Source organism: Methanoculleus frigidifontis (assembly GCF_030464345.1).
GTDB classification, from domain to species: domain Archaea; phylum Halobacteriota; class Methanomicrobia; order Methanomicrobiales; family Methanoculleaceae; genus Methanoculleus_A; species Methanoculleus_A frigidifontis.
The window spans coordinates 112710-168634 of record NZ_VCYH01000003.1; the positions used below are offsets into that span (position 1 = coordinate 112710).

General features: G+C 61.5%; 55 protein-coding genes and 1 tRNA gene (2 of these 56 cut by a window edge). 25 read left to right on the plus strand and 31 right to left on the minus strand.

From position 1 onward, the window contains the following. The 3 genes from FGU65_RS05385 to FGU65_RS05395 form a co-directional block, all read right to left on the minus strand. Positions 1 to 3048 carry the 5' portion of a dockerin type I domain-containing protein gene (locus FGU65_RS05385; protein WP_301663400.1) on the minus strand. The gene continues 756 nt to the left of window position 1, outside the view, so 3048 of the gene's 3804 nt are visible here — the first part of the coding sequence; it begins with the start codon at positions 3046 to 3048; its stop codon lies beyond the left edge, outside the window. Positions 3049 to 3073: 25 nt separating this feature from the next. Next, complete coding sequence (locus FGU65_RS05390) at positions 3074 to 8347, minus strand: S8 family serine peptidase (protein ID WP_301663401.1); 5274 nt, start codon at positions 8345 to 8347, stop codon at positions 3074 to 3076. A 360-nt stretch (positions 8348 to 8707) separates the two neighbouring features. Continuing rightward, complete coding sequence (locus tag FGU65_RS05395) at positions 8708 to 9730, minus strand: PKD domain-containing protein (RefSeq protein WP_301663402.1); 1023 nt, start codon at positions 9728 to 9730, stop codon at positions 8708 to 8710. Between the two features lie 345 nt (positions 9731 to 10075). Between FGU65_RS05395 and FGU65_RS05400 the strand changes: the two genes are divergently transcribed. Both FGU65_RS05400 and FGU65_RS05405 read left to right on the plus strand, forming a co-directional pair. Next, positions 10076 to 11266: a hypothetical protein gene (locus FGU65_RS05400; protein WP_301663403.1), complete on the plus strand. Its 1191-nt coding sequence runs from the start codon at positions 10076 to 10078 to the stop codon at positions 11264 to 11266. Positions 11267 to 11478: 212 nt separating this feature from the next. Continuing rightward, entirely contained in the window at positions 11479 to 12459 is a 981-nt protein-coding gene (locus FGU65_RS05405) for a DUF1616 domain-containing protein (RefSeq protein WP_301663404.1), read from the plus strand. Here the strand turns inward: FGU65_RS05405 and FGU65_RS05410 are convergent. Genes FGU65_RS05410 through FGU65_RS05440 form a run of 7 tightly spaced genes read right to left on the minus strand, consistent with a single transcriptional unit; the run spans position 12437 to position 18824 of the window. Next, on the minus strand, positions 12437 to 13213 hold the full coding sequence (locus tag FGU65_RS05410; protein WP_301663405.1) for a DUF7982 domain-containing protein: 777 nt from the start codon (positions 13211 to 13213) through the stop codon (positions 12437 to 12439). The two genes, FGU65_RS05405 and FGU65_RS05410, sit on opposite strands and share 23 nt — an antisense overlap. Further along, complete coding sequence (locus tag FGU65_RS05415) at positions 13210 to 13665, minus strand: hypothetical protein (RefSeq protein WP_301663406.1); 456 nt, start codon at positions 13663 to 13665, stop codon at positions 13210 to 13212. Before FGU65_RS05415 ends, FGU65_RS05410 begins: the two co-directional genes overlap by 4 nt. After that, positions 13665 to 14978 (minus strand): DUF58 domain-containing protein, encoded by a 1314-nt coding sequence (locus FGU65_RS05420; protein ID WP_301663407.1) that lies wholly within the window; start codon positions 14976 to 14978, stop codon positions 13665 to 13667. The genes FGU65_RS05415 and FGU65_RS05420 overlap by 1 nt, the downstream gene beginning before the upstream one ends. A gap of 3 nt (positions 14979 to 14981) precedes the next feature. Continuing rightward, positions 14982 to 15956 carry an AAA family ATPase gene (locus FGU65_RS05425; RefSeq protein ID WP_301663408.1) on the minus strand — a complete coding sequence of 325 codons (975 nt, stop codon included), beginning with the start codon at positions 15954 to 15956 and terminating at the stop codon, positions 14982 to 14984. A gap of 9 nt (positions 15957 to 15965) precedes the next feature. Further along, the gene (locus FGU65_RS05430) at positions 15966 to 16781 is read right to left on the minus strand and encodes a DUF4350 domain-containing protein (protein ID WP_301663409.1); all 816 of its coding nucleotides are present in this window, start codon (positions 16779 to 16781) and stop codon (positions 15966 to 15968) included. A gap of 55 nt (positions 16782 to 16836) precedes the next feature. Next, positions 16837 to 18561, minus strand: a complete 1725-nt coding sequence (locus FGU65_RS05435) for a DUF4129 domain-containing protein (RefSeq protein ID WP_301663410.1) — start codon at positions 18559 to 18561, stop codon at positions 16837 to 16839. Then, a complete protein-coding gene (locus FGU65_RS05440; protein ID WP_301663411.1) occupies positions 18558 to 18824 on the minus strand; it encodes a DUF8044 family membrane protein in 267 nt (88 codons plus the stop codon). Before FGU65_RS05440 ends, FGU65_RS05435 begins: the two co-directional genes overlap by 4 nt. 121 nt (positions 18825 to 18945) lie before the next feature. Here FGU65_RS05440 and FGU65_RS05445 point away from each other — a divergent pair, with 121 nt between their 5' ends. Further along, positions 18946 to 19443, plus strand: a complete 498-nt coding sequence (locus FGU65_RS05445) for a hypothetical protein (protein ID WP_301663412.1) — start codon at positions 18946 to 18948, stop codon at positions 19441 to 19443. A gap of 27 nt (positions 19444 to 19470) precedes the next feature. Here the strand turns inward: FGU65_RS05445 and FGU65_RS05450 are convergent, their stop codons facing one another. Genes FGU65_RS05450 through FGU65_RS05460 form a run of 3 tightly spaced genes read right to left on the minus strand, consistent with a single transcriptional unit; the run spans position 19471 to position 22305 of the window. After that, the gene (locus FGU65_RS05450) at positions 19471 to 20724 is read right to left on the minus strand and encodes a GntP family permease (protein ID WP_301663413.1); all 1254 of its coding nucleotides are present in this window, start codon (positions 20722 to 20724) and stop codon (positions 19471 to 19473) included. Positions 20725 to 20739: 15 nt separating this feature from the next. After that, positions 20740 to 21609: a DNA-methyltransferase gene (locus FGU65_RS05455; RefSeq protein WP_301663414.1), complete on the minus strand. Its 870-nt coding sequence runs from the start codon at positions 21607 to 21609 to the stop codon at positions 20740 to 20742. A 45-nt stretch (positions 21610 to 21654) separates the two neighbouring features. After that, positions 21655 to 22305 (minus strand): type 1 glutamine amidotransferase, encoded by a 651-nt coding sequence (locus FGU65_RS05460; protein WP_301663415.1) that lies wholly within the window; start codon positions 22303 to 22305, stop codon positions 21655 to 21657. Positions 22306 to 22635: 330 nt separating this feature from the next. Between FGU65_RS05460 and FGU65_RS05465 the strand changes: the two genes are divergently transcribed. Next, a complete protein-coding gene (locus tag FGU65_RS05465) occupies positions 22636 to 23001 on the plus strand; it encodes a hypothetical protein (RefSeq protein WP_301663416.1) in 366 nt (121 codons plus the stop codon). Between the two features lie 67 nt (positions 23002 to 23068). Here the strand turns inward: FGU65_RS05465 and FGU65_RS05470 are convergent, their stop codons facing one another. Beyond that, the gene (locus tag FGU65_RS05470; RefSeq protein WP_301663417.1) at positions 23069 to 23218 is read right to left on the minus strand and encodes a hypothetical protein; all 150 of its coding nucleotides are present in this window, start codon (positions 23216 to 23218) and stop codon (positions 23069 to 23071) included. 200 nt (positions 23219 to 23418) lie between these two features. Here FGU65_RS05470 and FGU65_RS05475 point away from each other — a divergent pair, with 200 nt between their 5' ends. From FGU65_RS05475 to FGU65_RS05490, 4 genes are all read left to right on the plus strand, one after another. Further along, complete coding sequence (locus FGU65_RS05475; RefSeq protein WP_301663418.1) at positions 23419 to 24120, plus strand: mechanosensitive ion channel family protein; 702 nt, start codon at positions 23419 to 23421, stop codon at positions 24118 to 24120. A gap of 199 nt (positions 24121 to 24319) precedes the next feature. Next, on the plus strand, positions 24320 to 25183 hold the full coding sequence (locus FGU65_RS05480; RefSeq protein WP_301663419.1) for a DUF2795 domain-containing protein: 864 nt from the start codon (positions 24320 to 24322) through the stop codon (positions 25181 to 25183). A gap of 165 nt (positions 25184 to 25348) precedes the next feature. Next, positions 25349 to 25834: a PRC-barrel domain-containing protein gene (locus FGU65_RS05485; RefSeq protein WP_301663420.1), complete on the plus strand. Its 486-nt coding sequence runs from the start codon at positions 25349 to 25351 to the stop codon at positions 25832 to 25834. A gap of 98 nt (positions 25835 to 25932) precedes the next feature. After that, positions 25933 to 26379 (plus strand): hemerythrin domain-containing protein, encoded by a 447-nt coding sequence (locus FGU65_RS05490; RefSeq protein WP_301663421.1) that lies wholly within the window; start codon positions 25933 to 25935, stop codon positions 26377 to 26379. A gap of 735 nt (positions 26380 to 27114) precedes the next feature. Here FGU65_RS05490 and FGU65_RS05495 read toward each other — a convergent pair. Continuing rightward, positions 27115 to 27522, minus strand: coding sequence for a hypothetical protein (locus FGU65_RS05495; RefSeq protein ID WP_301663422.1), 408 nt, complete (start codon positions 27520 to 27522; stop codon positions 27115 to 27117). A gap of 17 nt (positions 27523 to 27539) precedes the next feature. Between FGU65_RS05495 and FGU65_RS05500 the strand changes: the two genes are divergently transcribed. Genes FGU65_RS05500 through FGU65_RS05525 form a run of 6 tightly spaced genes read left to right on the plus strand, consistent with a single transcriptional unit; the run spans position 27540 to position 30790 of the window. Continuing rightward, a complete protein-coding gene (locus FGU65_RS05500) occupies positions 27540 to 27758 on the plus strand; it encodes a FeoA family protein (RefSeq protein ID WP_301663423.1) in 219 nt (72 codons plus the stop codon). 2 nt (positions 27759 to 27760) lie between these two features. After that, complete coding sequence (locus tag FGU65_RS05505; RefSeq protein WP_301663424.1) at positions 27761 to 27982, plus strand: FeoA family protein; 222 nt, start codon at positions 27761 to 27763, stop codon at positions 27980 to 27982. A gap of 30 nt (positions 27983 to 28012) precedes the next feature. Continuing rightward, positions 28013 to 28621: a FeoB small GTPase domain-containing protein gene (locus FGU65_RS05510; protein ID WP_301663425.1), complete on the plus strand. Its 609-nt coding sequence runs from the start codon at positions 28013 to 28015 to the stop codon at positions 28619 to 28621. Then, on the plus strand, positions 28622 to 29836 hold the full coding sequence (locus tag FGU65_RS05515; protein ID WP_301663426.1) for a nucleoside recognition domain-containing protein: 1215 nt from the start codon (positions 28622 to 28624) through the stop codon (positions 29834 to 29836). It begins immediately after the preceding gene. Further along, entirely contained in the window at positions 29837 to 30337 is a 501-nt protein-coding gene (locus FGU65_RS05520) for a hypothetical protein (protein ID WP_301663427.1), read from the plus strand. A 9-nt stretch (positions 30338 to 30346) separates the two neighbouring features. Beyond that, positions 30347 to 30790 (plus strand): metal-dependent transcriptional regulator, encoded by a 444-nt coding sequence (locus tag FGU65_RS05525; RefSeq protein ID WP_301663428.1) that lies wholly within the window; start codon positions 30347 to 30349, stop codon positions 30788 to 30790. A 125-nt stretch (positions 30791 to 30915) separates the two neighbouring features. On the opposite strand, the gene FGU65_RS05530 is transcribed toward FGU65_RS05525, so the two are convergent. Beyond that, entirely contained in the window at positions 30916 to 31857 is a 942-nt protein-coding gene (locus FGU65_RS05530) for an alpha/beta fold hydrolase (protein WP_301663429.1), read from the minus strand. Positions 31858 to 32125: 268 nt separating this feature from the next. On the opposite strand from FGU65_RS05530, the gene FGU65_RS05535 reads away from it, so the two are divergent. Then, positions 32126 to 32470 (plus strand): MDR/zinc-dependent alcohol dehydrogenase-like family protein, encoded by a 345-nt coding sequence (locus FGU65_RS05535; protein WP_301663430.1) that lies wholly within the window; start codon positions 32126 to 32128, stop codon positions 32468 to 32470. Positions 32471 to 33242: 772 nt separating this feature from the next. On the opposite strand, the gene FGU65_RS05540 is transcribed toward FGU65_RS05535, so the two are convergent. Next, on the minus strand, positions 33243 to 34841 hold the full coding sequence (locus FGU65_RS05540) for a SpoIIE family protein phosphatase (RefSeq protein ID WP_301663431.1): 1599 nt from the start codon (positions 34839 to 34841) through the stop codon (positions 33243 to 33245). A 631-nt stretch (positions 34842 to 35472) separates the two neighbouring features. Here FGU65_RS05540 and FGU65_RS05545 point away from each other — a divergent pair. Next, the gene (locus FGU65_RS05545) at positions 35473 to 36234 is read left to right on the plus strand and encodes a hypothetical protein (RefSeq protein WP_301663432.1); all 762 of its coding nucleotides are present in this window, start codon (positions 35473 to 35475) and stop codon (positions 36232 to 36234) included. Here FGU65_RS05545 and FGU65_RS05550 read toward each other — a convergent pair. The 3 genes from FGU65_RS05550 to FGU65_RS05560 form a co-directional block, all read right to left on the minus strand. Then, the gene (locus FGU65_RS05550; protein WP_301663433.1) at positions 36183 to 37316 is read right to left on the minus strand and encodes a CPBP family intramembrane glutamic endopeptidase; all 1134 of its coding nucleotides are present in this window, start codon (positions 37314 to 37316) and stop codon (positions 36183 to 36185) included. The genes FGU65_RS05545 and FGU65_RS05550 overlap by 52 nt on opposite strands. Positions 37317 to 37710: 394 nt before the next feature. Beyond that, positions 37711 to 37783, minus strand: a tRNA-Thr gene (locus FGU65_RS05555). A 49-nt stretch (positions 37784 to 37832) separates the two neighbouring features. Continuing rightward, entirely contained in the window at positions 37833 to 38105 is a 273-nt protein-coding gene (locus tag FGU65_RS05560) for a DUF504 domain-containing protein (protein WP_301663434.1), read from the minus strand. Positions 38106 to 38128: 23 nt separating this feature from the next. On the opposite strand from FGU65_RS05560, the gene FGU65_RS05565 reads away from it, so the two are divergent. Both FGU65_RS05565 and mmp10 read left to right on the plus strand, forming a co-directional pair. Continuing rightward, the gene (locus FGU65_RS05565; protein WP_301663435.1) at positions 38129 to 39061 is read left to right on the plus strand and encodes a glycosyltransferase family 2 protein; all 933 of its coding nucleotides are present in this window, start codon (positions 38129 to 38131) and stop codon (positions 39059 to 39061) included. Between the two features lie 71 nt (positions 39062 to 39132). Continuing rightward, positions 39133 to 40359: a methyl coenzyme M reductase-arginine methyltransferase Mmp10 gene (mmp10, locus tag FGU65_RS05570; RefSeq protein ID WP_301663436.1), complete on the plus strand. Its 1227-nt coding sequence runs from the start codon at positions 39133 to 39135 to the stop codon at positions 40357 to 40359. Here mmp10 and FGU65_RS05575 read toward each other — a convergent pair. From FGU65_RS05575 to FGU65_RS05585, 3 genes are all read right to left on the minus strand, one after another. Next, positions 40340 to 42547, minus strand: coding sequence for an ATP-binding protein (locus FGU65_RS05575; RefSeq protein ID WP_301663437.1), 2208 nt, complete (start codon positions 42545 to 42547; stop codon positions 40340 to 40342). The two genes, mmp10 and FGU65_RS05575, sit on opposite strands and share 20 nt — an antisense overlap. Positions 42548 to 42686: 139 nt before the next feature. Further along, complete coding sequence (locus tag FGU65_RS05580) at positions 42687 to 43253, minus strand: type 1 glutamine amidotransferase (RefSeq protein ID WP_301663438.1); 567 nt, start codon at positions 43251 to 43253, stop codon at positions 42687 to 42689. Then, positions 43250 to 43930 carry a diphthine--ammonia ligase gene (locus FGU65_RS05585; protein WP_301663439.1) on the minus strand — a complete coding sequence of 227 codons (681 nt, stop codon included), beginning with the start codon at positions 43928 to 43930 and terminating at the stop codon, positions 43250 to 43252. The genes FGU65_RS05580 and FGU65_RS05585 overlap by 4 nt, the downstream gene beginning before the upstream one ends. A gap of 374 nt (positions 43931 to 44304) precedes the next feature. Between FGU65_RS05585 and FGU65_RS05590 the strand changes: the two genes are divergently transcribed. From FGU65_RS05590 to FGU65_RS05600, 3 genes are all read left to right on the plus strand, one after another. Beyond that, positions 44305 to 45600, plus strand: a complete 1296-nt coding sequence (locus tag FGU65_RS05590) for a sensor histidine kinase (RefSeq protein ID WP_301663440.1) — start codon at positions 44305 to 44307, stop codon at positions 45598 to 45600. Positions 45601 to 45787: 187 nt separating this feature from the next. Then, positions 45788 to 46873 (plus strand): RMD1 family protein, encoded by a 1086-nt coding sequence (locus tag FGU65_RS05595; RefSeq protein ID WP_301663441.1) that lies wholly within the window; start codon positions 45788 to 45790, stop codon positions 46871 to 46873. 68 nt (positions 46874 to 46941) lie between these two features. After that, the gene (locus FGU65_RS05600) at positions 46942 to 47364 is read left to right on the plus strand and encodes a pyridoxamine 5'-phosphate oxidase family protein (protein ID WP_301663442.1); all 423 of its coding nucleotides are present in this window, start codon (positions 46942 to 46944) and stop codon (positions 47362 to 47364) included. Between the two features lie 16 nt (positions 47365 to 47380). On the opposite strand, the gene FGU65_RS05605 is transcribed toward FGU65_RS05600, so the two are convergent. The 5 genes from FGU65_RS05605 to FGU65_RS05625 are packed head-to-tail and all read right to left on the minus strand — an operon-like array spanning position 47381 to position 49933. After that, positions 47381 to 47656 carry an NAC family transcription factor gene (locus FGU65_RS05605; RefSeq protein WP_301663443.1) on the minus strand — a complete coding sequence of 92 codons (276 nt, stop codon included), beginning with the start codon at positions 47654 to 47656 and terminating at the stop codon, positions 47381 to 47383. Positions 47657 to 47661: 5 nt separating this feature from the next. Then, complete coding sequence (locus tag FGU65_RS05610; RefSeq protein WP_301663444.1) at positions 47662 to 47997, minus strand: cupin domain-containing protein; 336 nt, start codon at positions 47995 to 47997, stop codon at positions 47662 to 47664. A 23-nt stretch (positions 47998 to 48020) separates the two neighbouring features. Next, complete coding sequence (locus FGU65_RS05615) at positions 48021 to 48803, minus strand: 4Fe-4S binding protein (protein ID WP_301663445.1); 783 nt, start codon at positions 48801 to 48803, stop codon at positions 48021 to 48023. Positions 48804 to 48807: 4 nt separating this feature from the next. Next, positions 48808 to 49146, minus strand: coding sequence for a cupin domain-containing protein (locus FGU65_RS05620; RefSeq protein ID WP_301663446.1), 339 nt, complete (start codon positions 49144 to 49146; stop codon positions 48808 to 48810). Positions 49147 to 49153: 7 nt separating this feature from the next. Then, positions 49154 to 49933, minus strand: coding sequence for a DUF2115 domain-containing protein (locus tag FGU65_RS05625; RefSeq protein ID WP_301663447.1), 780 nt, complete (start codon positions 49931 to 49933; stop codon positions 49154 to 49156). Between the two features lie 80 nt (positions 49934 to 50013). Between FGU65_RS05625 and FGU65_RS05630 the strand changes: the two genes are divergently transcribed. Then, positions 50014 to 50826, plus strand: coding sequence for a TrmB family transcriptional regulator (locus tag FGU65_RS05630; RefSeq protein ID WP_301663448.1), 813 nt, complete (start codon positions 50014 to 50016; stop codon positions 50824 to 50826). Positions 50827 to 50829: 3 nt separating this feature from the next. Here the strand turns inward: FGU65_RS05630 and FGU65_RS05635 are convergent, their stop codons facing one another. The 3 genes from FGU65_RS05635 to FGU65_RS05645 form a co-directional block, all read right to left on the minus strand. Continuing rightward, positions 50830 to 51525, minus strand: coding sequence for a ferredoxin-like domain-containing protein (locus FGU65_RS05635; protein ID WP_301663449.1), 696 nt, complete (start codon positions 51523 to 51525; stop codon positions 50830 to 50832). A 135-nt stretch (positions 51526 to 51660) separates the two neighbouring features. Then, positions 51661 to 52911: a transporter substrate-binding domain-containing protein gene (locus tag FGU65_RS05640; protein WP_301663450.1), complete on the minus strand. Its 1251-nt coding sequence runs from the start codon at positions 52909 to 52911 to the stop codon at positions 51661 to 51663. 190 nt (positions 52912 to 53101) lie between these two features. Next, entirely contained in the window at positions 53102 to 53506 is a 405-nt protein-coding gene (locus tag FGU65_RS05645; protein WP_301663451.1) for a toast rack family protein, read from the minus strand. Between the two features lie 357 nt (positions 53507 to 53863). On the opposite strand from FGU65_RS05645, the gene FGU65_RS05650 reads away from it, so the two are divergent. From FGU65_RS05650 to FGU65_RS05660, 3 genes are all read left to right on the plus strand, one after another. After that, positions 53864 to 54004, plus strand: a complete 141-nt coding sequence (locus FGU65_RS05650) for a hypothetical protein (RefSeq protein WP_301663452.1) — start codon at positions 53864 to 53866, stop codon at positions 54002 to 54004. 623 nt (positions 54005 to 54627) lie between these two features. After that, positions 54628 to 54846: a hypothetical protein gene (locus FGU65_RS05655; RefSeq protein WP_301663453.1), complete on the plus strand. Its 219-nt coding sequence runs from the start codon at positions 54628 to 54630 to the stop codon at positions 54844 to 54846. 538 nt (positions 54847 to 55384) lie between these two features. Then, positions 55385 to 55925 carry the start of an MFS transporter gene (locus tag FGU65_RS05660; RefSeq protein WP_301663454.1) on the plus strand. 878 nt of this gene lie beyond the right edge of the window, so only the first 541 of its 1419 coding nucleotides appear in the window; it begins with the start codon at positions 55385 to 55387; its stop codon lies beyond the right edge, outside the window.

Here is a 55925-nt window from a genome sequence, read left to right on the forward strand (position 1 = left end):
GACGACGTTGACGCTGACATTACCTCTGCCCTGAACCGTGAACGTGTGGTTGGCGAAGGTCACCTGGCTCTCATCGTAGAGCGGGCGGATGCGCAGGTTCATCTCCAGCGCGCCGTAGGTGTCGGGCGTCGCCGTGAACGTGTAGGTCATCAGGGTGTTGTTGACCCATGCGAGGGGCTCGATGAAGAGCGAGAGCTGGTCGGTGCTCGCCGTGCTGTTTGTGACCTCCGATGCGACCGCCTGGCCGTTCTCGTAGACCGTGGAGGCGTTGTCGTAGGCGAATCCGGAGATCGGGATCTCGACCATCGGGGAGAAGACGTCCTGCGTCGAGGTGACGGTGAGCGTCACGTCTGCTTCTTCGCCTGCGACCATCGGGGACGGGCTGGACGCAAATCCGACGGTATAGGGGTTCTCCGCCTGGGCGGCGTAGTCGAGCACGCCGATGTCGGTCGAGATCTGTACGAGATCGCTGCCGGTCTCGTCACCAAACTCCTGGATCGTCCTGCCGTTGCGGATCGTCGCATCGACTTCGATTATCGGGACGTGCTGCGAGTGGTCGACGCTCACCAGGATCGGGCCGTCGCCGGACGTGAGCGTGGCGGTGACGTCATGCTCCTTCACGGTGCTGAACCCGTCGCCGAAGATGTCCCGTTTGAGGGTTCCGCCTGCTAAGAGCGCCTCTTCCTGCGCCTCGGTGAGCGTGTAGACGACCCGCGGGTGTGTCGAATTGACCGGAACGGTGCAGACGTCGGTTCCGTCGATCGCAACGGTCACCGTACCGGTGCTCACTACATTCGGCTGGCACTGGATCAGCGCATCGATGGCCACCTGGGAAGCCCACGTGTAGCCCCAGCTGCCACGGTCTTCGTACTGGCTGACGAGCCAGCCGACCGCTCTGCTGATGGTTGTATTATCGGCGGGGATTCCGGTCGCGTTCAGCGCCAGGACACCGTACGCAGTGGCTTCGGTCACCCTGCCGTTCGTGTACCATCCGTAGTGTGAGCCTGCAGGCCACGAACCGTCGGCGTTCTGGGTGTCGATCAGCCACACGGCTGCTTTTGCTTTTGCGTTCTCGATCTCTTCCGCCGTGACGTCGTCCGATGTCAGCGCAAAGGATTCAAGGCCCCAGAGCGCGAGTCCGGTTGCCATCGCCTGATCCTGGCCGGACGACCACGAACCGTCAATGTTCTGCGTGTCGATGAAGTAGCGGGTCGCGTTCTGCATGTTTTCTTCCATGTAGCCGCGGTAGGGCTGCTGCACATCGGCCGTCTGGTTGATCATGTCGTGGATCAGCATGACGAACGCGGTGTTGGACTGCGGCGTCCAGGAGTGGCAGACGTTTGCGCTCCAGGTCCAGGTTCCGGTGCTCGGGTTGTCCGGGTTGTCGTGGAACCACTCGATCAGTTTCTCGAAGTTCACGGTACCGCTGGTGACGGTGCTGCCGTTCGAGACCTTGTCGACCAGGAGGCGGTTTAAGTCTTCGTCCGTCTTGTTGATCCGGGCGAGCGTGTAGCTGGCATAGGAGCTCGACGACGACTCGGAGGATCCGCTGCCCCAGAGGCTCCATCCGCCGTCGGCGTGCTGGCCGCGTTGTCCGCCCTTGACCAGACTGGTGATTCCTCTTTCGATGGATGTGTTTGCCGTGTCTCTAATGGTTTGCCAGTTCGAGGGTCTGTCGGCAGGACGGTCGAGATAGTAGTTCTTCACGTTCAGCGATGCCATCATCCGGCTGGTCGTCTGCTCGACGCAGCCATAGGGGTAGCCGACCAGGTACTCGAGGCCGGAGAGGGTGCGTCCGCGGGCGCCGGACTGAATGATGATATCTGTCCGGTTATCGAAGGTGCGATTTGTGTGCAGGGTGTTGAAGGTCATCGCACCGGGTGCACTGGCGTTGATCGTTGTGGCGTCTACGGACGTTACCTCGATGGAGGGTATCCATATGGAGACGTCAGTCCCGTTCACCGTGTCGCTCTTGCCGTGTGCCGCAATGTCGAACCGGAACTGGTCTGCGTCGATCGTGCCGGGCCTGTCGGTCCGCATATAAACGCGAACATAGTTCCACTGGCTGGCGTACATATACCTGCTCTGGTTCCTGCCGCCGTTGACCTCGACGTAGTCGGGTGCGGTGATGTTGAGCCAGATGTTGCCTGCATGGCTGGCGTTCACGTAGAATCTCATGGAGAACCAGTTGCCGGCCTGTACCTTGGACCACGGCCCGTAGACGTAGCCGTTGGTGTACTCGAGCGTGTAGTCGACAACCGTGATGCCTTTTGCATCAGTTGTTTTTCCGCCGATCGAGTCGTCGCTTGTCACGGTGATGACGGCGCGGTAGCGCCCGGTCTGAGCCGGCGTCCACGCAATCCTGTCAGTGAAGCTGCCCCATGCGGGGATCACCTCATCGTTGTAGGTCCACGAGTCGACCGAGGCGTTTGTTTCATCAAGGATCTCGACGCTGATGTCGAGCGGGGAAGTTGCGGTGCCCCTCTGGTTTGTGACCGATGCGACGAGGGTGTTCTCCTGATCGAGGAGCATCCGGTTCGATACGACACCGATGGTGGAGTAGACGACATTATGTTTCAGTGTCGTGATGGAGGCGTTGGTGATGCCGGAGACCGGGATGTCCTCACCCGACGTGGAGTTCAAGAACCCGTAGTTGTTGACGATGAGCGTGACGGGTGTCGTTCTGCCCGTGTCGTCGACGGCGGTGAACGTCGCGGTGAAGAGCGTTGCGTCGCCGTTGATGCCGTCAAGGGTGCTGTTCACACCGGCGACCCGTATTCTTCCGCTCTGTCTGTTCACCTCAATGCTGTTTACCAGGGCTCCTTTCGTTACGTTGTCGGGTGCACTGCTGAGTGCGACGATCTGGGGGTTCCAGCGGAGATCGATATCGAACCCGCCGAGATTGCTGACATCTGCCGCAGTAACCGCAAGATTCACGGTTTGCCCATAGGCGCAGGTGCTGCTCGCCGGATCAACCGAGAGCGTGGCAGCCGAACCGACGCCGCAGAGGAAGGTGAGGAGCAGAATGCTCCACACAATATGTTTCATTTCTTTTCTCCTCCTTTTGCCTCACTTAAAGTATTCGGAAGTACGCATCTCTCAGGTCGGCGTTGTACTGTGCGATGAACATCGCATCTCCGACTTCGATGGCACTGTTGCCGGTGACGTCGGTCTGGAAGAACCGCGTTGTTCCTGCCGTGGGTTTCCCGATGAGGCCGACCACTTCACGCAGGACGTGCAGGGTATCGAGCTGGTTGACCTCCCCGTCGTTGTTCGCATCGCCGTAGAGAAGCAGGTCGGCGTTGCCGTTCGTGACCTCGACCGGGATCTCGAATTCGTTTGCATCCCAGAGCCGTGCGGTCAGGTTCAGATCGGTCTCATCGCCGCTCGCCCCGATCACGCTGATACGGATGGTGGCGACGGTGACGGTGCCGCTGACGCCTGCAGTCGCTGCGCCGTTGAAGACTGCGCTGCCGGAACCGATGTTCTGGGCGGTGACCGGCAGTGCTCCCGGACTGATGCTCTGCACCTCGACGACGGAGCCGTCGAAGGTGAAGGCCATCTGGTAGGCGGCGAGATCGGTGACGTTATCGACGACTATTGGGAGGTCATAGGTGGTCCCGGGAACCAGCACACGGTCCTGGGGCAGCCTGATGTGCGTCAGGGTGTGTGCATACGAGTTGACGGTGAGGTTCGCCACGTTGTTCTCGTAGGTCGTCTCGTAGTCGGTGGCGTGGTTCGGGTTGACCTCCGCCTCGATCAGGTATGCACCGCCGACGAGTGTCTGGTTGCGCCAGACCGTCGTCGATGCTCCGGATCCGAGGGCCGGGACGGTGATGGTCTCGTCCGGGGTTCCGGTGATGCCGTAGATCAGGGTGGTTGCCTCACTGCCGACTTCGCCGAGGTTTGTCACTTTGAGCCCTATCTGCGTCGTGCTGAAGGGTGTGGTGACCTGCGGGGCAAGGATGTCGACCTTGAGGTCAGGTGCCGTGATCCGGACCGGATGGACGATCCGGTTGTTCAGGTAGTTCAGTTCCTCCACCTGCCGGTCGGAGTTGACGGTGATCCCGACGTCGATGTCCACCGGGAGCCGGTAGTCGCTCGTGTTGATGCCGAAATCAGCGGCATTGCGGGCGATCGTCGTGGCGAGGACGGTCTTAGTCTCCCCGACGGCGAGGTTCTTCTGGAAGTAGGTGGTCTCGTTGTGGCTGCCGGCCTCCGCCGTGCATTTCACGCCGGGGTCGGCGTAGGTGTAGCCGGCCGTTCCGACGTTGCTGATCGTCAGGACGACGTCACGCACCGTGACGACGTCATTCCTCTCGAGTTTTACGACGTGCGGGGCGGAGACGCCGGGGTAGAAGTCAGGCAGCTGCTGCTCGGTGACCGAGAAGGAGCCGTAATCCGACTGGACGATCTCGCCGTTGTGGAAGCAGGTGACGGTGTAGGGGACGGATGTTCGGTCAGCGAGGGACTTTCGAAGCGCCTGCTGGGATGCCGTCGGTGCGGTGAACGTGAGGGTCACCTTGCCGGTGGCGTCCGTGTAGCCGGTCAGGATGCCGGTGTAGGGATCCGGATACCAGCCGGTTGCCGTCAGGATATTGTAGTCACGTGGATCGCCCGAAGGCCAGATCCAATCTTCGTCCGCCGCCGCTCCCAGTTTCAGCACGACCCGGGCGCCGCTCAGTGCCGCTCCGGCATCGGTTGATGCGTTGAACGTCACCGGCACCGCAGTTCCGGCGCCGATGTTCTGGCCGAGAGTGTAGGAGACGGATCTGTCCGGGTTATGGAACGAGCTGTAGAGCGAGTAGCTTCTGCCCCCCTGGCTGGTCGGGTCGAGGAGAACGTACCTGGTCTGGTACCAGCCTTCGTGACCGGGTGTCGCCGATTCGGTGTGCGTTCCGGTGAAGCCGACGACGGCGGCTTTCTCGGTCCCGCCGAGATACCAGAAGTCATTCTCCGACTGCCTGTCGCACGCGAAGTAGCCTTTCTCCTGGATTTCGGTGCCGTCGGGCCCGTAGCTGGATGCCGTCACCGCGTAGGACGCACCCGTCCGCTCGATCTCGACCGAGCGTTCGGCCGAGTCGGGATACAGGTTTCCGGTCGCGATCGGGGCGCCCAGCCTGGCTGCGACCAGTCCTGCTCCGACACGTGACCTGTCATCTACTGAGAACGGTGTACCTCCTATATAGCCGTGGAACCCCCCGTCGATCCCGTCCGTGACCAGCAGGTACGGGAGCTGCTCATCCTGTCCGGTCACGTCGACCGTGAACGTGTACATGCCGCTCGCGTTGGTCACGCCGGTCTGCACGCCGTTCTGGGTGTACAGGTATACCGTCTGGTCGGCTGCCGGTTCTTCGGTCTGGGCGGCAGGGTCGTACTCGTAGCCATATGCGGTGATGAACGCCGCATCTCCGGGCACCGTTGTGTAGGCGATCTGGTCCCAGGTCGCCGGCCAGGTGCCGGTGCTCCAGAGCCACGTCATCGTCCGGTTGAGGTCTTCCTCGACTGCCGGCGGTGTGCTGCGGTGCAGGAGCCAGGGTTCGAGCGTTCCGTAGACGAGTGCGGTTTGCTCCTCGGTGTACTCCATGTACCCGTCGTCCGAGACGAACCTGACGATCGCGATGTAGCCGTTCTCCGGCATCGTGAGATCCTCAAAGAGGCCGAGGCCGTTCGTCATGGTGACGGTGCCGGTGTACGTGCTCGGCTTCATCGCGTCGATCTCCTCAAGCAGAGCCGCCATGTCGGCAACCTCACCGGTGGTGAGGGTTTCGGCATTGCCGGCAGAGAGCGAGAGCACGTCCGTCTCCGTCAGCGTGGTGACGTAGACGTCGAAGTCCTTGCTGACAGTCGTGCCCCCATGGTGCGGGAAGGCCATGACACCGATATCGATGCTCATGCCGGGCGGGCAGATCGCCCGCTCCGGGGTGACCACGCTCTCCTGATAGCTGTGCGGTTCAGTATCGATGTAGATGTTCCCTGCCTGTCGGTCGTTGATGTAGATGGAGAGAGATGAGTCACCGACATCCGTCTCGGCAAGGTCGAGGGAGTAGGCGATGACGCCGTTCTCCGGCACGAAGGTTTCACTGACGATGGTCTCCGACCAGTTGCTGATTGTGAACGCAACGCTCTCGGTGTATGCCGACCCGTCGGCGTTCAGCAGCGGGTACTTGATCTCGACCGTGTCGTTCGCGTTCACCGAGTAGGTGTTCCGGTCGAAGATCGGCACGGTCGCCGGTGTCGGCGTGGGTGCCGTGTACTTGTAGAAGCTGTCCGTCACCTCGCGGCCGTCCCAGGTGATGGAGATCGAGCAGGATCTGCCCGTGGGGACGTTCGCGATGTCGATCAGGGCGATAACGCTGCCGTTCTCATCGGTTGTGCCGGTCTGGTTGATGTAGACGGTCTGGTAGTACGGATAAGAGCCGGTTGAGTACCGAACACTGAAATTGACATCCTCGCCGATGATGGGCGTTCCTGCGGTCGTGTTCCAGAGGACCGCGAGAAGCGGAAGCGTGTCGCCAGAGCCCGAGGACGGGGCGAGCGATCCGCCGAAGAGCTCTCTGATGATGCCGTCCGACGGTTCGCTGCCGCCGAGGCCGCCGGTTCTGTTCACCGCTTCATAGGCGTTGATCCTTCCGGCACCGTAGGCGTTGTTCGGCTGCATGACCGCCTGGATAGCGCCGTCTTCGGCGATGTGGACGGCGGTCTGCATCATGGCGCTCTTCACGTCGGCCGGGGTGAGCGAGCTGTTGCCCGAGAGCATCAGTGCTGCAGTGCCGGCCACGGCCGGGCAGGCCATCGAGGTGCCGTCCATGACGGCGTATTTGTTGCCCGGGTAGGCGGAGATGACGCCGACACCGGGAGCCATCACATCAGGCTTGATGTACGGGGTGCTCCGGTTCACCGGACCCATGCTGCTGAAGGCCGCCCGGTAGTCCATCAGGTACTCGGTAGCACCGACGGTGATGATATCGGCGGCGGTTCCGGGAGTGCCGACGGTGGACGTGCCGTAGTAGCCGTTGTTGCCGGCCGAAGCGGCCACGATGACGCCGCCGGCGACGACGTTGTTGATCGCCGTGTCCTCAAGCGTAGTCCCGTCGGACTGGTAGTACTCGGTAAGCCTGATCCCCAGGACGTCCACGTCCGTCGAACCGTTGTTCTTCACGCTGATCTCCCAGTTGCCGTTCCAGCTGCCGGTGTTGGAGGCGTAGGGCGCCTTGAAGTAGAAGCGGTCGTCCGGCTGGTCGAACCCGAGCCAGTCGATGACCTCACCCGAGGCCGTGTTGCCGTTGGCATCCTTCACCGTGATGGTGAGGTTCTGGAGATCGCCGGCGTCGTAGACCTGAACCCTGCCGATGACGAACTGCGGTTCGTACAGGTAGCCGGTATCGCCGTATTTCTCGGACGAAACCTCAAGGGTTACGACCTCGGTCTCGTTTGCGGTGAGCGTGGTTTGCAGAGCCTCGTTCATGCGGTAGGGATAGCTTCCGAGACTCATGGAGATGACATCGGCTCCGTTCTCGACCGCCCACTGGACGCCGCTCAGCACCGCGCTGGTCGACCCTGAGCCTGCGGCGTTCAGGACCTTTGCTCCCATCAGGTCGGCTTCGGGCGCGATACCCAGTGTAACGTCGATCTCACCCGCGTAGTTGGTAGTGGTGACCGTTCCGCCTGCAGCCGTCCCGGCACAGTGCGTGCCGTGGCCGTTGTCGTCGTATGCCGTTGCGTTGTCGCCGTTGACGAAGTCGGCGAAGGCTACGATGCGGTCACCGAATGCGGGGTGGCTGCCGTCGATACCGGTGTCGATGACCGCGATCGTGACGCCGTCACCCACGTTCCCGGTATCCCAGACCGAGGGGGCTTCGATGTAGTCCGCACTCCAGACAACCGAGGTCTCATAGGTACCCGGACGCTTGATGGAATCGGGGTCTATCGTGGCAGAGACGTCGACGACCGGGTCATATGCCGTGACCACGAGGTCGGGCTCGATGCGGGCGACACCCGGGATGGCTGCATAGCTCTCGAGCGCTGCCGGATCGGCTTCGATCCAGATGGCGTTGGCGATCCAGTAGGTTGTTGCCGAGTCGAAAGCCTCGGCATCGATCGTTCTGATCGACTGGAGCACCTGTGTCTGCTGGCTGGTCACATCGGCCTTGAGCTGGGCGAACGATGTGAACTGCTGCGGCTGTTCCTCGAGAACCAGAAATACCGGTATCCGCTCTCCGTCTTGCAGAGTGGGTGGATCCGGCATGATGAACCGGTTGTCGAATGGCAGGGCAGCTGCTGTGCCCGCCATAAGGAGTACAATAAGCAGGACGAGGAGCCCTGCTTGCAGATTCGATAGTCTCATACGAAACACCTGAAAACGTTAAACAATAGGTTAGATCTGTACTATGACTAATAAGAGTATGCATTCTCGAAGAATCCGATGTGCTGATTTTTCAAAAAAACGGGGAAAATAAATCGATCCTTTCCAGTAATATTGTCTGAATAATATATTAATGGAATAAATTTTTCCAGAATGCGGTAATTTCTGTCTGGATGGGGAAACAATCGGTAATGGGGTCTATAAATCCTTAAAATCCTCGTATAATCAGATAAAAACGGGAAAAAGGCTTTCCGATATGGGTTCCTGACAGCATGTTCCCATTCTGGCAGTTTGCGCGAGCCTGATGTCGGAATACGGCCCGGAAAAGTATTTTCAACCTTTTCACGTGCCGGCCAGACCGAACCACGGGTTGCGGAGCCCGACGTTGCGCTGTGCGATGTACATCGCATCGCCGATATCGATGGCTCCGTTGAAGGTCACGTCGCTTCTGAGGAATGAAACCGTGCCTGCTGTGGGTTTTGCCGTGAGATCGACCACCTCACGCAGGACATGGAGGGTGTCGAGCTGGTTGACGTCCCCGTCACCGTTCGCATCGCCGTACAGCACCGAAAGGACGCTGATGAACCTCTCTTCCGTATGTGTCGCCTGACCGAACTCATTCGATGCGGTCAGGGTGACCGTGAAGTTGCCTTCCCGGGTATAGGTGTGCTCCGGGTTCCGGACGGCGCTGGTTGCGCCGTCCCCGAAGTTCCAGAGCCAGCCCGTCGGCGTGCCGGCCGACGTGTCCGAGAACCGGACCGCGAGCGGAACCAGGCCTGCCGTCTCATTGGCGGTGAACGACGGCACCGGCGGTGTATCGCCGGGCGAGAGTATCCGGACGTTCCCACTGACCGTTTCTGCCGGGATCTCCGTTCCGGCCGCTGTTGCCTCCATCATCTCGAGCACCTCGACCGTGAGCGGCGATATGTCGCCTGCCGATCCGGCACCGGAGAATGCTACGCTGCAGACGGCGACCGTGCCGTCAAGACCCGGTTCTCCGAGCTGGTATGCGCCGATGGCCACAAATCCTCCGGAAGTATTGATGTTTGCGATCGGCCCGGACTCAAAATCTCCGCCATCGACCGAGGTGGCGAGAACTACGGCGGGGTCGTATCTGAGGACGAGCCATACGCTGCCAAGGTTCGTGACGTCCGCAACGGTGATCGTGGTCGTTCCCGATGCGTTCTGCTGGAGGGTCAGGTTTCCTGCCGTTACCGTCGGCTGGGCTGATGCGGCGGTCAGCAGGAGAGAGAAGGTGAGTACGGCGATGAGTACTCTGGCAGTGAGACGTATCCCGGCATCTCCGGCATGCGGCTGCGTTGCTGGCGGGGAGAGGTGCGATATCGCTACTGGCTTTCCGGACATGCTATGGTCTTTACTGGCCTTTGGAATATTATATAGTTTTGGAAAATACATCTCTACGAAATGGTCGCTATAGTAAAATAAATCTCTCAGAAACGTCAATTGCGAGATAATGTCGCATATATGTGGTTTTTCCCCGCACGCGCGCTGTACTGCTTCCGGTGCGCCCTTTCTGACGAACCGGAGGTTGGGACACCCGCCGGTGAAAAACGGAGCAATGCGAAATAATTATACACTCTACAATTATAAAATTGAGAAGGTATTAGAATGAAGGATCTGTTACGGTATTCCCTTTTCGGAATGTTTCTTGTCCTCTTTTTCGGCATCGGGGCGGCTTCAGCCGCTTCCATGACCATAAGCCCCGATGAGATAGAGAGCGGTGGAGAGATTACTATCGCCATTCAGGATCTGCAGGACAACAGCACGTTCACCATCCTGATAGAATCGACCATCGATCTCGATGGCGAGACCGCTTTCGACCTTGCCACCGCGAACCTCCAGATCCCCTTCACACTGCGGGACGGGCGGATCCAGGTCAGGGCCGAACCGGTCACCGATACGTACCTTGAGGTCCGGAAGGGAAATGCAATGGTGCAGCTCGCTGCCAGTGAGGAGAACGGCCTTGTGGAAGACGGTGTCGCCAGCCTCCGGCACCCGTTCGACGCTATCAGTGCCGGGACGATCGATCAGCTGAGCGTCTCAGGACACGGGACGGACGGTGCCGGGTCGGTCTCGACATCCATCGAACTGACCGGGAAGAAGCAGGGGCCGGACGACTCGCAGATCACCTTCGGGCTCGGAGGGGTGCTGCAGGGGAGTGCCCATATCATCACCTACGTCGACGGGAGCCAGGTCCTGGACAAGGTGATCACCATCGGTGCTGCCGCGCCGACACCGACCCAGACGACGGCAACGCCGACCCAGACCTCGTCTCCGGGCGGCTCTCCGGGCGGCAGCGGATCGGTGAACCCCTCGCCGACGCCTGCAAGCCTTGCCGTCGTATCGCTGGACGAAATCGCCCGGATCACGGTTGACCGGGAGAGCATCGGAACCGGCTTTGCGGCCGATCAGATCCGGATCCTGAGCCTGGCGGCGACGAGTGTCCCGGCTGAGTGGCAGAGCATGACGGACGCGTATACCCTCTACCCCGAGGGGCTGACGTTCGCTTCACCTGCCGTGCTGTCGATCCGCATGGACGATGCCGTGCTGGCCGCTCCGGACGCCTACACACCCTTCATCGCGCGCTATGATTCCGGCACCTGGACGATGATCCCCTCACGGATTCAGGGGCAGTATATCACTGCCGATATCACGGATGCCGGAACGTTTGCATTCATGACGCTGGCCGGTGAGAGTGCGGCGCCGACCCCGGGCCAGGAACAGACCGCAGCCCCGACGACGCCGCCGGGTGCGAGCGGGACTCCTGCCGACACCACCACCCCTGCAGCCGGCGGGACGTCGCTCCCCGGTATGACGGCCGTCCTCTGCCTCTGCGGGCTTCTGGCAGCGGCATTCGTCTTCCACAGGATCAAACATTAACCGTTCCATCTTTTTTGGCATCCGCCTCAGCAAGTATCCGGGTAGCGCCTTGCGATACGACAGATCGCCCAGGTTCGGCATGTACCAAAATGCGGTATCCGTGCCGGATCGATACAAATCGACTGCTCACTTCCTTTTTGAAAACAGTGCATACGCCGCAGAACGAACGACGAGATATCTTTTTATTTGATCACCCGTTATGAGATAACTGAATGCCACCCCAAGCCCCCGCCGACACACTCATGCATTCCCTGAATCCACGGGCAGTACCGCAGGATCTTGCGATCATCTACGCCTGGATCGTTCTCACAATCCTCGGCATCTACCTGCCCGTCCTCAATACCAGTCCTCTCCGGGTGCTCTTCGCCCTGCCCTTCATCCTCTTCATACCCGGGTATCTCCTGATCGCGGCGCTCTTCCCGAAGAAGGACGACCTCGACGGCATCGAGCGAACCGCCCTCTCCTTCGGGCTCTCCATTGCCGTCGTGCCGCTGATAGGACTCGCCCTGAACTACACCCCCTGGGGCATCCGGCTCGACCCGATCGTCGCCTCGCTCCTCATCTTCAGCGCCGCGATGGGGCTCATCGCTCAGTACCGCCGGGCCGCGGTGCCTGCGGACGACCGGTTCGCCGTGCCGTTCCGCGCCGGGTACGCCGCAGTCAAAGAGGAGTTCTTCAACGAAAGCGCCTCCCGGGTCGACCGGGTCTTAAGCATCGTTCTCCTCGCCTCCATCCTCGTCGCCGTGACGACGACGGTCTACGTCATCGCCGTCCCGAAAGAGGGGGAGAAGTTCACCGAGTTCTACATCCTCGGGTCGAAGGGGAAGGCAGCGGACTATCCTACGGCGTTCACCGCCGGAACGCCGCAGACGGTCATCATCGGGATCGGAAACCACGAGTACCGCAACGTCACCTACACCGTCGAGACGCTGGCTCTCAATCAGGTCTTTGACGAGACGACGAACGAGTCGACCATCCTTTCATCGTCGCTCCTCGACCGGTACGCCGTGACGGTTCCGCACAACGAGACGGTCGAGCAGCCCTATACCTTCACCGTCGACGACCCGGCGGTCAACCGGATCGAGTTCCTCCTCTTCGACAGTGCGGCGCCGGATGCCCTCGGGACAGAAGAGCTGATAAACGAGAGTTACCGCGACCTCCACCTCTGGGTCACGGTACGACCGACAGGATGAGCCGGAGGGTCTCGCTGCCCGGCTCAACCGTCACCTGTTCGATGGTGCAGGCTCTGCCGGTGCCTTTTGCCAGCATGCAGGCGATCAGGCTGCAGACCGGGCAGGGGCAGATCAGGCAGGCCTTCGGCGACTCGCTTTGCACCGCACGGCAGCCCTGCAGCAGGCGGAATTCGGAGAGTTCCACGACAATAGAGTCCCCTGCCCGCTCGGCATCGACCCTGCCGGCGACCTCGAGGACTTCTTCGCAGACCTCTTTTATTGCGGCCAGCACCTCCTCCTCGTCGCCGGGGAGGCGGAGGTCAGAGGATTCTTCCAGCATCCGGAGCAGCGGATACCCGAGCGGCGTGATGACGACGCCGTTTCCGTCCCGGCCGGTCACGAACGAGTAGCCGTCGGCCGGTGTCAGAGGACGGTAGTTAGCGACGGGCACCACCTGGGTGACGGAAGGGTCTGCCGTCTCATCCGCGGCGGGCACCATATGGGCGTTGCCCTGCAGCCCGAGATCGGCGCAGATCCGGGCGATGCCGAGCGTCCCCTGCACCGGCAGCAGGCTGGTGAAGCGCATGTCGAGCGGTTCTTCCTTTGCAAACGTCAGGAGAAAGATGCCGGCGATGAAGGCGCTCACGCTCCCGAGAACCAGGGTCGCACTCGTGATGTCGCCGCGGTTCGTCAGCGTCACGACGATCATGATCAGGGCTGCCGCGGCGAAGAGAACCAGCGCCGCACGTGTCGTGTCGTTTCTTTTCAGATTCATGGTGTATCTCCGCCGCTGTATGCTGTTTTCAGCTGGTGTCCGGAGAGCCAGAGAGCGATATACGCCCCCGCAAGCACCGCTCCGATCAGCAGCACCGGAAGAAGCATATGGTGCGATGCGAGCATCATCGGGTAGAGGAGCAGGACGGCACCGCAGAGGCCGAGGAACCCGACGGCTTCAGCCCGTGCGGTGAGGAAGCCTTCGAGCCGCAGGAAATAGGCGAGAAGGATGACCTGCAGCAGGAGTGCCGGGGCAATGCCGGCGGCAGCGGCGGCGACGACGACCGCCTCTCCCGCGCAGAGGAGGGAGAACGACCGTCCGTCGCCGTGCACCGTCCGTTCGGTCAGGACGAAGGCGCCGAGCAGGATCACCGTCAGGTACCATATATCGGATGCCGCCGCAGCGGCGAGAGCCCCGATGACGAACCCGGCCGGAAGGATGATCTCCCGCATCAGATCACCTCGACGCTTGCAACCCCGGCGTGCAGGAGCGACCGGAGCATCCCCGGCGATGCGGTCTCCTCCGGCACCCGGAGGTGCACGTCCTTTTGCGTCCGGCGTGCCTGCGTCACGATCTGCCAGATGTGGCTGCAATCGCCGGAGAACCGACTGAAGATGTAGACCGTCCCGGCGTTGGTCGAGGCCATGGCTCTGCCGACCTGGAGTTCGAACGCCGTCTGCGTCTGCTCTTCCTGCACGGATCGGTATATCTCTGCAAGATTGGCGCAGAACCTCCGTTCCGGAGACTCTTCGGCAGCGATCCCCCTATCCCGTTCGACCCGGCTTCGTTTGGCGCGAATGCCGACCTTGTCCCTCGCATAGTAGAAGTGCACCAGCCGTTCCGTCGGCTCCATCGCGCCTGCGGCGGCCATCACCCGGTGAATGTCCCGCTCGCTTTCGAGAAACCGGATGATGTTTCCGCCGGAGATGACGAGGAGGGATACGGAACGGTATTCGCCGATCGCCTCCTCGAGCGCTCCGCTTGCGGCGGAGACGATCCGGCCGACCTCTGCGCCCCCGGCATCCAGCGTCCTCTCCGGCATGTCGACGATGATGAGGGGCAGATCGCCCTGCTGGCCGGTATACTCCTTCACGAAGAGTTTCTGGTGCTTTGCAGAGAGTTTCCAGTCGATCCGGCGCGGGTCGTCTCCCATGGCATATTCCCGGAAGGAGTGGATGGTATACCCGGAGACCGCCGATCTGGTGCGGTGTTCGGCTTCTCCGTAACTCCCGCTTCCCGCCTCCTTCTCAAACGCTCCTGCAGGATGGACGATCAGGTGCGGCGCCGTCCGGCCGTCCCCGGCAAGATCGATATCGGCTGCAAAGAACCGGTCTGCAAGCGTCACGCCGACGCCGCCGAAGGCGATCTCCCCCCGCGTCATCACCTTCATCCGGTACGCCACGTCTGCAGAGCCCGCTCCCGGCTCTGTTGCCGTATGAGAGAGATCGCCGCCTGCCAGGATGGCGCCTGCGGGAGGACGATCCCGCAGGGTGAGCGTCGTGTGATCCGGGAGGTGGTAGGCGACCCTCGCCGTCACGTCCACCGTCGAGCCCTGCCGGAGGATCATCCTGCTCGCCGTGCGCGAGACCGTGAGCGAACCGACGACGGTGCGGAGCGACCGGTCGAAGAGGATACCCCGGTACACCAGGAAGAACGCAAGTGCCGCAGCCGGCAGGTATGCCGCCGCATCGTCAAAGACCAGCGAGAACACAAGCAGCACCAGGACTGCAGCGCCGATCGCCCGGGTGCACCGTGTCGGCCGCACCGCCTATGGCACCTCTACCGCAGCAAGAATCTCGTCCACCACCTGGCCGGGCGTGATCCCCCCGATCTCGGCCTCACGCTCGAGGATGATCCGGTGCTGGAAGACGGACGGCGCCAGCTTCTTGATGTCGTCAGGGATGACATACGTCCGGTTCTGCAGCGCGGCGACCGCTTTGCCGCCACGGACGAGGGCGATCGATGCACGCGAGCTCGCCCCCAGCCGCACGTCTCCGTGCATCCGCGTGGCGACGACGAGGTCTCTGATATACTGGAGCACCGGCTCTTCCATGTGAACCCTGCTCGTCGCCTCGACGAGGTGCTCGATGGTGGTGCGGTTCATCACCGGTTTCAGCCTCTCCAAGTACGGCTGCCACCGGAGTGCACCGGTATGCTCCCGCCGGACGACCTCGAGTTCGTCGTCACCGGCGAGGTGGCGGGAGGTGAACGAGAACATGAACCGGTCTTTCTGCGCCTCGATGAGCGGGAACGTCCCCTCAAACTCGTACGGGTTCTGGGTGGCGATCACAAAGAACGGCGAGTAGAGGTCGAGTGTGGTCCCGTCTATCGTCGCCTGCCGCTCGCTCATCACCTCGATGAACGCGCTCTGGGTCTTGGGGTTGAGTCGGTTGATCTCGTCGATGAGGAGAATATTGGAAAAAACCGGTCCTTTTCTGAGGTGAAAGTCTTTTGCTTCCTGGTCATAGACGCGCACCCCGATGATATCGGCGGGCTGAGTATCTACCGCGCACTGTACGCGGCGGAACTCACACCCGGAGAGGCGGGCCATTGCTTTTGCTATCGTCGTCTTGGCGGTCCCCGGGACGCCTTCGATGAGGACGTGGCCGCCGGAGAGGATGCCGATCACCAGCACTTCGACGAGAGCATCATTGCCCACGATATACTGGTTCAGCATCTCGGTTGTGGAGTGATAGATGCTCTTGAGCAGGGATAGATCCTGCTGTACGCTTGCTTCGGTCATGGTGATCGCCTAGAATATCTTCCTTCGAAATGCGTATGCCCCCAGGAGGAGTACCGTACATATGAGTGTTGTTTTAATTAGGGTTGTGCTTTTCACAGTATGCAGAATGCCGGCAATCCCGTCATCCGCCCGCGTCTGCGAGGCGACGGCGTCGAGGAGCAGCGGACGGCCACCCTCCAGGATATTTCCGATCAGCCGGTGATTGTCGCGGACGCTATCGAGCCCGACCATCGTGTTGATGAAGAGGCTCGGGTCGCTGATGACGTAGATCTCGCCTGCGCCCACGCTTTCCCGTGCGACCACGCCGTACTTCCCGAGCGTCTCTGCGGCATCGATATGCCGGTTGCCGTCCGCATCGATCCAGCTTAAGATCGAGGTCTGCACGAGGATCTCCCCGCCCTCGAGCGCGGCCGGCCTGTTCAGCATGAGCGTCTCGACACCGTCGACGAGGGTGGCGTTCGCGGTGCGGTAGGCGATGACGGTATGGGGGTCGCTGTACTCCATGTCCATACTGGAGAGGTTGCCGGGGAGGATCCGGATCTCGCTCCCGAGGGCGCCGAGGATCTGGTTTCCGGTGCCGAAGTCGTCGGCGAGGACGATCGTGTTGCCGCGCTCCAGGAATGACCGGTAGGCTCCGGCCGCCGCGTCGTCGAAGTCCGTGTCGGGAGCGATGAGGAGGAGGCATGCGCCGGTGTAGCCCGCAAGGTCGTCCGGGCTCCGGACTTCCACTGCTCCCCGCTCTTCTGCAAGGTCGGAGAAGATCGACGTGCCGTTCCACTGGATATTGTACCTGCTGTACTCCTCGGTGGTGCTGGCGAGGTGCACGAAGAGAACCGCCGCCAGGATCAGGAGAGCGCAGCCGACGACTGCAGAGACCGCTTTAATCCGAACCCGCCTCCTCTTTCATCAGATCTTCAAACCATGCGACGAGTTCCTGCCGCTCACTGTCGTCCGGCACCGCGCCGCCATAGCGGACGGCCTCGTAGCGCCGGATAAACCGGGTGAGCGTCTCGATACAGGAGATGCTCCGGCAGGCGGCGAGGAACTCCCGCGGTGTCATCGCCGCATGGCCGTCGATCCGGTGCCGGACGGCGATGCTGCCTGCCAGGCGGAGGTAGAGGGCATGCACGGCGTCGCTGATGCTGCCCTCTCCGGCCAGGCGGGCGAAGGTCGCGAGGATATTTTCTTCCTCCTCGACGGGCGGCCGCTCGACGACGACCGGCGCCGGCGCCTCTTCATCCTCCGTTTCGGCCACGGATACTTCTTCCGGGGCTGGTGCGGGCTGCCGCCGCCTCCGCACATACCAGACGGCACCGAGAGCGGTGAGGAGGAGAATCCCGGCGGAGATGAGGAGGGGCGACTCGAGAAGCGAGGGGGCGATCTCGATGAGGACGGTCTCGCTCTCCGATGCGTTGAGCGGGAAGGCCACGGCATCGAAGACCGCCCTGACGCGGTAGGTGCCCGCCTCCAGGTGGCCTTCCAGGGCGTAGCTGCCGGCACTGTTCGTCGTTGCCGAGAGGAACGCCTTCCCATCAGCCGTGATCGCCACGGGAGCGCCCGCTACCGGCATCCCCGCCGCGGTCAGGTTCCCCGAGAACGTCCGGTTCCCGGATGCCGTCCCTTCCGTAACCGCGAGAGTGAGCGCGGTATCGAGCGGCAGGACCGAGAAGGTGACGACGTCGGAGTAGGTGCTGCCGTAGACAGCGTAGACGAGGTGCTTTCCGGCGCGGATCCGGTCGATGGCGAACGCGGCCTTGTAGCCGCCGCCGTCGTCGGTGGTCGTTGTCGTCCAGGTTTTGCTGTCGATGAAGAGGGTGATGTTCTGCCCGGCGATTGTCCGCCCCGTCAGGTTCCCGGCTATCAGGAGGCGGTCACGGTAGACGCCATGATCAGGCGTGACGGCAATCGAGAGGCGATAGGGGGTAGCGGGAGCATGCGTCGTGGTGCTCCGCGTCTCCTGCTCGGCGTCGATCGCGGCGACGATCTCCTCGAAGTCCTCGACGCTCTCTTCGTAGGCGGCGGTGTCGAGCTCGAATTTCGTGCTGGTGTTGACCATCGCATCCGAGCGGGACTGGTAGCCTTTGAAGTTCTCGGCGACACGGGACCGCAGCGTCTCACCCTCGTACATAACCGAGTAGAGGAGTTCGGGACGGTTTTCGTCGCGGTAGCGGATCTCCAGCGACTGCAGTTCGTCGAACCGCCGGGTATCATTGAGCAGTTCCTCCAGGCTCTGGACATTTTTCTGGTTGTTCCGCCGGAACTCCGCAAGCTCTGTCTCCGACATGTCGAGGTTGATGACCATCCGGTCGAGCTGCCGCGACCGCTCCATGTACTCCTTCAGGTCGCGCTCTGCGGAGTCGAAGTCCTTGAGCTTGATGTTGAGCACCAGCGTCCCGGTGCTCCCGAGGATCTCGGACATCAGCGGCAGGACGGTCTCTGACTGCTCGCGTGAGATCTGTTTGAGGGCTTCGGGATTCTGGTGCGACGAGGTAACCGAATCGTCCTTTACAGTGTAGAGCACCGGGGATGCGGCGTACTGCGCGATGAAGATGAGGAATATGAGTGCCGGTATCGCCAGAAGTATCCAGGCGGCTCGTTTCTTCATGAATTCAGGATCTCCAGTACTTTGTTGGCGACGATAGCGCCGAAGAGGATGACGCCCGTTGCTATGGCGTATCTGAGATAGCGGAGGTATGACGGCCGCGCGAATGCCGGATCGATCAGTTCAACGGCGATGAGGATTCCGATAAGCCAGAGGACGAAGAAGATCTCAAGGTCAAGGTTGTACGAGAGTATCATGAAGAACGTGATGATACAGAGCCAGATGATGACGCCGCCCGCCGCGAGATACTTCTTTCTGATGGTCATGCTGCCCCCCCTCCGTTCCCGGCAGAAAACATATTTTCCGGGAAATTCCTGTCAGATAGAGATCTATTGGTTACAAATATTTATAATACCAAATGGCATTATGTCGAGAGGAGGATTCGAGATGAAACGAGTACTGTTGCTGCTTCCGGCGCTCCTTGCTGCGGCGCTCATATGCGCTCCGGCCAGTGCGTTCACCGCCAATGCGCTGGATATTTCCGTCAATGAGACCGGCGACGCAGAGGTCACGTTTGACTATTCTCTCTCCTGGTTTGAGCAGATTGCGGTCTTCTTCCAGATTGCGCAGCCCGACCGGGAGCTGAAGAATGCGCTTGAGAGCTACTCGGGCAAGCAGGTCGACGTCGTCGGTGTCGAGACCGGATCGGCTGTGTTTGCGGTCAGGGATTTTGCCCGCATCAAGGAGACCGCGAACGGGACGGTGTATACCCTTCCGGGGCTTGATTTCACCGCCGCCGAAGAGAAACTGAAATCCTACTGGTTTGCGCCGCTCGTGGAGGCGGATTTCTCACCTGCGGTGACCACCATCCGGTTCCCGGACGGGCATGAGGAGAAGGTCTTTAACGAGAGCGCCATCCCGTCGGCCTCCCACACGATCGCATAACTTTTTTTGACCTGACAGGTCGGTTTTTCATCCCCACGCCATCTGCACGATCAGCGCGGCGGCGAGGGTCACGACGCCCGCTCCCGAGAGCGGCAGCGTATAGCGGCGCACGACCGTTCCGAACCCGTCGCCGGTCGTCCGCTTGACCAGCCAGAAGAACGGGTCGCTGACGTAGGAGACGAGGAAGGCGCCCGCCGCGATCATCAGGACGAGCGCCGCCGGGTGGAGGACTGCGGCAGCCGGCACCGTCGGGAGAATGGCGGCGGTGACCGCCGCGGTCACGACCCGTGAGCCCTGCGCCGCCTGGACGAGGGCCGCGATGACGAACGGCAGGAGCATGGCCGGGAGGATGCCGGCGACGAGCGCGGCGATGTCGGAGGGGAACGTGCTTGCGGCGATGACGCCGCCGAAGGCGCCCGCCCCGGCGAGATCGAAGATGATGATCCCGGCGTTCTTCGTGCCGCGTGCGAGCGCCGCATCACGCACCGCTGCGGGGGTCGCGATCAGGGCGGCAGCGAGTGCCGCCAGGAGTGCGATGTTGATGTTCGCCAGGGCATGCAACAGCGGGACGGCTGAGCCGATGCCGAGCATCAGGAAGAGCACGAGGACGGGCAGCCATGCGCGGAGGCTCTCGCCGGCGGCGGGTGCAGGCAGCGCGGCCTCTGCCGGCGTCTCCGGGGCGGGCACGCTCCGTCGCCGGAGGAGAAAGAGCCCGGCGAGGAGCAGAAGCGAGAGCGGCAGGGTGACGAGATCGATCCGCCAGGGATCGATCGGGTAGAGGGCGAGCGTGGCCAGGATTGTCTGGATCACCGGCGAGGGGTAGAGGAGCACGTAGGATATCGTGCCGCCGACCGCGGTAGTGTAGAGCAGGAGGGCGGCGACCGACCGCTCGCTGCGGAGGTGCGCAATGATCGGGGAGAGGATGACGAACGCGGTGATGCCGCACATCAGCGGGACCGATAGGAGATACCCGGCAAATCCTGCCGCGTACAGCGGCCGGCGGACGATGCGCCGGAGATCGGCGACGATCCGTTCGATCCGTCCGCTCTCCCGCAGCACCTGAGCGATGGTGACGCCCGCGAAGATCACGATCCCGAGAACGGCAAAGATCCTGCCGGCTCCTGCGGTGAGCGCCATGACGGTCTCCTCGGCCGATGTCCCCGAGAGGACGCCGAAGAGCAGCGCCGCCCCGACCAGGGTGAGAAACGGCGGCAGGCGGTACCTGACCGAGGCGAGCGTGATCAGAAGAAGGCAGACAACGAACGGGAGAGTGGTCGCCATGGGAGCGCTCTCCCGCTACCGGAGCGCAGCGACCCGTTCACGGGCGATTGCTGCATACTCTTCGTCTATCTCAAACCCGATATACCGGACGCCGAGGACGGTACAGGCGCAGGCGGTGCTCCCGATACCCATGAACGGATCGAGCACGAGCGTCTCTGCCGAGCAGCCGTGCAGCCGGATACACATCTCGGGGAGTTTTTCGGGAAAAGCCGTCGGGTGCGGCCGCGACGACCGGATCGTGCGGTAGGGGATGAACCACGTATTACCCCGGTCGCGGAGGTCCCGGCCGGCCGCCTTCCACCTGCCGATGTTGGACTTGTCCTGATACGGGACGCCGACTGCGAGTTTCTCGAGGTGCACGTCGCCGTGCCCGGTGAAGTGGAATACGTGCTCGTGGCACTGGCTCAGAAACCGCGGGCTGTTCACCGGCTGGTAGTGGCCGACGGCGACGTCGCCGACGATCCGGTCGTAGTTCCCGACGGCCGCCTTCTCGATGGCGATCGATTTGACCCAGTGGATCACGTTCTGGAGGTGGTAGTGCGGCCGGAACCGCTGGACGACGTCGAAGGGAATCCAGGGATCGGCGGGTCTCCCCCCGATGTTCAGAAAGAACGATCCGTCCTCCTTCAGCACCCGCTTTGCTGCGACGGCGACCGTCTCGATCCAGTCGAGGTACTCCTCGCGGGGCTGGCGGTCGTCGTAGGTGTTGTAGTCCTTCCCGATGTTGTAGGGCGGTGACGTAACGATGATATCCACCGAATTCGCCGCAAGCTGCTGCATCCCTGCGATGCAGTCGATGGTGTGAATTGTGTTCACCGTAAGGCCGCCGCCCGCTGCGCCGCCCGTCTCCCCTCTCCTCGCTGTTTTCCCTGCCACGCGTATCATAGACTGATTGGCGCTTCTCCCCAAAAAAGGTGAATCATACGAAGGCTACCGGCGGAGGAAGTCGTCCGCGATCAGCCGGCAGAGGCGGCCGCTCTCCGGAAGATACTCCGCCGTATCCCGGCGGATCGCCGCCTGCTCGTCCTCCGGACGGTCGCGGATCCAGTCTGCGATCATCGCCCGGGTCGGTTCCAGGTGGAACTGGAGTCCGACTGCGCTGCCGACGGAGAATGCCTGGTTCTGCACCGCGTCCCCGATGCAGAGGAGCGTTCCTCCGGGGGGCATGTCGAAGGTCTCGCCATGGAGCTGGAACGCCCGGAACCGGGACGGAAACCGGGAAAAAGGCCCTTCGCCGGTCGATGTTATTGTGTACCACCCGACTTCGGCGACGGTGGGGTAGACCGCCGCCCCGAAGGCTGCGGCGATCAGCTGGGCGCCGAGGCAGACTCCGAGAACGGGCCGCTCCTCCCGAACGTACTTCCGGATGAGCGCTTTTTCGTCCCGGAGGAAGGGAAACTCCTCCTCGTCGTTCACGCTCATGGGGGCGCCGAGGAAGAGGAGATGGGATGCATCGACGGACGGCATCTCTGCGGTTTCGTCGAGGCGGATGTACTCGACGGCGATGCCTCGCTCCGCAAAGATAACCTCGAAGAGTCCGGGCGGTTCGTTGCCGGCATGCTGGAAGACTGCTACCTTCATGCGATGCCCTCCTGGGATCTTCTCCGCTGAAACCCTATGTATATCTGCCGATCCTGCGGAGGCGCACCGTGTCGGCGGTGAGGGAGGATGACCTATTCATAGGTGTCCTGCAATCGTCCCCTCCCGGGTAAGGAAGAGAGAATGACGCGGGGAATGGATACGCAGGACATGCTGAAGGAGTGATCCGATGACGCCCGGCAGGTTGCACAGGCGATCATCGAGAAGTACGGCGAGCCGGATGAGGCCATCCCCTCGGAGCTCGTCTGGCACCGCAACGGTCCCTGGAAACGGACGGTCGTCCACCGGGAAGGGGCGACCCCCCGCTTCCCGATGCCGCACGGCGATTTCGTCGAGCAGATCGTCGACTACCACGTTCCGGTCGAGAAGTTCGGCGATCTGGCCGCATTCGACGGCAGCGTCGTCGCAGTCCGGACGCTCGGCGATATGGCGGCGCGGTGCCACGATGAGGAGGCGAACTTTCTGGCGCTGAACCTTGCGCACGACATCGTCACCGGCAGCCGCTCCGTCGATGATGCGCGGAACCACTACGTCGGGAGCATGAAGGCCTACCGCCGCGGCGAGGCGGCGCCCTACATGGAGAAGCTGAACTTCACGCCGCAGAAGGGATCCGCCGACCCGGATGAGGAGCTGATCTCGCGGGAGGTTCTCCAGGCCGCGGCAACGTCCGGCAGGTGACGGCATGCCTCTGCGATCGGTTCGCGCTCGATGAAGAGGAACTCGAGGACGAGCATCGCCGCGAAGATCACCCCGATGGTGATGAGGGTCGCCGGCTGCGCGACGGCGGGGTGGTGATCTCCGCGAGCGTCCCGCCGGTGTCCATGGCGATGCTCTCCCGCAGCTCCGGCTGTGCACCCTCGGTCACTGCAGACTGCTTCAGGGTCTTTCCGGCCAAAGAGTTTTCCGGAGAGGCGGGCTCCCGCATCCCGGTTCGGTGTGGGTTTTTGGGATGAAAATCCGGCCTTTCGCCCTCTTTTTCCGCCGATACCCGAGTATCCCTTGAGCCCGGTAGCGACGTTCCGCAGCATCAGTGAATGCCGAAACCATGCTAGGATTTATATAAAACTGCGTATATCTCTCACCCGGTGGTTTACCATGGCAAATGGAATCACGCCGTCCGATATGACGGCACAGGTTGGAGAGATCAACAGTTTCATCGACAGCGCCATCGCATTTCTTCCGAATCTCATTCTGGCAATCATCATTCTTATTATCGGCTGGATAGTGGGACGAATTCTCGGGCGGATCACCGCAGAAATTCTCGACAGGCTCGGTGTCGACGACGCCCTCCGCAAGACCTCCGTCGGGACGTATATCGAGCGTTCGACGATGAACATATCGCGGCTCTTTGACCTCATCGTCCGCTGGTTCATCTACCTGATCGCAATCCTGGCAGCGGTCGGCGTGCTCGAGATCGAAGCCCTGACGGCAGCAGTCGGCACAATCCTCGCATACATCCCGAACGTCGTGGCATTCCTCCTGATCCTGATCGTCGGGTTCATCGTCGTCGACTGGGTACTCGATTTCATCAGCAGCACCGGCGAGCGGCACCAGGTCGAGTACATGGGTCTTGTCACCATGCTGCTGCGGGCATTCTTCTACTTCATCATCGTGATCCTCGCCCTCGAGCAGCTCCTGCTCGACCTTTCGATCATCTACGTCTTCGTCGTCCCGATCGCCTGGGGTGTCGGCATCGGCATCGGTGCGGCGATCGCTATCATCGTCGGGTTCGGCCTCAAAGACCAGGCGCCCGAGATCATGGACAATCTCCAGGGCAGGATGAAGAAAAAAGAGTAATCCTTTTTTGGCAGGTTCCCTCCCGGGACCTCCCTTTCCTGATGCCGCCTGCCTCCCATCCCCGGCAGGTTCCGCTCTCTCGCCCGAACGAGTGCCGGAAAACCGTCGCCCGGCGGAGCGGGGATACCCTTAAATGCCATCGGTACGTGACCTGCGAGTCCTACCCTGCACGGGCGAACGAACGTGGAGATGATTGAGAATGGCTGATGGGAGATCGAGTGTTATTCTGGAGCGAAAGACCCGAAGGACGGGAGCGGAAGGATTCATGAAGTCCGAGGAGATCCTCGGGAAGCGGGTGAAGAATGCCGAAGGCCACGACCTTGGAGAGATCGCGAGCATGTGGGTGGGGCTGCTCCGGGGCCGTGTCGAGTACGCCGTGCTTGCATACCGGGGCGGCGAGGGGATCGGGAGGAAACTCTTTGCCGTCCCCGTAGAGGCGCTCGCCTACCGGCCCGGGGACGATATCTTTCTGGTAAACATCGACCGGAAGGTGCTGGACTCGAGAGACGGCTTTTCGGAGGACGACTGGCCCGCCGAAGCAGACTGGGGGCTGATTGCGTCCGACCGGCCGGTGGTGCCGCCGACCCGGGATGAGGCGCTTGCCGTGGAATCGACCGAGGCTCCGCCCCCGGAGATTACCACGACGGAGCGTATGGTCGTGAGCGAGAGGCCTCCCCCCGCCGGCGGGGTGGTCTTCGGTCAGCAGGTCGAGGTCACGGCGGGAGAGCGGCCTTCAGAGGCTGAAGCGGTTGCAGGAGAGCGAGTTTCTGCCGGGGTCGCAGAGTCCGAAGAGGAACGGGGTTCGAGGACGGTCGTTGAACAGGAACAGCCTAGAGGGCCGCTCCGTGTGGGGCGCAGGACGGCCGGCGGCCGGCAGGTGAGCGATTCCGAGTTTTTCGGTTACCTCGCAGGAACGGAGTACCCTGCAGGAAAGCACGACCTGCTCAGCCGTGCGACGACGAAGAATGCACCGGAGGATGTCATCGAGCTGCTCGACAGATTCGAGACGAAGAACTATGCGTCGGCCGCGGACGTGAGAGACGAGCTCGAACGGGTGAGATGACACGCTGCCGCCTTGCTTTCCGAATTCCTGTGACCATCCGGGCGATCGCACGCTGAAGATGCGGCCGTTTCACGCCCCGGGGAATGCTTAAGTACTCTTGGTGCCTTACTGCCGCCCCTGCCCGGTGCGGCCGATGCATCCGGGCAGAGATGGGAGATGAGTGCAATGGTTGAAGGACAATCAGGGATGGTCATGGAGCGAAGGGTGCGGGAGACGGGAGCGGAATGGTATATGTCGGGTGACGACGTGATGGGCAAGAGCATCATCAACCCGCAGGGGGAGGACCTCGGCAAGGTCTCCGATATGCGGATCGCGTTTCCCGAAGGGCGCGTCGAGTACGTCGTCCTGCGATACGGCGGCATGCTCGGCATGGGCGGGAAGCACTTTGCCGTCCCGCCCGAGGCGCTGACGTACCGGTCCGGCGACGATGTCTTCGTCGCGAACATCGCAAAGAGCACCTTGGACAATGCAGAGGGATTTTCGGAGGACAACTGGCCGCGGGAGCCTGACTGGAACCTGATCGAGTCGGCCAGAGCCCGGGCGCCCCCGAGCAGGGAAGAGGCGGAGGCCGTGGAGTCTGCGGAGGCGCCGCCGCCGGAGGTCGTCACCAAGGAGCGGGTCGAGGTGCACGAACCGCCCCGGAAGAGGTAGATTCCTTCCCGATGATTTTTTTTCGCCGGTATGTGTGAACCACCACAACCATTTTGATGTCTCCACGCAAGGGGCAGCCCCCACAGGAGGGTGAACATATGGCACGGAACGTGATTGATATCCTGAAACAGGAGCACGAGGAGGTTCTCTCGATGCTCGAGAAGCTGTCAAGCAAGGGCGTCAGCGACCGGAGCAGCATGTACTCTTCGATGAAGAGCGCTCTTCTGCCGCACATGGAGGGCGAGGAGAAGGCAGTCTATCCCGGGTTCGAACAGGCGGGGATGCACGACAAAGTTCTGGAATCGATAGAGGAGCACAACGCAGTGAAGAGCCTGATCAGCCAGCTCGACAACGCCTCGATGTCGAACGAGGACGTATGGGTCGCCAAGATAAAGGTGATCCGGGAGAACGTCCAGCACCATGTCAAAGAAGAAGAGGAAGAGATCTTCCCGAAAGCCCGGCAGTCGATGAGCAGCAGCGACCTTGAGGAGATGGGCAACAAATTTGAGGAAGCAAAAGGGAAAGTGCCGATGGCGGCACGGTAATCTCTCATTTTTCACGCAGCGGGGGCAGGCCTCTTTTTGCTCGTACCGAAATATGTGGTTCCCTGGCTTTGCTCTTCGTTATCTTCCCGGCATGACCATCGGTGGGTTTCCGCTCAATGGTGCTGCTCGGGACGGGTCTTTGTTCCGCAGCGCTCGCCGGTTTTCGGTTTGCATCCGTACACCGAATGTTTCGGGAGATTTTTGTGAAAACCGAATCAGATTCGGGGTGATTTGATACGTCCCGAACGACGTATATGATAGATAGCAACAGCGTCATCCGGAGTTTGAGAAAAATGGAGACAATACGCGAAAAATCCCTCTCCGGTCACCAGATGCCGCACGTCTACGATGTGGCTCTGGAGGCCGGGCATGAAGATATGGTTTGGGAGATCCCGTATCACAGGATGCTCCTGATCGTTCCGAGACAGGAGAACTCGCAGGATGGATATGTGCCTGGCCGGTGCAGCGCCGCAGGGGCCGCTCATACCCGGGAGGTGTAGGCGATGGGAAGCACCTCATCGATCCGCGGGATAAGGAACGCCGGCGACGAGCCGGGCGACCTTCGAAACATTCTGCAGGACTTCCTGCTGCGGTCGGGGCGGACCCGGGGATGCCATGGCCGCGGAGAATCACGGGAGGTGGTTTTCTGTAGCGTATGAATGCGAGCGGATCACACTTCGGTTCCGCATCGCGATATGTAGGCATCCCGATGGAATATACATCCATGCGCACGCCTCACTCCACACAACGCACCAGTACATAATGCAAAGCCGCGACTTCTCTTTTTGATTTCTTAGCAATCTCTCCGCAGGGGAGATTCCTGTCGATATTTTCCCGTATGTCCCATGCATCCGCCGTCCATTCGATCCCGGGCGGCGTTCTGGCACGGGGTAGCACGGCAGCATCTTTCTCTACTGCGATCGGATGTCCGGTTCGTACGGAGGAATCGCTTCGGAAGAGGAGAATGGGAATTCTGCACGCCAGATGCGGGTTTTGATGTTTTCTGTCCGCGGTGCAGACGGCAGATCGGGCGGCACCGGCGGCGAGTTCTCTTCGGATTTTTGCAAATCTCCGAATATCTTTCGGCATTCCTCTCGCTTTCCGAGTAATCTTCGGCATCCGTTCATTGCCACCGAACAGCATACCCGGTTTCTGACAATATGCATCTTTCAGACCTGTCCCCCGGGAATTCAGCCCGCGTTCTTGCCTTCGAGGGCGGATCCGGCTTCGGCAGGCAGCTCGCCCTGCGCGGGCTTGCCGAAGGGCGGATCGTACCCGTGCTGTCGGGCTCCTTCGGCCCGGTCGTCGTCAGGATTGCCGGCGAAACGCTCGTCCTCGGCCGGGGGGCGGCACGGAAAGTTCGTGTGCAGACGGTGTAACCATGCAGAAAAAAGTATCAGACCTTGAATATGGCGAGTCCGGAATTGTCCGGGAGATCCTCGCGTCGCAGCATGACCTGAGCTGCCTGGGCATCAGGCGCAACAAGCACCTGAAGATGATCACCCGCCAGCCGATCAAAGGGCCGGTCGTCGTAATCGTCGACGAAATGGAGGTCGCCATGGGGATTGAGATTGCTGCGCAGGTGGTAGTCGAGATCGCGTGACACACGAGCGATACTACGGAGATACAGAACATGAAAGAACAAAGCAACAATACAACCACTATTCTGATGGTGGGGAACCCGAATGTGGGGAAGAGCGCGCTTTTTAACCGGCTCACCGGGGCGAACGCGGTCGTCTCCAATTATCCGGGTACGACCGTCGATTATACCGCCGGGACGCTGATCGAGGATCACCGGACCTACGAGATCATCGACGTGCCCGGCACCTATTCGCTTAAGCCGCGGGACGCTGCCGAGATGGTTGCCGTCCGGATGCTCGACGAGCACAGGGACGCGACGGTGCTGGTCGTCCTGGATGCGACGAAGATCGAGCGGGGCCTCTATCTTGCCCTGGAGGTCTTTGAGCGGGGAATCCCGTGCATCGTCGCGCTGAATATGACGGATGCGGCGCACGACAAACAGATCGCCGTCGATGCGGCCGGGCTCCAGAGGATACTCGGCGTGCCGGTGATCGCGACCACCGCAATCAGCGGCGAGGGCGTCAAACACCTCGCCGACATGATCCGCAAGGCACAGGCTGCGGATATATCTGCCATCCGGAGCCGCCTGAACGGTCAGGAGCAGAACAGGAGAAGCATGGCGGGATGCGGCGGATGCAGCGGCTGCGGGGGGTGCCGGTAGATGGGCCTCACCGCAGACGAGCGCTGGGACATCATCGACGCAATCACGCAGCGGACGGTCGGCACCGGCACCTACCGGCGCACCCTCGGCGACGCCCTCGGGGATCTGACGATACAGCCCCTCACGGGCATTCCGGTCGCCCTGGGGGTGCTCTATGCATTCTGGAGCATCTTCGGCTCCTTTGCCGGGTCGCTCGTGACCGACGGGTTCATGGTCAAACTCTTCGACAGCTCCTGGCTGCCGTGGCTGCAGGCCGCGTGGCCGAACCCGGACAGTATCCTCTACTATCTCTTCGTGGGAGACCCGGCGGCCGACAACTGTTTCGAGGCCTTCGGGGCGCTTACCTCCGGCCTCTTCGTCGCCATCGGCGTGGTGCTGCCGGCGGTGCTCATCTTCTACCTGATGATGACCGTCCTCGAGGACTCGGGCTACCTGCCGCGGCTGGCGGTGCTCATGGATACCGTGCTCCACAAGATCGGGCTGCACGGCTACGCCATCGTGCCTGCCATCCTCGGCCTCGGGTGCAACGTGCCCGCGGTGACGGCGACCCGGATTCTTGAGACCCGGAAGCAGCGGTTCATCATGATGTCGCTCCTCGCCATCTTCATCCCCTGCGGCGCCCAGCTCGGTGTGATGCTCGAGGTCATCCCCGAGACGGTCGGGCTGGTCATGCTCTACCTGATCATCGGTTTCGGGATCTTCGGCTTCGTGCTCGACCGGCTCATCCCCGGCAGCAATCCCGAGATCCTCATCGACGTGCCCCCCTACCGCTGGCCGGCCTGGGAGAACGTCACCCGCAAGCTCTGGAGCCGGACGAAAGGATTCCTCAAAGAAGCGGTTCCGTTCGTCCTCCTCGGGGTGCTGATCGTCAACGTCCTCTACCTTACCGGCGTCATCGCTGCGCTCGCCGACCTCTTCGCACCGCTCTTCGTCACCTGGTTCGGGGTGCCGAAAGAGACGGTCGGGCCCCTCGTTGCAGGGTTCCTGCGCAAAGACCTCGCCGTCGCCCAGCTCTCCACCATCGCCATGACGCCCTACCAGATGATCACCTCGGTTGTGCTCGTCTCCATCTACTTCCCCTGCGTGGCCACCTTCGTGGTGATGCTGCGTGAGGGATGGCGGGAGCTTCTGGCGGCGATTGCCGTGCTCATCGCGGTGGTCTTCATCTACGGCGGGCTGATCCACGCCATCGGCATCCTCATGGGGGTTGCATAAATGAACAAAAATGTCAGTGTATTCTCACTCTTCATCGGGCTGCTCGGCCTGGCCACGCTTGCATCCGGCCTCGCCGACATCCTCGTCTGGGCCGGGGCAGATCCCGGCTTTTCGATCGGCATTCTTGAAATCGCAGGCGACGACTTCTTCCGCTGGGCATGGGGCGGAGCCATCGTGGCCTTCGGCGGCCTCTTCATGCTGGCGGGGCTGAAGAACACCGATGATCTGCAACAGTCTGCAACGGTGCTGCTCGGCGCCGCCATGGTCTGGATCATCGCCGGCACCGATATCTTCGCCCGGTTCTGCGAGAGCGTCCCCGCAGGCGAGGAAGCGCCGGAGTTCTTCAACTCGCTCTCCGGCTTCCTGGCCGGGTTTGCCCCGCCCTACCCGCCGGCGATCCTCCTCCTGCCGTTCACGCTGGTGGTTGCGTACGTCCTCTTCACACGGAGGTTCGATGAGGCAGAACCACCGTCAACCGCTGATTTCCCGAACAGATTATAAGGATCCGCCATGAAACATACTGGATGCGTGATGAATCTCAGCAGGAAGGCCGAAGACTATCTCGAGGCCATTCTCAACGTGACCCTCGAGAAGGGGTATGCCCGGACAAAGGATGTGGCGCGTGAACTGGACGTCAGCCCGTCGAGCGTCGTCGAGATGTTCCAGAAGCTCGACGGCATGGGCCTGATCGAGTACCGACGATACGAGGGCGTGGTGCTGGAGCCCCGGGGACGGGAGATTGCAGAGGTCATCAAGTTCCGGCACGATACGCTGAAAGAGTTCCTGCTGCTGATCAAAGTGCCGGAGAAGGTCGCCGAGCAGGATGCGTGCTTCATGGAGCACGAGCTCCATCCAGAGACCGTCCGGCAGATCCGGTCGCTGATCGAGGCTCTGCGGGCCGACTCCCGGCTGTACGGTCATCTTGAACGCTCCATCCGGAATCAGGCAGAGTAAATACACTTTTCCTGCCGGCTCTCGTGCCCGGCAGATAGAACCGGATACTCACGTTCCTTTTCTGGATACCCGGGCGCCGCCCCTGCTTGCGTGAGCGAAAAAATGTGGTGCCGTGCTGAATTTCGTCACCGAGCCCTGTCGAGGAAGGCCTGCACGATCGCGGTGAACTCGTCCGGGTACTGGTACATGAGCCCGTGGCCCGCTCCCCGTACCTGCACCACAGAGGCCGACGCTATCCGCTCGCCGATGAAGAATGAGTTGCCGGGCGGGGAGATGACGTCCCGGTCGCCCACGATGAGGAGGGTGGGCGTGTCGATGGTGCCGAGCCACGCAGAGACGCCCGTCCGTGCTCCCATCGCCTCTCCCTGCCGGGCGATATTCTCGGGGCTGCTCTTCTCGGTGACGCTCGGGAAGTACTCCCGCGGGTCGGGGTGCTCCGCCATCCAGTCTGCAGGGAAGAGGAGCGAGAGCAGGCGCATGCCCCGTTCAGCGTCTGTGCCGCTGGTGTCGAGGAGTTTCTTCTGCACCTCGGGATCCATGGGCACGCTCTCGTTTCCGCCGGGATCGGCGGCGTAGAGCACGAGTTTCTCGACCCGTTCGGGATGTTCGTGGGCGAGCGCGAGCGCGACGTCGGCACCCATCGACCAGCCGAGCACGGGCGTCTTCTCGATCCCGAGCGCGTCCATGAGGCCGGCGGTGTCGTTTGCAAAGAGCGATATCGAGTAATTCTGCTCAGACGAGGTGGAAAGCCCCATTCCCCGGTTGTCGAAGACGATCACCCGGTACCGGCGGGCAAGGTCTTCGAGCATCCGGGTGTCCCACATGTCCATCGTGCTGGCGTAGCCCATGATGAGCACGAGCGGCGGCCCGTCCCCGAATTCCTTGTAGGCGATCTCGATGTCGTCGACGGCAGCCGTCTGCACCGTCGCGTTCGCGACATCGATCGGGTCGTCGGCGGTCTCCGACGGGGTTCTGGTGCCGGTGCAGCCGCAGAGGAGGCAGGCTGCGGCAAGAAGCAGGAAGGCGGCACCCGTAAGGGCAGAGAAGAGCGGATGCATGGTGTTCATCCATTTTGAAGATCAAAACCCGGAGGCTAAATATTTTTCTAAATGCAGTTTTCGGGTTTTTCCGCACCCCGGCAGCGCTCGGTGTCGAGCTGGAAACGGGGGAGTGCCTGCCGGGCGGTCTGCGGTGCGTGTATCGCCGTTCGTGAGCATGCAGAAGAGAGAACCCGACACCGAGCGCTGCGATAGGAGCTCTTGAAAGGCTCCCGGAAGAACCCTGTACTTTTCTGGTGTCCGGTCATCACAGCCGGAGGTGAAGGGGGAGCAGAAAATGAAAGGCCTGGCAATGCTGCGGATCGGTGAGGTAGGATGGATCGAAAAAGACCGGCCGGCCGCCATTGAGGTGGCGAAGAAATGCGGTGCGACGGATATCATCCCGATCCCCCGTGTCGGCTGGGGTGTCGGGATGGCGAACAAAACTATCGTGACCGACCTCTGCCCCGGCGGACGGGTGCGCATGGAGCGGCTGGCCGAGGTCGTGATGCACGGGCGGATGGACCCGTCGCTGATGGCGACGCATGTCTTTCGGGGTTTCGACAGGCTCGAAGAGGCGCTGCACCTGATGAAGGAGAAACCCCGCGACCTGATCAAACCGGTCGTCATCGTGGAAGAGTAGACTTTTCCTCTCTTTTGGTATATGCGGGCCGGCAGCCCGACACGCCGACGTCCGGCTTGCCTGGTAAGAGATTCTCCGGGGCTCCGGCTCCCAATAACCTTCCCGGTTAAGCAAAGCTTATATATCGGAAATCCGGGCAGGATCCTCCGGAATTTCGACCCGCACAGAAGCCCTCAGACGGTCGTTCTCACCGCGAGCTATGGTAGAACATCCTCCGGAATCGGTCCGGCTCAGATCGGCGTTATATCTCGATGAATCTTCCGTTTTTCAGGGATCTGGGTGATATGCTTCGGTTTATCGCGGATCACAGAACCGCGATCCGAAACGCCCGGTAAAACCGGAGAAGAACGGCAATATGGGCATCTTTCAGGACGGGGAGAGGGGCGGTTCACCCCGACTCGAGGTGCTCACGTCGACGGCTGTGTGCTGTTGAAGAGCCCTCCCGGAGATCCGACGGAGGTACCCGGTATCGCACGCATCGGCGGTACCTGAATATTCTCTCCGGATGATCCCTCGCAGCGCTGTCGTGAGGATCGCTCGTTGCCGGGTGTCCGTTCATCATGGATTCTGCAGGGGATGTGTGTGCATGAAGCGGAGCGACAAACTCCCGGATACCTCTCGATCAGCCGTATCCTCACCGGTGTATGGATGGCTACTCTTACGGTCGACCTCCGTGAAACGGTCTTTGCGTGCGTGAGCACGGGTCTCCTGCATTCCTGCAGATGAATCCGCAAACCACCGGGATAAAAAAGATCGGCGAAGGATGTCCTGTCTATCGGGTTCCTTTGATCACCAGCAGCGTGATGTCGTCAAACTGGGGCATGTCCCCGGAAAACTCCCGGACACCGGATAGAATCCGGTCGAGAATCTCCTGCGCCGGAAGCCGGGCGGTTTCCCGTATGATTGCGGTGAGCCGGTCTGTCCCGAACAGTTCTTCCTCTGCATTGATCGCTTCCGTGACGCCGTCGGTATACATGACGACGAGATCGTCCGGGCCGATCGACAGGGACCGGGAAAAATATTCCTGGTTCTCGAATGCGCCAAGCACGATGCCGGTGGGCAGGAGCTCCTCGAGCGTCTCGGTCCGGCTCCGGAATACCACCGGGGGGTTGTGGCCGGCATTCACGTACGTCAGGGTCCTGTCCCCTTCGCTGAGCGTTCCGAAGAAGAGGGTGACAAACATGCCGGACTTGGCATCCTGGGCAATAATATTGTTGGAGTCGGAGATCGCCTTTGCCGGATCGCGGTGCCAGAGTGCATTCACCCTTACCACGATACGGGACAATGCCATAAAAAGGGCTGCCGGAACGCCTTTTCCGGCAACATCGGCAATGAGGAGCCCGAGCGTCCCTTTGTTCAAGGCGATGATCTCAAAGGGTATCACATCGAAGAAATCGCCGCCGACTTCTTTTGCCATGACTGCGCGTGCAGCGATATCGAACCCCGCGATCTGGGGGATCACCTTCGGCATGAAGCTCGTCTGGATCTCCGCGGCGATCTGGAGTTCGGCATTCGAACGGGCAAGCCGTCCCTCCAGCTCGCGGCGCTCGGTGATGTCCCGGATCGACTCGATGGCGCCGGTGACGTTGCCTTCCGGATCGTAGAGCGGGCTTGCCTTGGCCCAGAAGTACCGGCCCGATCTTCCCCGGAGGCTCGGAATGAACGTGTCCACCACAAGCGTATCTCCTTCCCGTTGCACATGGGTATAGCGGCTCTCCACTTCCGCCTCCGGCATGAGGATGAGGTTTGCCAGCATCGGTCTTTGTTCCTGGTAAAACGGGAGGGCATATTCGTAGGCCCCTTTTCCGATCATGGATGCAGCGGGAATTCCGGTCAGTTCCTCCATTCCCCGATTCCACGTAATGACAAAGCCCTCCCTGTCGATGGCAAATGTGGCGTCGGGGAGAAAACTGATGATGTCTGCAAGACTCCTCCGGGATCGGACGATCTCCTGTTCGGCGCGTTTCCGGTCGGTGATGTCCCGGATCGTCTCGATGGCACCGGTGACGTTGCCTTTGGAGTCATAGAGCGGGCTGGCCTTGGCCCAGAAGAACGTCCCGCCCGGCCGGAAGTCGGGAATGAAGATATCGACCACGAGGGTATCTCCGCTCCGCTCCACGGAATCGTACCGCTTCTCGATATCGGACTCAGACATGAAGATGAGGTTTGCCAGCATCGGTTTCTGCGTCCCGTAGAACGGGACCGCGTACTCGTAGTTGCCCTTCCCGAGCATGGCCTCTGCCGGGACGCCGGTCAGCGCCTCCATCGCCTTGTTCCACGCGATGACCGTTCCTTCCCGATCGATAACCAGCGTTGCATCCGGTAGGAAATCGATGATTGCGTCCTGAAAAGTCCGGCTCTGTGACTCCATTCTCCTGCTCCTATGGGAGGATTATGTCCTTCCTGGGTATGAAGATTCTCTATCTCCAGCGCCGCCTCTCGTTTCCAGGATTCGCTAAAATATTGCCTTTGATTCCTCGATTTCGGTTATACCATCAGATTCTTCGGGAATTATTGGCCGGATCTTGCCGGGATAGCTCCTCCTTCCCCTGCTTGAGCAATCCTCCCGGTTTTTCCCGGAGGCCTCGGCTCAACCAATGCATATATATCGGCAATCCGGGCAGGATCCGCCGGAATTTCGACCATCACCGAAAGCCTTCAGACGGCCGTTCTCACCGGGAGCCATAGCCATCCTCCGGGAATTACCTCTCCTCATATGGCCGTTATAGCTCGGTAAATTTTCCGTTTCTCAGGTATTTGGGCGATATGCTTCGCTTTTTTGCGGTTCTGCGATCCGCGATCCGAAACACCCGATAAAACCTGAAAAAACGGCAGCATGGGGTTCTTTAAGGACGGGGAGCGGGGCGGTCGCCTCGCCTCGGGGCCGGCGTCCCTGGATGCACCCTCTCCGAAGACCTCGTATCCAGACTTCTCCGGGGAGCCGAAATCAAAATTGCTGGAATTATCTGGTAATCCCGTGATTTCTCTTTACGAGCGATTCGATGAATATTCTCAAGCAGCTTGCCGCAGAATTCGCGCCCTGGATCAGCTTCTGCCTCCTCCCGGGAGATACGATGGAGGAACTCGGCATCGCACTCATTGCCGGTCTCGTCTCCACCGTCGTCCTCAATTTCAATGGCATCAGGAAAAGATACCTCTTCCCCGTAACGACGCTCGTGTTCTTCGTCGTTATGTGCATAGCGGTCATCGGCCTTCAGAGCGTGCCGGTCGCCGGGTTCTTGGGTATCCTCGCCTACGGAACCCTCGCAGCGCTGTCGTGGGGTTCGCTCCTTGCCGGACGCCCGTTCACCATGGATTATGCAGGGGAGGATGTGAGCGAAGAGGGGAGAAAAATGCCTGAGTACCTCTCAATCAACCGTATCCTCACCGGTGTCTGGGCGATCACTCTTACGGTCGGCCTCGGTGAGATGGTCTTCGAGTACGGGAGCCCCACTCCCCCGGGGCTCCTGCAGATGTTCATCCCGTGGGCCAGTTTCGTGGTAGGATGGCCTTTACGCTCTGGTATCCCGGGTACGCGGTGGCACGGGAGGCGGCGTCTGCCGGTGGCAGCGAGTGATGAAGAGGGGAACCATCCCGGTACCGCCGGTGTCCTCTCCTGCAGGGGGGCTCTGACGCGCCCTCCTGCTCATTTTCCCCGATGCGGATGGCCCGGGAGTGGGGATGGAATGGGCGTGATGAGGATTGCGAATTTTTACGGTGCCGGTTCGGAAGGTTCCTCCCGAACCGGTCCCACCGGCTTTTGATCTGGGACGCTCTCGGCAGACTGCCGTTCTGAGATCAGGAGCCTGACCTGATCCCAGATGTCAAGCCGGAGGAGCAGAACCGCTGCGATGCCCATGATGGCGATCCCGTATATCCCCGTCCCGAACGAGGAGATCATATCGGCCGGGTAGGAGAGGTACAGCCATGCAAGGGGCTCCATGGTGTCCGTAATCAGGTGGAGGAGTACTGCAATCCAGACGCTCCCCGTCTTCAGCACGGCGATGCTGTAGAAGACCCCCATGACGACGGCGAGCAGTATCATGACCGCATTGCCGAGGACGGGCTGGCCCGGGTAGTTCATGCCCATGAGAATCAGGCCGCTGTGCCAGAGCCCCCAGACGACCCCGAGCAGCAGAACCCCTTTTCTCCCCCCAAGCACCGTGAAGAGGCGGTCCTGGAGATACACCCTCCACCCATACTCTTCGCCGAAGTAGAAGTACCACCCGACACAAAAACCGATGAGGAGGTTGACGGCCAGGCCTGCCCAGAAAGCCTCCAGACTGTACTCGATGAAGGGATCTCCGAAACCGAAGGTATGGTTCAGATAATAGGCGGCGAAGAAGAGAACAGTGAACAGTCCGGGGATGATGGCATACCACTTAAGGTTCCTGCCAAACGACAGCCCCGCGGGGTAGAGTTCCTCGCGCGACCGCTTCACCAGGTTTATTCCTATGAGGATGAAGACGCTTGCGACTGAAACGATGATGGATAGGGTCGGCATGAACCGGTAGATCGGCAGGGTAACCAGCGTTGCCGGGATGATCGGGCCGATGGTCATCTCCCAGAGGAATACGGCGGCATTGACGGCAAATACTGCAAAAAATACCTTTGACGCCGGTGTGAGTGTACGATCCCGGAAGAAACAGGCGCAGAATATTGCGACCGCCGCAGGGATCAGCATCTGTACAAGGGTGCTGTACGGCGGTACCTTGCTGATGTCCCCGAAGGTGACGATCAGCCAGAGATCAAAGGCATACGTCAGAATAAATGTGATGCCGACGAATGCAAGGATTTCTTTGTGAATGCCGGACAGGTGGGGCATTTCAGAACCTGCGATATTCATTGCAAACAGCTCCCCGCAAGGTCACCTCTCCTGAATGGAGTCGTTGTGGAGACACGCCCTCCCCTCTCTGGTCCACTTCACCCGGATGCATGTACGGCAATTTTTCAGGATGGATGTACTCGTTAATGGCACATATGCAGAATTCATAATTAATAGTATCGATCAACCCGGGCGCATGCCGGCGCTCGCACGGGATTTTGCGGGCACTTGATTCCCTCAATCGCCGAACTGCATCAGATCATCGAGAAATTTGGCTCTCTCTCCTTGCCGGGCAGCGACATGCACCCGCCAGGATCGTCCTCACGCCGGATCGACTACCCTTCGGTGGACGGGTACACATCGAAACCTGACCGCAAAAGAGATCCCTCCGAGAGATGTGAACCAAAATAATGAAAGCCCCAGCCGAGATTTGAACTCGGGGCCTGCTGATTACAAGTCAGCCGCTCTGCCAGCTAAGCCACTGGGGCGCAGCATATACATTGGCACTCCCGGATAAAAAGGATGGCGTTTGCATACCTATCCCCCGCTGCTCCGTGCCGATACTCCCTCCCGGCTCCAGAGAACCCGGTCGCCGTAGCGGATCTCGCGGATCCGGTGGTAGGGGATGCAGGCCGTCCGGTCGCCCTCGGCGATCTCCAGGTAGTAGGCGTCGAGAGCGCTGATCGCCGGTCCTGCGACCGTCGAGACGTCGCCGGGCGCCCCGCGGTCGACGTAGGTCACGGCGACCCGGTCGAAGTCGCACGCGGGGTCGTGGTAGAGTCGGAGCAGCAGCCGGTGGCTCGTTCTCATGGTGCGCTCACCAAAGGAGGCATATGCCCCCGCTTCAGGTAAAAACCCTGCCCCTCGCCGGCCGGGGCGGAGCCATCCACCCGGCGGGGCATGCAAACCCGGGCAGGATCATCCTTAAGTGGGAGGCATGCCACGTAGCGCACCATCGGAAGTTGCCTATGTCGCGACGAAGCCCTGCGGCCGGGTCATGCGATGACGAATTCGTCATCTCCGTGATCATCCCCGCCCGGAACGAAGCGGAGACCATCGGCACCTGCCTGCGGTCGCTGACAGATCAGCGAATGGCGCGTGATCTGTACGAGATCATCGTCGTGGACGGCGACTCGTCGGACGGCACCTGCTCCGTCGCCGGGCAGTACGCCGACAGCATCGTTGCGCAGAAGCGGCAGGGGATCGGCGGTGCCCGGCGGGACGGTGCCGACGCCGCTTCCGGCAGCGTTCTTGTCTTCACCGACGCCGACACCTGTCATGCCCCGACCTGGCTGCCGGCGATCGCCGAGAACCTGCTCGCGGGCCGCTACGACGCCAGCACCGGCCCCATCCGCTTCTGCGACCGGACGATCCGCTCCGACATCCTCCAGATCTGGCGAAAACAGTACCACCTCTTCCACATCTTCAACTACTACCGGCTGATCGGATCGAACATCGCCGTCACCCGCGCTGCCTACGACCGGATCCAGGGACATCGGGACATCTCGCTCCTGGAGGACTACGATCTGTCGGTGCGGATCTTCCGCGAGGGCTCGATCCTCTGCCGTTACGACCCGCGGCAGATCGTCTACACCTCGAGCCGGCGCGTCTGCAATCTCTTCAGCTACATGCTCATCTACCTCTACGGGCAGTACCACTACCACGTCACCCGGGACTACTCCCGGCTGCTCCGGTACCCCAGGTTCGACGAGATGGATCTTCTGGTCATGCTGGAGCATCTCGCCGAGAAGCCGGAAGAGAAATAACGACCGACTGAGACCCTGAAAACCGCTATCACAAAGTCATTATGCGAGTGGCGACAGAGTATACGCAACGTATGTCTCATCTCACCGTTGATATCGGCGGCCGCCCCGGGCTCGACTGCAGGGGCTTCTGCGAGTACTGTTACTTCAAGCACGTCTCCGGTACGCAGGCGTTCGGGTGCCGCTACTGCCTCCCGTTCTCTGTCGGATGCGACTACTGCACCCGGGGCGTCCGGGAAGGCTACCAGGGCTTCAAAGACCTCCGGACGGTTGCGGATGAGACACTGGCCAACATCAGCGTCAGCAGCGACGACATCACCCGTGTCACCATCAGCGGCGGCGGCGACCCGAGCTGCTACCCGGCGTTTGCCGACCTCGTCGACCTGCTCTCCTCCCTGGAGGCGCCGCTCCACATCGGCTACACCAGCGGGAAGGGCTTCGACGACCCGGCCATCGCCGATCATCTCATCGACTGCGGCCTTGCCGAGGTCTCCTACACCGTCTTCGCATCAGACCCTGCGCTCCGGAAACGCTGGATGCACGACCCGACGCCGGAGGCATCGCTTCGGGTGCTGGAGCGGCTCGCCGAGGAGATCGACGTCTACGCCGCAGCCGTGATCCTCCCGGGCGTGAACGACGGTGCGGTGCTCGAAGAGACCTGCGAATGGCTGGATGAGCGGGGCGTGCGCGGCCTCATCCTGATGCGGTTTGCAAATACGCTTGAGCAGGGGCTGATCCTCGGCAACGCTCCGATCATCAAGGGGCAGGGTGTCCAGACCGTGAAGGAGTTTGCGGGGACGGTCACGGCCATGAACGAACGCTTCTCCATGAAGGTCAGCGGCACGCCCCTCGGCGACCCCGATATCGGCTCTCCGTTCGCCATCCTGCACGAACCCGATCTCTTAAAGAAACTCCCCCGCGTCAGGAAGCGTGCGTCGGTTATCACCGGGAGCGTTGCTGCACCGTTCATCCAGCGGGTCCTGCAGATCCGGGGGTATCAGTCCCGGGTTGTCAAGGTAAAGAAGGATATCGCCTGCCTGATCACCCTCGACGATCTCCGGGAGATCGACCCGGCAAAGCTCGAGGAGGTCGTCATCATCCCGGGCAGGGCGTTTGTGCACGACGGGGAGGCGCAGAAGGTCCTCTCCGCAGACGGTGTCTACCGGGAGGTCGTCCGGGGGCCTGAGACCCTGACCGCGGACGCCGAGACCAGCATGGGCATGACGAAGAGCGCGGTGCTGCAGATGGAGCTCGACGGGTTCGCCGCCCTGATCAACACCATCAACCTCCACGGGAAGTAGGGTCTGCCGAACGCTTCGGCAGCGTGAACCGGAACGCCGCACCTTCCTCCGGCCGGCCGCACAGCCGGTCATCAGCCCGGATGCTGCCGCCGTAGCGCTCCACGAGAACGCGGGTAATATAGAGGCCGAGCCCTTTTCCGCTCCTCCCCCGGCCACCCGTCCGGAAACGGTTGAATACCCCGGGCTTCACGGTGTCCGCGATGCCGGGACCGGTGTCCTCGACCGTCACCTGCACCCTGTCGTCCCGGTCATCGACCCGGATCGCGATCACGACGTCCGTACCGCCGTACTTGCGGCTGTTGCCGATGAGGTTGATAAAGACCTCCGGCAGCAGGTCGTCCGCGAGGACTGTCGCGTCCGCCCCGGCATAGCGGATGGTCGCGTCGGGGAAGAGGCGGATCACCTCGCGGATGACGGTGTCGAGATCGACCGGGCTTAAGGGCGGATTTGCTTCCTGCAGCCGCCGGATCGTCGAGACGTTCCCGATGATCTCCGTGCTCTGCCGGATCCCGGCAAGCAGTTTTCGGGCGTACTGTTTCTCCTCGCCGGTGAGTATCTCCTCCAGCAGCGATGCGTAGAGCAGCGACGACGTATTGGCGTTGTTGATGTCGTGAGCCATCACGTCGAGGTAGAAGTTCGCCTGCTCGTTCGCCGCTTCGAGCTGCCGCTGCAGCATGAGACGGTCGAGCGCTCTGCCGGTTTCCTGCCCGATGGCGATGAGCAGGCTCTTCTCTTCGTCCGTAAAGCGGTGCCGCCGTGTGCTGATCAGCGTCATGACGCCGATCATGGTTCCGTCCGAAGCGAGGGGAAGGCCGGCGCACGACCCGGACTCCGTTCCCCCCTCCTCCGCCAGGCACGGGAGAGGAACGTCTTCCTCGAAGACGGGTGTCCCGGTCTTTGCCACCCGGTCGCAGGGGAGCGGCCCGGTCCAGTCCTGCATATCGGCGGCGATGCCCCGGTGGCAGGCGGGTACTGCCCGCCCTTCGGCGTCGATGAGGGCGATCCCGGCGCCCTCGAAGCTGAGCAGTTCCATAGCCTGGTCCAGGGTCTTCTCCATCAGTTCCCCGGCGGCGCCCGACCTGCTCGCGGTGCCGATGATCCGGTTGATGATGGAGAGCTGCCGGTTCCGGTCCTGTATCTTTCTCTCCGCATCTCTTCGTTCGGTGATATCGTGGACGATCGAGTGGAGGAGCGGCCTGCCGCCGACGGTGATCGCGCCCGAGTAGACCTCGACGTCCCTGACTTCGCCCGTAGCAAGGCGGTGCTGGAAGAGAAAGAGGTTCCGCGTCTCCGCCCGTGCCCGCTCCATCTCCGCAAAGACTTCGTCGCGATCGAGCGTGTTGATCTCGGCGATCTGAAGGCCGGTCAGCGTGCTGTGCGGATAGCCGTAGTACTTGGATGCGGCAGCGTTTGCATCCACGATCTCGCCGCTCTCCGGGTCGATGAGGAGCATGGGGGCCAGGCTTTCGGTGAAGATGCTCCGATAGCGCTCTTCGCTCTCCCGCAGCGTCTCCTCCGCACGTATCCGTTCCGTCACCCGGCCGAGCCGTTCGGTGACGGCGTCGATGAGCAGCCGCTCTTCCGCAAGGAACGCTCCTTCGCCCGCGTCGGGGTGCTCGCTGCGATACCAGACGTCGAGCCTCCCTGCAGGTTTTCCGTACACCACGATTGGGCTTTCCAGCCGCCACGGTGTCTCGGTGCAGGCTCCTGTTTGAAATTCCCGGCCGTGCACGGTGATCCGGGCGCAGGCGTCGTCCGCGTATTGCATGGCGGCCGGGATCAGCCCGGTCACCCCCCGGTAGATCTCGTCGAGCCCGATCCCGGGCGCCTCGATGAGACGGCCGAGAGCGTAGAGGCACCGGAGCTCCTTCTCGCGCTCGGTGAGAACCGCTGCCGCCCTCCGCCGGGAAGCAGCGCAGCGGATCACGCGGGCGATGAGATCGGGGGTCAGCCGCTGCCTGATGAGATAGTCGTCTGCTCCGGCTTGCCGTGCCCGGTGCTCGTCGGCCGGATCGGCGAGGAGGATGATGGGCGTGTCGCCTGCCGCCTCTGTTATCTGTGCGAGTGCCCCGGCGAGTCCCGCGTCCAGCAGCACCACATCGCAGGGAGCATCGCTTAGAGTTTTTGCGGCGTCTTCCGGCCGGCTGCGGCGGACGACGTCGCACTCGCCGCTGCTCTCGCTGATCATTTTTGCATCGTCGTTGCTGCCCCCGATAAGGAGAACTCTCCCGTGCGTCTGCATATGTCGGATACGCCCCTGCTGTGGCTGTCCGATCCCCCTGTAACGGTGACGACGGTAATAAAAGATTCGCCGGAGCCCCGGCGGTTCAGGCGACGAGCCCATTCTGGTGCAGGAAGCGGGTCACCACCCACTCGCTGCGCACTTCCGGGTGGAAGATCACGCCGTAGAGGGGGCGGGCCCGGTGCCGGACGGCCTGGATGCAGCGGTCCGAGTGGGCGAGAACCGTGAACGGTTCCGGCGGTTTCACTGAAAAGGTGTGCAGCTCGTATGCCGTAAAATCGTCCCGGCCGTCGAAGAGCGGATCCGCGGCGGTGACCCGGATATCGGTCATGCCGATCTCGCCGCAGGCCTCGATGCTGCCGCCAAAGATCAGCGTCAGTACCTGCATCCCGGCGCAGATGCCGAGCACGGGTTTTTCGAAGCCTTCCAGCCACGCAAATTCACCGATACGGTCCGCGAAGAGGTTGTCCCGGAGGGCGGTGCCGCAGAGGATGACGCCGTCAGCCTGCCTGAGAATATCCTCGTCGATGTCGGTGAAGTGCCTGATGCAGCAGTCCGCGCCCGCCTCGCGGACGATATGCACGATCGGCATGACGAACTCGTCGAGGCCGAGCGAGTTCTCCCGGTAACCGAGGTCGACGATCAGGATCATTTCGCCACCAGCCGTGCCTGCCGGATGGTGTACCGGCCGTTATGGTTCCGGTAGGTCACGGAGGCTTCGTCGACCACGATCCGTTGTGTAAAGAAGGGCGCATCGGTGACGAACGTCTCAAGCTCCCCGCCTTCGCCGGTCAGCGAGATCCGGTAGCGATCGGCCAGCCTGCGGAGCTCGGCCAGGGTATCGGCGTCGATCTCGCGGCCGAGCCAGGTCTCGTCGAAGGGTTCCGCAAAGACGCCGGCGATCAGGACGCGAAAGCCTGCAGCGAGCAGCGCCTCCATATAGGCCGCCTGGTCGGTGTGCCAGAGGGGGTTGAAGCACCAGAGGCCGAGACCCGCGCAGATCCGCTGGACGCGGGTCGCCTGGTAGACCGAGAGGATCGCACCGGTGACGACGCCCTCGATCCCGTGCTCGTCCCGGGCGAGGGCGATCGCCCGCTGCAGGTCGTCAAGTTCCCGCTCCTCTTCCCCGGCCGTCTCCACCTCGACGAGCGGGAGGCCTGCTGCCTCTGCCTGGAGCGCCGCAAGATGGATATTCGGCGTGTGGAACATATAGCTCTCGTCGTTCCGCGAGACAACGGTGATCAGGCAGACGACCTCTTCCTTCTCCATCGCCCGGTAACAGGCGAAGAGGGAGTCTTTCCCTCCTGAAAGCAGCACCCCGAGTTTCATTTCAGTCCAGTATGTTGGTGTCGGAGAGGCATAACACCCGCGCCTCCCCTGCCCCGCCGGAGTCGATTGTGCTCCGGCAGAGCTGGTATCCGCATCAGGAAGAATCTGGCATTTATGAATGTTTTTCTCTTGAAATACTGTTTAACGGCGACAACAAAAATCGATTGTTTTATAGCTCCAAACGTGCAAAAAAGGGATGTTCACAGTTCCGGTGAATGTTCATCGCTCCGCTTACGCTTCCCCTGCGTCCCGGAGAACTGCACGATCGGTGAAACGCGTATGGTCAGGCGTACTCTCTCTCCCGGCACGACGGGATCCAACGGATACGCCGGTCGCTCCCGGCCAACACGCACTATGTTCTGGTCTTTGTTGCGGTGCTCATCCTGTTCGTCCTGTCAGTATTCTTTGTCTTCCAGCAGAGCGAGGCCGTCAGCCAGACGGCGATCGCATCGTACCAGCAGACGGAACTCGCGGTGGTCAGGGAAGCCGCACGGGGCATGCAGGAGTACGTCGCCGTCCAGACGGAGGTTCTCGGACGGACGGACATCGAGAATATCGAACAGGAAGCGCTCAGGAAGTTCATCGAGCCCATCCACCTGCTGGAGAACGGCGACGCCTGGATCTACGCCCCGGATCACGTGGTCTTCGACCAGAGCTCCGACTTCCCCGATATCTACCGCGGAAAAAGTATGGCTGAGATCTTCGCCATCCAGGCGGAGCAGGGAGCAAGCCACTTCGAGGAGATGACCGCCGATGTCGCGAACGTCCGGGAGGGCTCCGGCTGGTACATCTGGCTGCCGGAGAAAGGGGCCGAGATCGCGGCGTGGACGCCGGTGCACGTCGGAAACTATTCCTGGACGATCGGCCTGTCGACACCGCTTCCCGAGATCCTGGAAGCCTCCGGTGCGGCCGGCCAGAGTACGCAATCGCTGATCGTCCTTGCGGCAGGGATTCTGCTGGCTCTTGCCCTCTGCTCGGCCTGGGTCGTCTCGGATATAAAAAGGGTGCGTGCGGAACAGGCTCTCCAGAAGGCGAACAACAAACTGCACCTCCTCTCCAGCATGACGCGGCACGATACCCTGAATAGGATCATGGTGCTTGGAGGATACCTTGAGCTGGCGCGGGAGTCGACGGAAAACGAGCCGGCCAGGACGTTTCTGATCAAAATGGACACCGAGCTGGATGCCGTCCGCAGGCAGATCCTCTTCACCCGGGAGTACCAGCAGCTCGGGATACTGGCTCCTGTCTGGCAGGATGCAGGAGCGGTATTCGAGAACGTCCTGCACGAGTTCGATCTCTCGGGCGTCGCGGTGTCGAGCACGGCCGGAGGACTGCTGGTCTCTGCAGACCCGCTGTTTGAGCGGGTGCTGTATAACCTGGTCGAGAACTCGCTCCGGCATGGCGGGACGGTGACCCGGATATCGCTGGACGTTGCGATGCAGCCTTCGGGTGCGGTGCTGATCTACGAAGACGACGGGGTCGGTGTTCCGGAGAAGATCAAAGAGCAGATCTTCCGGCGCGGGTTTGGGTCGAACACCGGTTTCGGCCTGTTCCTCTCCCGGGAGATCCTGGAGATCACCGGCATCACCATCCGGGAGACCGGGGTTCCGGGAGAGGGCGTGCGGTTCGAGATGAACCTTCCGCCGAAGGGGTGGCGGCGGGGAGCCTGAGTGACGGCCGTGAGGGCTGCGCCGACTGCACGTACTCCTGCTTGTTTTTCATGAGCGTGTAGGCATACCCGCGATAGGGGGATGTTCTTAATAGCGGCAGGCGGCCAATGGGTGTACTGAAAGACGAAGAGCTCCCGCGCGGGATCGGCGGCTACGTGCGGCTGCCGCCGAAAACGGGAGCAGACAGGTGACGGATACGTACGCGATACGCTTTTACCGGATCTACGATGCCGGCGATCTCATCGATCTCGACCTGCTCGAACGGCGCCTCGCCGTCGGCCACACCACCGCCCGCGCCAGATTCACCCGCGTCTCGCCCAAATCGGTCAGCATGGGTGCCCCTCCGCTGGTGATGGAGCTGCCGCCGGTCAGGGTTACTATAGAGGGGCGCGAATGGCAGATGGGCACGGTTGCCCGGATCTACGATATCGGTGCAATCAGCCTCTGCTTTACCCTCGAAGAGGAGCAGGGGACTCCTGCCGCCCTCCAGGTGACGGCGCTCCAGTTTGCAGGGCAGAAGGGTTTCGATCCACTGTACGCCGCATTCCTCGACGAAATCCGACAGGTTCTGGCGCCGCATATCGGCGATATCCCTCTCGATCCCGACTTTTATGAGGATTATACCATCCACATCACCGATCGCACCGATCCGGCGCTCGACCCGGTCGTCGTTCTCCTCGGGGAGGATATTGCCTACAGCGCCCAGACCCGCGACGATACCCTGAAATACTCTTCCAGTTACGGCGCCGCCGATCGCACGATCCTCTCGTGGGACGCCGCCCTGCTCATCGGCCCGGCATCGCCCGGAGATCTCATCGATCTCATCGACCTGATCGAGTACGCCCTCGTCCAGACGCTGGAGTTCCGGTACTACGACCGGGTGCTCACGGTGCAGATGGAGCGGATGTACGACGACATCGAGGCTGCGGAGAAGAGGACGCGGTTCGTCAGGACGAGCCGGTACCACGGCATCATGACCCGGCTGATGGAGACCCAGGCGGACATCTCCGAGATCACCGACAAGGTCGACAACCTCATCAAGATCACCGAGGACGTCTACTATGCCCGGGTGTACGCCATGGCGCTCAGCGTCCTGCGGATCTCGCAGTGGCGGGCCAGTGTCGACCGGCGGATCGCGGTGATCCACCGGAACTACACCATGCTCTCCGACGAGGTGAACATCCATCACTCCCACTTCCTCGAAGTCGTCATCATCCTGCTGATCGCGTTTGAGATCTTCTTCCTCCTCTTGGAGCGGCTCGGGGCGGCGTGAGCAGCTTGGGTCGCTCCCAAGGGTATTTAAGGCGGCAACCCCATCCCGGAGACTATACGGAAGTGGACATGATGCCGTCGAAACTGATGGAATATTTCAACAAACAGCCGCGAATCGGAGTTCTGGGCACCTCAAACGGGTCGGGCGCGGTCGATGCCGCCGTCTACGGCTCGCCGCAGATGGTGGACGAAAAGACCGTCGTCATGGGGTCAGGCGAGAACCGCACGCTTGCAGACCTCCGCGAAAACCCCCATGCCGTCTACCTGATCATGGAGCCGGGGGAGACGGTCATGGACTGGAAAGGGATCCGGGTCTACCTGAAGATGACGTCGCTCGAGACCTCGGGAGAGGGGCTCGAGACCTACCGGCGGCAGATCGCGGAGGCCGTCGGCGAGCAGGCTGCGCAGATGATAGCCGCGACGGTGAAGTTCGAGGTCACCGACGTCCGGCCGCTCGTCGACATGGGGCAGGGCTGGGAACAGTCCGTATGAATAGGGAGGCCGGGGCTCACTCCCCGGCGTTTCGGTATTCCTGCAGAATGGCATCCGCATAGGCGTCCATCTTCTTCGTCGGGACATAGTTGCATTCCTGGACGGCCTTGAGCAGGTTCTCCCGGATAGCGGCGGTGTCGGTCAGGTTCAGTTTCCGCACGCCGGCGATGATCTCGTCGAGCCGGTTGATCCCGGTCTCCCTGCCGTCGACGAGGATCGTCTTTGTCGTGATTGCGTCCGGCCGGATGCCGCCGCAGACAGTGCAGTAATCACCTTCCTTCTCGTTCGTCATCCTCTCTACTCCCGGATCATCACGAGCGACATCTTGAACCGGGTGATGGCGGAGAGCGCGTGGGGGACGTTCGCCGGGAAGATGATCGTCTCGCCCTCGCCCATCCGGTGCGTCTCCCCCGCCACCCAGACCTCGCACTCGCCGTCCAGGATCGTTACGACCGCATCGTACGGTGCCGTGTGCTCGCTCAGCCCCTCGTCCTCGTCGAAGGAGAAGAGCGTGATGCTCCCCGACGGTTTGTTGATGATCATCCGGCTCGCCACCGTTCCGTCCTGGTAGGCGACAAGGTCGCCGAGCCGGAGAACCTTTCCCCGGATTTCATTCCGCTTCTCTTCTGACATACTGTTTCGTCTCTCTTTTTCCTCTATATCTCTTTCTGCTCCTTTCCATACAGAAGCGCTCCGTCCACCGGGCAGTTCTCGGTACACCGCCCGCAGAGATAGCACTCTGCCTTTGCATCCCCAATCTTCGCCTCGTCGACCGGACAGACGCGCTCGCACTTTCCGCAGTTGATACAGGCATCGGTCCGCCGGATCTTCGTGCGGCTCCTGGCGGCCGCGAGCGCGAGCAGCAGGCCGTAGGGGCAGACGAACCGGCAGAATGGGCGATAGACGACGGTGGAGAGGAGGACTAGCCCGAGGAAGACGAAGAACGATACGCTCGAGGCTGCGAGGAAGAAGAAGTCCCGAAATCCGAGGAGAGCGAGCAGGTTTGCCGACAGACTGAAACCGGCGGCGAGGAAGACGAGGAAGAATCCCGCCCTGACGGTCGAAGAGAACCTCCCGGCCGCTCTGCCGCGTTTTACGACCGGTGCCAGGAACGCGAGCTCCTGCACGGCTCCGGCAGGGCAGACCGCACTGCAGAAGACCCTGCCGAACCCGAGGGCGACGGCGATGAAGAGCGCCAGCCCTGCGACCGCCAGGGGCAGAGGAGCTCCGAGCGCCGCCATATCGCGGAGGACGATGAGCTGGAACTGGTAGGGAGCGACGGGGGTAAAGATAACGAACCCGAACAGGGCAGAGACGGCGAGGACGGGCAGGACTCGCCGCCGCGAGAACCGCTGCGAGCGCCAGAGGGCGATGAGGATACCGGTGGCGGCGACGGCATAGATGAGCCCGATGACCTTCGGGACGGCTTCGACGACCATGCTCTCAGAGCAGCCTTGTTCCGCTCGTCGGTCGCGGAACCTTCACGACCAGCACCCGGAACGGCCGGTCGCTCTCGTTGATCCAGCGGTGCGCGATCTCCGCCGGGCTCTCGACCAGGCAGTCTGCACCGACCCGGCTCCGCTCATCCCCGATCTCGACGACGCCCGTCCCTTCCAGGACGTAGAAGAAGACGTCCACCGGGGTGATGTGCTTCTTCAGAGCCTCGCCGGGCTGCAGGGTGATCACCACCGCCGTCGCGTGCTCGGTGTCGTAGACCTTCCGGGCATCGACGTTGTGCGGGCTCTGGCTGACGGGTTCCTTCATGACATCAATAATCTTCATACGTATCTCATCCCTTGTAGTTCGTCCAGTAGTTTGCCAGGCACTCGCGCCGCCGCCGCTCCTCCCGGCGTGCCCGCATCTCCGGGTAGGTCGGCTCGGTGCTCTGCACCGCCGGGCAGTAGGGGCAGAGGGCGAACGAGACGTCGTCCGCCATCTCCCTGACCGGGCAGAGGTAGGTCCCCTCCCATTCGTCGACGATCTGGCCGCCCGGGAACGGGGTGCCGACGGGGTGCGCCGGCTCCTCCAGCACGAAGATAGTGAACCCGGCGAGGAGGTACTTCAGGTAGAGGAACTTCGGATCTTTCTCTTTCGCTTTCGCGCTGCAGGCCTCAGCGACCATCCGGCAGTATGCGGGCAGCGCCGGAGCCGGCGGGTCGCTCATGGCGGTGGCGGCCCCGCTCCGGGAGAGGACGAGGAGGCGGTGGTGCGCTGAAAATATCTGCTGTCTGACCGCCTCGAGGAGCCGGGTGCGATACTCGTCCGGCAGGCCTTCGACCTTCGCTTCGAACCCGGCGTACATCAGTTCGAGGTCGCGGAGGCTGCACTCCTCCACCTCCCGGGCAAGCAGCTGGAGGAGGTCCCCCTTCGTCCGGACATCCTGCATCCGGCGGCAGGATGCGGCGATCCGTCTGGCAGAGGCTGCAGCAGGGTGTGCCTCGCCGCCGGCGTCCTCCGCGAAGGGATCGATCAGAAGGGTGCGGACCTCGGCCGAAGCGGCGCCGGCCGGCCGGCGCCGATCTCCGCCGATACGCCTGACGATGCGTGCAAGAAGGTGGTGCAGATCCATGGCTTCACCCGGGAGAAGAATCGTAGAGGTACTCTGCCCTGCGATTGTTTAAATATGTTGTAACTGAAAGAGTAACAGTAGTGGATGACCTGATCCGGAACCTGACGACCCTCGGGCTGAAAGAGTACGAAGCACGGGTGTACGCCGCTCTCGTCGGCATCGGCGAGGGGACCGCACGCCAGATCCATGAAGCCAGCGATGTGCCCCGGCCCCGTGTCTACGACATCGTCGAAGGTCTTGTGAACCGGGGTTTTGTCAGTGTGCAGCGGGGAAACCCGCATGTCTACATCCCGGTCGAACCCGCAGTTTTCGTCCACCAGCTCAAGAGCAGCATGGAACAGGCAGCGGTCGATGCGGTGCACGACCTCGAAAACCTCTCCCTCGATGCCCGGTCGAAGCACTCGCCGATCTGGTATGTGCAGGGCGAGTGGAGCATCCTCCGCCATGTCGAGTCGCTTGTCGCCGGCGTCTCGCGGGAACTTGCCGTCGTCTGTATGGACTACGAGCGGATCGGTGAGTTCGCCCGGCTGCTCGCCGACGCGTCGGCAGTCCACCCGGTCAGCATTCTCCTCCCAAGCGGCAAGCGGGGGATCGGCCGCATGCTCGGCAACGCGTCGCTCCACGTGCCGACGGCGTTCTGCGATTTCTTCCAGGAGCACATCTTCCAGAAGATCTACCAGGGGCCTATCGCCGTCGACGGGTCATCGTTTCTGCTCGAGTACCTCTTCCTCGCCGATGACCGCGTCTGCCTGATCGTCTACACCCAGAACGGAGTGCGAAACGCCGTGGTGATCACGCTCCCCTTCATCACCTGCGTCCAGAAGCAGTACGTGAACAAGATGATCGCCCACGCGGAACGTATCGACGCTGCCGGGAAAAAAGAAGCGGAATAGGCCTTATTCTGAACGGGTCTCTTCGACCGGGACGTACGGGGCGAAGGCAAGGACGTCTTTTCTGATTGCGTCGAGACCGACCCGCTCGACGAATCGCGCCGTCCGCTCTCCCGGCCTGCCGTGGTCGCGGTAGTACTCGAGCAGGCGCCTGACGAGATCCCTGGCCTCGTCATCGGAGAGATCTTTCGCCATCACGTCGCCGATCCGGGGGCGTCCGCCGGAATTGCCGCCGATGATCACGGTCCAGCCTTTCGCAGTCCCGACAACACCGATATCGCGGAGGTAGCTCTCCCCACAGCAGCGCGGGCAGCCGGAGATCCCCATCTTGAGTTTGGCGGGGAGGTTCATGGTCTGGTACATCTCCTCGAGTCCGAGGCCGAGCCCGAGGGAGTCCTGTTTGCCGTACCTGCAGACCACGGTTCCGGGGCATGCCTGCACGTAATGCACGCAGGGTGCGGTCGCCTGCCCCACCGTCATGCCGAGTTCGTTCCAGATATTCTCGACATCCTCCTCTTTGATCCCGACAAGAACCATCCGCTGCCCGGATGTCATTTTGATGACCGGGATCTCGTAGCGCCGGACGACTTTGACGATATTCTCCAGGTCTTCGGGGCTGACAATGCCGGCCGGTGTCCGGGGTACGATCGCGTAGGTCGCTCTGTCGCGCTGGATGATTGCGCCTCTGGGTCCGTTTTCCATTGGTATCTCACCTCACGTGTGGCGCAGCGTGCGCCACAGACGAAAACCGGTTCAGCGGCGAGAGGGAAAAAAGTGTTGTAACTTTCCGGGTTACAAAACCGGTTCGGGAGGTGGCCCGAGCCTGCCCGCTCCCGGTCAGGCCTGCTGTGGTGCTGAGGGCGTGTACATCCCGCTGATCACGATGTACCGGTTGTCATCGCTCCCTTCGACGAGCCGGAAGTAGGCTGATTTGCAATAGATCCCGTTCTTCTCCGGGATCATCCAGATATAGTCCACCCAGCCGGTTCTCTCTGCAAGAGCTCTTTCTGTGATCTGGTCGCGGAACGGTGTGCCGGCGATATCGGTCTTCCCCTTCATGTTCACGCCGATCAGCCGCGGGTTGTCCGCCTCGGCCACGATGGTTGTGTTGGTATCGTACACAAAGACATAGAGCGCCCGGTTGTTCTCGTCCCAGTACGGGTGCTCCCCTGCGTTGATCCGCGCCAGGGTTCCGGGTGTGTCCGCTTCGAGAGCCTCCGCCGTGAGGTTCACCAGCCCTGTCACCTGGTCTGCCGCGACGGGCGGATCGGAGAGGCACGAAACCCCGATATACCGGTACACGATCCGCTGGTACGCCGTCACCCCGGTGGCATCGGGCTCGTGGCGAAGGGTGTCCAGCGCTGCCTGAAATGTCTCGACGACCGAGTCGGGAGTGTCCTTGTTAAAGGCGTAGTAGAGATCCCGCGTGTCGAGTGTAGAGACGACCTCGAAGTATCCGGCGTCGCCGGTCACCTCCCTGGTGAAGTGCCGGCCGGCGAGGTCGCCGTAACACCAGAGATCGATGGCGCCTTCCTGCATGAGCGCGATGAGCGCCGGCACGTCCTTTGCGCTGACGAGGTTTGAGGGGTTCACGCCGAGCGCCAGGAGCTCGGAAGCGGCGGCGTCGTCCTGCACCACCCCGATCCGGTACTTGGTCAGGTCGCCGGGCTCTGCGATCTCGATACTGCTGCCGGGGTCTGCGAAGATCACCTGCCGCTCGGAACCGAGCGGCCCCGCCCATTTGAAGAGGTTCTCCCGCTCCGGGAGCCGGACGGTGGCGAAGAGAACCGTATTGTTCTGCGAAAGAGCGGCCCTGTAGGCGTCTGACCAGGGCAGCACCCGGATATCTTCGGCAGAGATTGTGCCGCCGGTCTCCCGGAACGCTTCCAGAAGCAGGTCTACCGCGATCCCCTGTGCCGTTCCGTTCTCCACATAATTGTAGGGCGGGTAGTCCTCGGTTACGAGGACCAGATCTTCGGAGACTTCTTCACTCTCGCCGACGCTCGACGTGGCCGGGGACAAACACCCCGGAACGAGACACGCGAGCACCACCATGCCCAGAACGAGCACTGCACCGATGGGTTTCATGCTCCACCAACCTGATGAAGTCTTCGGTCTCCTCCTATTTGAATGCCCCAATTTTATTTCCGGGGTTTCCAGGTTGCCCCTCGACCCGGGCGCTGGCTGCCGTCTGTGAACAGAACGGTAATCCGGGATTGCAGCTCCTGTCAGGAGACTTTTTAAAGAGAACGCGAACGGGATGAGCCTTTGGGTATATTCAGGTCCGCGTGCGTATCGCCTCTCGCTCACCTGCTTTCGGCCGTGAGCGGAGCAGCACATTCTCTGTTACCACCTGAACGCGGAGATCGGTCAGGTTCAGGCCTCCCGGATAGAGCCTGGCGTTGCCGCCACCGAGCTTCACTTCCAGGGACAGCGGAATACAGGGGCTCATCTCCAGGTTCCAGGTATACTGGCGCCCGCCGCTGACGTCCGGAACCGCTGTCGGCTGCCGGATGGTAAGCCGGCCGGTGCCCATGAGCAGAGCATGGATAGAATCCGCCCCGGTCCGATCGTCGGTTTCGTCCGTTGCCTCCGGTGGGGCGCCCTGAAGCGACCCGCTGATCGCGATCAGGAGAAGAATTGCCAGCATCAGCCACCCCGGGAGATCCACATCCTGCCGCATGAAATCGAACGTTGAGTTTACCCATAGCTGATAAGGGTATCCGACGGTGGGCGGGGAGGGGTGAGCGATCCGTCCTCTCGCGCCTCCTTTGGCACAATAGAGTATTCTTCGAACGCTGTGGCCGTGCAAAACTCTTGAGAACTGCGACGGATTGCCTGTGCTCGTACGCTTGTCGTATGGGCATACAACGCTACCGCCCCCACCGCATGCCGGCACGAAACTGTCTTATGCTCGGACGATCATCTTGGGTGTCCCGATGCTTTCATGCCGCCCGCAAAGGTGGCGATGTGCAGAGATTGAATGCCGCTTAAACGCACGTTAATCGGCAAAAAAGCGCAAAAAAACAGAGGTTTTGACATGAACAAATCACTTGAAAGACGGTTCGCAGAGCTGGAACGAGAGGAGAAGCAGAAACCGAAGATCACCCTCTGCGGACCTGTGGGACGCGACGGCGCACCGGATACGAACAGATCGGACCCGGGGGGCGAAGCGCTCTGACGGACGCACCCCCGGGCGGCGGTTGCTCTCCGCCCGGTGCTTGCATAACCTGCCCGGGTCTGCTCGGAGTTGCCGGAAGGTTGTACTCATGCAAAGATTCTGGAATACCGTGGAGATTGGTACGGCCGTGATCGTGTAATCTCGAGAAAATCGTTTCTTTGCAAGGTTGGGACGCGAAGAACTGAAATTATGCTGCGGGCGATTTCTCCCGATTGGGGGCCAATGAGATCTCCGATTGAATTTTTGCCCGCTTTGCTAACTTGGAATGTGTCGTCAAAAAAAGAAAAATTTTGTGCGCGCACGATCATAGCTTCATCCTTCTCGTTTTGTGCCTGCTTTCACCGATACGACTGCTCCACATCGAATTTTTCGCGCCACCGATCTGCTGCTGCAACCACCGCCGCCTGACCTCGATCGCAGGACTCGCCGCAACAGCCGCACGACCCCGCTTCGCTCCACTGTGCGGCACTGAAGACGCACTCCTGCACAGGCGGTCGGTGCACACGGTTGATCGCACCGGCGGAGGGTGTAGAACAATGTCGGAAACGGCGAAAGTAGAGAGGTTGGCGCCCCTGGCTTCAAACAACGGCGCGACCCGTGCTCGTATAGAGCAAGAGATTGTTTTGGACGAACGCATTCACCACCTTTTCGATGGGGTGGCGGACGAGATTGCGGAGGCGGCCGAACTCGAGTGGCAGGCGCGATGGCTGAACGCCCGGGCAAAGCAACTCCACGATACGGCGGAAGGGATCAAGCGGCACTACGCGGAGCGGGTGCACCGCGACGGGCTTGCGGCCTGCACCCGCCGGGCCGAAATGATGGATGCGGTGGAGGGACTCTGATGCCGGCGATCTGCGACGGCTGCGGCGCCGAGGTCCCGGACGAGTTTGTCTCTTTCAAAGCAGCGGCCCCTCACAGACTCTGCTCTTTCAAAGACTGCTTGAGGGTTCGTCCGAAGAACAGGCGCTAAAGAGGATAGTCACGGAGACGTGCAACGCGATTGGTCACCGGAGAGGCAGGGAATGAAGAAACCGTCCTCGGCGCAGGGGTTGGTCGGGGTTTGCGGTGTGCCCTCGCGGTACGTATCTCCATACCCTGCACACATCCACGCGCCCGGCTCATCCGTCACGGTGGAAAACATCACAGAGGGCCGAGGACACCTGCGGTAACGTCAGGATACAGCTCGAAATGCCACGTAGGTCTTTCATTTTTCCTGAACGAAGGATGCGCTCTCCGCCACCATGCCGGCAGATACATTCATATTAACTTTGTCCATTTGAGTCTTTACTCCGGGGGGGTACCAGGGTTATGGACACCACATCCGATCAGGCTCCTGTAGCATCGGCGGGACAGCCACAGGGTTTCCTCCTCCCGCTTGCGATGGCGCAGTTCATCTGCAGCTACGCCGCCTCGAACATGAACGTGGCCATAAGCGACATTGCCGCCGACCTGGGGACGACGGTAAGCGGCGTCCAGGTAACCATCACCGTTTTCACACTCACCATGGCGGCCCTGATGATCCCCGGCAGCAAATTGACCGATATCCTGGGTCGTACGTACCTGTTCAGGCGAGGCCTCATTATTTACGGTGTGGGAGCAACGCTAGCGGCAGCGTCGCCCGGACTCGGGATCCTGATACTCGGCTATTCCCTCCTCGAAGGCATCGGGACCGCGCTATTGATCCCGCCCGTGTATATCCTCGCCACAATTTTTTCTCCCGACCTTACCTCGCGTGCCCGCAATTTCGGTGCGATCAGTGCGGCGGGCGGCATCGGGGCGGCAACAGGTCCGCTGGTCGGGGGTATCATCACCACGGGGATCAGCTGGCGCGCCGCCTTTCTCGTTCAAACGCTCGTTGTAATCATCATCATCATTATGAGCAGGCGAATCGTTGATCCGGGTGTGCAGGGCAAGAAGCCCC

Excerpts from the sequence above, each read along its gene's own strand:
- FGU65_RS05435 (WP_301663410.1), bottom strand. The coding sequence starts at position 18,561 with ATGAAGAAACGAGCCGCCTGGATACTTCTGGCGATACCGGCACTCATA.
- FGU65_RS05615 (WP_301663445.1), bottom strand. The coding sequence starts at position 48,803 with ATGGTCGTCGAAGCCGTCCCGAAGGTCATCGGGCTCATCTATGCCGTC.
- FGU65_RS05485 (WP_301663420.1), top strand. The coding sequence starts at position 25,349 with ATGGTTGAAGGACAATCAGGGATGGTCATGGAGCGAAGGGTGCGGGAG.
- FGU65_RS05585 (WP_301663439.1), bottom strand. The coding sequence starts at position 43,930 with ATGAAACTCGGGGTGCTGCTTTCAGGAGGGAAAGACTCCCTCTTCGCC.
- FGU65_RS05575 (WP_301663437.1), bottom strand. The coding sequence starts at position 42,547 with ATGATCAGCGAGAGCAGCGGCGAGTGCGACGTCGTCCGCCGCAGCCGG.
- FGU65_RS05450 (WP_301663413.1), bottom strand. The coding sequence starts at position 20,724 with ATGGCGACCACTCTCCCGTTCGTTGTCTGCCTTCTTCTGATCACGCTC.
- FGU65_RS05460 (WP_301663415.1), bottom strand. The coding sequence starts at position 22,305 with ATGAAGGTAGCAGTCTTCCAGCATGCCGGCAACGAACCGCCCGGACTC.
- FGU65_RS05440 (WP_301663411.1), bottom strand. The coding sequence starts at position 18,824 with ATGACCATCAGAAAGAAGTATCTCGCGGCGGGCGGCGTCATCATCTGG.
- FGU65_RS05445 (WP_301663412.1), top strand. The coding sequence starts at position 18,946 with ATGAAACGAGTACTGTTGCTGCTTCCGGCGCTCCTTGCTGCGGCGCTC.
- FGU65_RS05610 (WP_301663444.1), bottom strand. The coding sequence starts at position 47,997 with ATGTCAGAAGAGAAGCGGAATGAAATCCGGGGAAAGGTTCTCCGGCTC.
- FGU65_RS05525 (WP_301663428.1), top strand. The coding sequence starts at position 30,347 with ATGAAACATACTGGATGCGTGATGAATCTCAGCAGGAAGGCCGAAGAC.
- FGU65_RS05635 (WP_301663449.1), bottom strand. The coding sequence starts at position 51,525 with ATGGAAAACGGACCCAGAGGCGCAATCATCCAGCGCGACAGAGCGACC.
- FGU65_RS05580 (WP_301663438.1), bottom strand. The coding sequence starts at position 43,253 with ATGATCCTGATCGTCGACCTCGGTTACCGGGAGAACTCGCTCGGCCTC.
- FGU65_RS05535 (WP_301663430.1), top strand. The coding sequence starts at position 32,126 with ATGAAAGGCCTGGCAATGCTGCGGATCGGTGAGGTAGGATGGATCGAA.
- FGU65_RS05515 (WP_301663426.1), top strand. The coding sequence starts at position 28,622 with ATGGGCCTCACCGCAGACGAGCGCTGGGACATCATCGACGCAATCACG.
- FGU65_RS05490 (WP_301663421.1), top strand. The coding sequence starts at position 25,933 with ATGGCACGGAACGTGATTGATATCCTGAAACAGGAGCACGAGGAGGTT.
- FGU65_RS05475 (WP_301663418.1), top strand. The coding sequence starts at position 23,419 with ATGGCAAATGGAATCACGCCGTCCGATATGACGGCACAGGTTGGAGAG.
- FGU65_RS05530 (WP_301663429.1), bottom strand. The coding sequence starts at position 31,857 with ATGAACACCATGCATCCGCTCTTCTCTGCCCTTACGGGTGCCGCCTTC.
- FGU65_RS05500 (WP_301663423.1), top strand. The coding sequence starts at position 27,540 with ATGCATCTTTCAGACCTGTCCCCCGGGAATTCAGCCCGCGTTCTTGCC.
- FGU65_RS05620 (WP_301663446.1), bottom strand. The coding sequence starts at position 49,146 with ATGAAGATTATTGATGTCATGAAGGAACCCGTCAGCCAGAGCCCGCAC.
- mmp10 (WP_301663436.1), top strand. The coding sequence starts at position 39,133 with ATGTCTCATCTCACCGTTGATATCGGCGGCCGCCCCGGGCTCGACTGC.
- FGU65_RS05510 (WP_301663425.1), top strand. The coding sequence starts at position 28,013 with ATGAAAGAACAAAGCAACAATACAACCACTATTCTGATGGTGGGGAAC.
- FGU65_RS05540 (WP_301663431.1), bottom strand. The coding sequence starts at position 34,841 with ATGGAGTCACAGAGCCGGACTTTTCAGGACGCAATCATCGATTTCCTA.
- FGU65_RS05390 (WP_301663401.1), bottom strand. The coding sequence starts at position 8,347 with ATGAGACTATCGAATCTGCAAGCAGGGCTCCTCGTCCTGCTTATTGTA.
- FGU65_RS05600 (WP_301663442.1), top strand. The coding sequence starts at position 46,942 with ATGATGCCGTCGAAACTGATGGAATATTTCAACAAACAGCCGCGAATC.
- FGU65_RS05425 (WP_301663408.1), bottom strand. The coding sequence starts at position 15,956 with ATGACCGAAGCAAGCGTACAGCAGGATCTATCCCTGCTCAAGAGCATC.
- FGU65_RS05495 (WP_301663422.1), bottom strand. The coding sequence starts at position 27,522 with ATGCTGTTCGGTGGCAATGAACGGATGCCGAAGATTACTCGGAAAGCG.
- FGU65_RS05480 (WP_301663419.1), top strand. The coding sequence starts at position 24,320 with ATGGCTGATGGGAGATCGAGTGTTATTCTGGAGCGAAAGACCCGAAGG.
- FGU65_RS05410 (WP_301663405.1), bottom strand. The coding sequence starts at position 13,213 with ATGAATCTGAAAAGAAACGACACGACACGTGCGGCGCTGGTTCTCTTC.
- FGU65_RS05455 (WP_301663414.1), bottom strand. The coding sequence starts at position 21,609 with ATGATACGCGTGGCAGGGAAAACAGCGAGGAGAGGGGAGACGGGCGGC.
- FGU65_RS05405 (WP_301663404.1), top strand. The coding sequence starts at position 11,479 with ATGCCACCCCAAGCCCCCGCCGACACACTCATGCATTCCCTGAATCCA.
- FGU65_RS05565 (WP_301663435.1), top strand. The coding sequence starts at position 38,129 with ATGCCCCCGCTTCAGGTAAAAACCCTGCCCCTCGCCGGCCGGGGCGGA.
- FGU65_RS05505 (WP_301663424.1), top strand. The coding sequence starts at position 27,761 with ATGCAGAAAAAAGTATCAGACCTTGAATATGGCGAGTCCGGAATTGTC.
- FGU65_RS05645 (WP_301663451.1), bottom strand. The coding sequence starts at position 53,506 with ATGCGGCAGGATGTGGATCTCCCGGGGTGGCTGATGCTGGCAATTCTT.
- FGU65_RS05520 (WP_301663427.1), top strand. The coding sequence starts at position 29,837 with ATGAACAAAAATGTCAGTGTATTCTCACTCTTCATCGGGCTGCTCGGC.
- FGU65_RS05640 (WP_301663450.1), bottom strand. The coding sequence starts at position 52,911 with ATGAAACCCATCGGTGCAGTGCTCGTTCTGGGCATGGTGGTGCTCGCG.
- FGU65_RS05465 (WP_301663416.1), top strand. The coding sequence starts at position 22,636 with ATGCCGCACGGCGATTTCGTCGAGCAGATCGTCGACTACCACGTTCCG.
- FGU65_RS05550 (WP_301663433.1), bottom strand. The coding sequence starts at position 37,316 with ATGAATATCGCAGGTTCTGAAATGCCCCACCTGTCCGGCATTCACAAA.
- FGU65_RS05545 (WP_301663432.1), top strand. The coding sequence starts at position 35,473 with ATGAATATTCTCAAGCAGCTTGCCGCAGAATTCGCGCCCTGGATCAGC.
- FGU65_RS05605 (WP_301663443.1), bottom strand. The coding sequence starts at position 47,656 with ATGACGAACGAGAAGGAAGGTGATTACTGCACTGTCTGCGGCGGCATC.
- FGU65_RS05415 (WP_301663406.1), bottom strand. The coding sequence starts at position 13,665 with ATGCGGGAGATCATCCTTCCGGCCGGGTTCGTCATCGGGGCTCTCGCC.
- FGU65_RS05625 (WP_301663447.1), bottom strand. The coding sequence starts at position 49,933 with ATGGATCTGCACCACCTTCTTGCACGCATCGTCAGGCGTATCGGCGGA.
- FGU65_RS05395 (WP_301663402.1), bottom strand. The coding sequence starts at position 9,730 with ATGTCCGGAAAGCCAGTAGCGATATCGCACCTCTCCCCGCCAGCAACG.
- FGU65_RS05560 (WP_301663434.1), bottom strand. The coding sequence starts at position 38,105 with ATGAGAACGAGCCACCGGCTGCTGCTCCGACTCTACCACGACCCCGCG.
- FGU65_RS05400 (WP_301663403.1), top strand. The coding sequence starts at position 10,076 with ATGACCATAAGCCCCGATGAGATAGAGAGCGGTGGAGAGATTACTATC.
- FGU65_RS05650 (WP_301663452.1), top strand. The coding sequence starts at position 53,864 with ATGAACAAATCACTTGAAAGACGGTTCGCAGAGCTGGAACGAGAGGAG.